Source organism: Pectobacterium versatile (assembly GCF_020166435.1).
GTDB classification, from domain to species: Bacteria; Pseudomonadota; Gammaproteobacteria; order Enterobacterales; family Enterobacteriaceae; genus Pectobacterium; species Pectobacterium versatile.
The window spans coordinates 57672-115342 of sequence record NZ_JAINZP010000007.1; the positions used below are offsets into that span (position 1 = coordinate 57672).

Annotated in this window: 49 protein-coding genes (2 of these 49 cut by a window edge); 31 read left to right on the top strand and 18 right to left on the bottom strand. The window is 49.4% G+C overall.

The features are described 5' to 3' along the window. Together recN and nadK are read right to left on the bottom strand one after the other, a co-directional pair. On the bottom strand, positions 1-1418 hold the 5' portion of the coding sequence (gene recN, locus K7X24_RS10435) for a DNA repair protein RecN (RefSeq protein ID WP_224554751.1). It extends 244 nt beyond the left edge of the window; the window shows 1418 of its 1662 coding nt (coding positions 1-1418); the start codon lies at positions 1416-1418; its stop codon lies beyond the left edge, outside the window. An 81-nt stretch (positions 1419-1499) separates the two neighbouring features. After that, positions 1500-2378 (bottom strand): NAD(+) kinase, encoded by an 879-nt coding sequence (gene nadK / locus K7X24_RS10440; protein ID WP_224554942.1) that lies wholly within the window; start codon positions 2376-2378, stop codon positions 1500-1502. A 149-nt stretch (positions 2379-2527) separates the two neighbouring features. On the opposite strand from nadK, the gene grpE reads away from it, so the two are divergent. Together grpE and K7X24_RS10450 are read left to right on the top strand one after the other, a co-directional pair. Beyond that, entirely contained in the window at positions 2528-3115 is a 588-nt protein-coding gene (gene grpE, locus K7X24_RS10445) for a nucleotide exchange factor GrpE (protein WP_116586127.1), read from the top strand. Between the two features lie 357 nt (positions 3116-3472). Beyond that, on the top strand, positions 3473-4711 hold the full coding sequence (locus tag K7X24_RS10450; protein ID WP_029368458.1) for an Nramp family divalent metal transporter: 1239 nt from the start codon (positions 3473-3475) through the stop codon (positions 4709-4711). Between the two features lie 44 nt (positions 4712-4755). Here the strand turns inward: K7X24_RS10450 and K7X24_RS10455 are convergent, their stop codons facing one another. The 4 genes from K7X24_RS10455 to K7X24_RS10470 all read right to left on the bottom strand — a co-directional run bounded on the left by K7X24_RS10455 (position 4756) and on the right by K7X24_RS10470 (position 6357). Then, complete coding sequence (locus K7X24_RS10455) at positions 4756-5046, bottom strand: hypothetical protein (protein ID WP_224554753.1); 291 nt, start codon at positions 5044-5046, stop codon at positions 4756-4758. Next, complete coding sequence (locus K7X24_RS10460; RefSeq protein WP_224554755.1) at positions 5033-5335, bottom strand: immunity 53 family protein; 303 nt, start codon at positions 5333-5335, stop codon at positions 5033-5035. The genes K7X24_RS10455 and K7X24_RS10460 overlap by 14 nt, the downstream gene beginning before the upstream one ends. Positions 5336-5356: 21 nt before the next feature. Next, complete coding sequence (locus K7X24_RS10465) at positions 5357-6022, bottom strand: hypothetical protein (RefSeq protein ID WP_224554757.1); 666 nt, start codon at positions 6020-6022, stop codon at positions 5357-5359. A gap of 104 nt (positions 6023-6126) precedes the next feature. Beyond that, on the bottom strand, positions 6127-6357 hold the full coding sequence (locus K7X24_RS10470) for a 2-hydroxymuconate tautomerase family protein (protein ID WP_224554759.1): 231 nt from the start codon (positions 6355-6357) through the stop codon (positions 6127-6129). Positions 6358-7031: 674 nt separating this feature from the next. On the opposite strand from K7X24_RS10470, the gene K7X24_RS10475 reads away from it, so the two are divergent. The 14 genes from K7X24_RS10475 to K7X24_RS10540 all read left to right on the top strand — a co-directional run bounded on the left by K7X24_RS10475 (position 7032) and on the right by K7X24_RS10540 (position 21483). Then, complete coding sequence (locus K7X24_RS10475; protein WP_224554761.1) at positions 7032-9338, top strand: PEP-utilizing enzyme; 2307 nt, start codon at positions 7032-7034, stop codon at positions 9336-9338. After that, positions 9335-9949: a gamma-glutamyl-gamma-aminobutyrate hydrolase family protein gene (locus K7X24_RS10480; protein ID WP_224554762.1), complete on the top strand. Its 615-nt coding sequence runs from the start codon at positions 9335-9337 to the stop codon at positions 9947-9949. The genes K7X24_RS10475 and K7X24_RS10480 overlap by 4 nt, the downstream gene beginning before the upstream one ends. Beyond that, positions 9937-10743 carry an NTP transferase domain-containing protein gene (locus K7X24_RS10485; protein WP_224554764.1) on the top strand — a complete coding sequence of 269 codons (807 nt, stop codon included), beginning with the start codon at positions 9937-9939 and terminating at the stop codon, positions 10741-10743. The genes K7X24_RS10480 and K7X24_RS10485 overlap by 13 nt, the downstream gene beginning before the upstream one ends. A gap of 200 nt (positions 10744-10943) precedes the next feature. Next, complete coding sequence (locus K7X24_RS10490; protein ID WP_198997308.1) at positions 10944-11600, top strand: hypothetical protein; 657 nt, start codon at positions 10944-10946, stop codon at positions 11598-11600. Then, positions 11600-12079: a CYTH domain-containing protein gene (locus tag K7X24_RS10495; protein WP_224554766.1), complete on the top strand. Its 480-nt coding sequence runs from the start codon at positions 11600-11602 to the stop codon at positions 12077-12079. Before K7X24_RS10490 ends, K7X24_RS10495 begins: the two co-directional genes overlap by 1 nt. After that, the gene (locus tag K7X24_RS10500) at positions 12079-12660 is read left to right on the top strand and encodes a hypothetical protein (protein ID WP_224554768.1); all 582 of its coding nucleotides are present in this window, start codon (positions 12079-12081) and stop codon (positions 12658-12660) included. The genes K7X24_RS10495 and K7X24_RS10500 overlap by 1 nt, the downstream gene beginning before the upstream one ends. Beyond that, the gene (locus tag K7X24_RS10505; RefSeq protein WP_224554770.1) at positions 12661-13464 is read left to right on the top strand and encodes a sulfite exporter TauE/SafE family protein; all 804 of its coding nucleotides are present in this window, start codon (positions 12661-12663) and stop codon (positions 13462-13464) included. A gap of 37 nt (positions 13465-13501) precedes the next feature. After that, entirely contained in the window at positions 13502-14386 is an 885-nt protein-coding gene (locus K7X24_RS10510; protein WP_224554772.1) for a hypothetical protein, read from the top strand. A 240-nt stretch (positions 14387-14626) separates the two neighbouring features. Then, complete coding sequence (nudK, locus tag K7X24_RS10515; protein ID WP_103861344.1) at positions 14627-15202, top strand: GDP-mannose pyrophosphatase NudK; 576 nt, start codon at positions 14627-14629, stop codon at positions 15200-15202. 400 nt (positions 15203-15602) lie between these two features. Further along, the gene (locus K7X24_RS10520; RefSeq protein ID WP_224554774.1) at positions 15603-16868 is read left to right on the top strand and encodes an ABC transporter substrate-binding protein; all 1266 of its coding nucleotides are present in this window, start codon (positions 15603-15605) and stop codon (positions 16866-16868) included. 63 nt (positions 16869-16931) lie between these two features. After that, on the top strand, positions 16932-17813 hold the full coding sequence (locus K7X24_RS10525) for a carbohydrate ABC transporter permease (RefSeq protein ID WP_039355562.1): 882 nt from the start codon (positions 16932-16934) through the stop codon (positions 17811-17813). 1 nt (position 17814) lies between these two features. After that, positions 17815-18627 carry a carbohydrate ABC transporter permease gene (locus K7X24_RS10530; protein WP_116362924.1) on the top strand — a complete coding sequence of 271 codons (813 nt, stop codon included), beginning with the start codon at positions 17815-17817 and terminating at the stop codon, positions 18625-18627. A gap of 36 nt (positions 18628-18663) precedes the next feature. Beyond that, positions 18664-19749: an ABC transporter ATP-binding protein gene (locus K7X24_RS10535; RefSeq protein WP_224554776.1), complete on the top strand. Its 1086-nt coding sequence runs from the start codon at positions 18664-18666 to the stop codon at positions 19747-19749. A gap of 210 nt (positions 19750-19959) precedes the next feature. Continuing rightward, a complete protein-coding gene (locus tag K7X24_RS10540) occupies positions 19960-21483 on the top strand; it encodes a glycosyl hydrolase 53 family protein (protein ID WP_224554779.1) in 1524 nt (507 codons plus the stop codon). A gap of 84 nt (positions 21484-21567) precedes the next feature. Here K7X24_RS10540 and K7X24_RS10545 read toward each other — a convergent pair whose 3' ends face one another. The 4 genes from K7X24_RS10545 to K7X24_RS10560 form a co-directional block, all read right to left on the bottom strand. After that, positions 21568-22599, bottom strand: coding sequence for a LacI family DNA-binding transcriptional regulator (locus tag K7X24_RS10545; RefSeq protein WP_224554781.1), 1032 nt, complete (start codon positions 22597-22599; stop codon positions 21568-21570). 229 nt (positions 22600-22828) lie between these two features. Continuing rightward, entirely contained in the window at positions 22829-23698 is an 870-nt protein-coding gene (gene licT, locus K7X24_RS10550) for a BglG family transcription antiterminator LicT (protein ID WP_224554944.1), read from the bottom strand. 148 nt (positions 23699-23846) lie between these two features. Next, entirely contained in the window at positions 23847-25274 is a 1428-nt protein-coding gene (locus K7X24_RS10555) for a glycoside hydrolase family 1 protein (protein WP_224554783.1), read from the bottom strand. 64 nt (positions 25275-25338) lie between these two features. Then, positions 25339-27255 carry a beta-glucoside-specific PTS transporter subunit IIABC gene (locus K7X24_RS10560; RefSeq protein ID WP_224554946.1) on the bottom strand — a complete coding sequence of 639 codons (1917 nt, stop codon included), beginning with the start codon at positions 27253-27255 and terminating at the stop codon, positions 25339-25341. A gap of 519 nt (positions 27256-27774) precedes the next feature. On the opposite strand from K7X24_RS10560, the gene maeB reads away from it, so the two are divergent. Continuing rightward, positions 27775-30054, top strand: coding sequence for an NADP-dependent oxaloacetate-decarboxylating malate dehydrogenase (gene maeB, locus K7X24_RS10565; protein WP_039495186.1), 2280 nt, complete (start codon positions 27775-27777; stop codon positions 30052-30054). 194 nt (positions 30055-30248) lie between these two features. Then, positions 30249-31523, top strand: a complete 1275-nt coding sequence (mtr, locus tag K7X24_RS10570; protein ID WP_224554785.1) for a tryptophan permease — start codon at positions 30249-30251, stop codon at positions 31521-31523. 184 nt (positions 31524-31707) lie between these two features. Here mtr and K7X24_RS10575 read toward each other — a convergent pair whose 3' ends face one another. Continuing rightward, positions 31708-32160, bottom strand: coding sequence for a YaiI/YqxD family protein (locus K7X24_RS10575; RefSeq protein ID WP_010307164.1), 453 nt, complete (start codon positions 32158-32160; stop codon positions 31708-31710). A 3-nt stretch (positions 32161-32163) separates the two neighbouring features. Beyond that, positions 32164-33096 carry an oxygen-dependent coproporphyrinogen oxidase gene (gene hemF / locus K7X24_RS10580; RefSeq protein ID WP_224554787.1) on the bottom strand — a complete coding sequence of 311 codons (933 nt, stop codon included), beginning with the start codon at positions 33094-33096 and terminating at the stop codon, positions 32164-32166. Positions 33097-33277: 181 nt separating this feature from the next. Between hemF and K7X24_RS10585 the strand changes: the two genes are divergently transcribed. The 11 genes from K7X24_RS10585 (at position 33278) to cysM (ending at position 48354) form a co-directional block, all read left to right on the top strand. Beyond that, positions 33278-33703 carry a GNAT family acetyltransferase gene (locus tag K7X24_RS10585; RefSeq protein WP_010301346.1) on the top strand — a complete coding sequence of 142 codons (426 nt, stop codon included), beginning with the start codon at positions 33278-33280 and terminating at the stop codon, positions 33701-33703. 336 nt (positions 33704-34039) lie between these two features. Next, entirely contained in the window at positions 34040-35011 is a 972-nt protein-coding gene (locus tag K7X24_RS10590; RefSeq protein ID WP_224554789.1) for a TonB family protein, read from the top strand. A 70-nt stretch (positions 35012-35081) separates the two neighbouring features. Continuing rightward, positions 35082-37679, top strand: a complete 2598-nt coding sequence (locus K7X24_RS10595; RefSeq protein ID WP_224554791.1) for a TonB-dependent receptor plug domain-containing protein — start codon at positions 35082-35084, stop codon at positions 37677-37679. A gap of 105 nt (positions 37680-37784) precedes the next feature. Then, complete coding sequence (locus K7X24_RS10600) at positions 37785-40559, top strand: M16 family metallopeptidase (protein WP_224554793.1); 2775 nt, start codon at positions 37785-37787, stop codon at positions 40557-40559. Further along, positions 40556-42229: an ABC transporter ATP-binding protein/permease gene (locus K7X24_RS10605; protein WP_224554795.1), complete on the top strand. Its 1674-nt coding sequence runs from the start codon at positions 40556-40558 to the stop codon at positions 42227-42229. The genes K7X24_RS10600 and K7X24_RS10605 overlap by 4 nt, the downstream gene beginning before the upstream one ends. Positions 42230-42416: 187 nt before the next feature. Beyond that, the gene (locus K7X24_RS10610) at positions 42417-43028 is read left to right on the top strand and encodes an RpoE-regulated lipoprotein (RefSeq protein ID WP_039507652.1); all 612 of its coding nucleotides are present in this window, start codon (positions 42417-42419) and stop codon (positions 43026-43028) included. A gap of 168 nt (positions 43029-43196) precedes the next feature. Next, positions 43197-44096 (top strand): Dyp-type peroxidase, encoded by a 900-nt coding sequence (locus tag K7X24_RS10615; protein ID WP_224554797.1) that lies wholly within the window; start codon positions 43197-43199, stop codon positions 44094-44096. A 427-nt stretch (positions 44097-44523) separates the two neighbouring features. Then, on the top strand, positions 44524-45552 hold the full coding sequence (locus K7X24_RS10620) for a sulfate ABC transporter substrate-binding protein (protein WP_039494103.1): 1029 nt from the start codon (positions 44524-44526) through the stop codon (positions 45550-45552). Continuing rightward, positions 45552-46406, top strand: a complete 855-nt coding sequence (gene cysT, locus K7X24_RS10625) for a sulfate/thiosulfate ABC transporter permease CysT (protein WP_116586112.1) — start codon at positions 45552-45554, stop codon at positions 46404-46406. The genes K7X24_RS10620 and cysT overlap by 1 nt, the downstream gene beginning before the upstream one ends. Continuing rightward, positions 46406-47299 carry a sulfate/thiosulfate ABC transporter permease CysW gene (cysW, locus tag K7X24_RS10630; protein WP_224554799.1) on the top strand — a complete coding sequence of 298 codons (894 nt, stop codon included), beginning with the start codon at positions 46406-46408 and terminating at the stop codon, positions 47297-47299. The genes cysT and cysW overlap by 1 nt, the downstream gene beginning before the upstream one ends. 173 nt (positions 47300-47472) lie before the next feature. Continuing rightward, the gene (gene cysM / locus K7X24_RS10635; protein WP_224554801.1) at positions 47473-48354 is read left to right on the top strand and encodes a cysteine synthase CysM; all 882 of its coding nucleotides are present in this window, start codon (positions 47473-47475) and stop codon (positions 48352-48354) included. 36 nt (positions 48355-48390) lie between these two features. Here the strand turns inward: cysM and K7X24_RS10640 are convergent, their stop codons facing one another. Beyond that, the gene (locus K7X24_RS10640) at positions 48391-50343 is read right to left on the bottom strand and encodes a MacB family efflux pump subunit (RefSeq protein ID WP_224554803.1); all 1953 of its coding nucleotides are present in this window, start codon (positions 50341-50343) and stop codon (positions 48391-48393) included. Positions 50344-50346: 3 nt separating this feature from the next. Then, positions 50347-51546, bottom strand: coding sequence for an efflux RND transporter periplasmic adaptor subunit (locus tag K7X24_RS10645; RefSeq protein ID WP_224554805.1), 1200 nt, complete (start codon positions 51544-51546; stop codon positions 50347-50349). A gap of 446 nt (positions 51547-51992) precedes the next feature. Here K7X24_RS10645 and K7X24_RS10650 point away from each other — a divergent pair, with 446 nt between their 5' ends. Continuing rightward, the gene (locus K7X24_RS10650; RefSeq protein WP_103861318.1) at positions 51993-52673 is read left to right on the top strand and encodes a response regulator transcription factor; all 681 of its coding nucleotides are present in this window, start codon (positions 51993-51995) and stop codon (positions 52671-52673) included. Further along, a complete protein-coding gene (locus K7X24_RS10655) occupies positions 52673-54040 on the top strand; it encodes an ATP-binding protein (protein ID WP_224554808.1) in 1368 nt (455 codons plus the stop codon). Before K7X24_RS10650 ends, K7X24_RS10655 begins: the two co-directional genes overlap by 1 nt. A gap of 65 nt (positions 54041-54105) precedes the next feature. On the opposite strand, the gene crr is transcribed toward K7X24_RS10655, so the two are convergent. The 4 genes from crr to cysK all read right to left on the bottom strand — a co-directional run. Further along, positions 54106-54615, bottom strand: coding sequence for a PTS glucose transporter subunit IIA (gene crr, locus K7X24_RS10660; RefSeq protein ID WP_010301392.1), 510 nt, complete (start codon positions 54613-54615; stop codon positions 54106-54108). 148 nt (positions 54616-54763) lie between these two features. Then, positions 54764-56491, bottom strand: a complete 1728-nt coding sequence (gene ptsI, locus K7X24_RS10665; RefSeq protein ID WP_103943532.1) for a phosphoenolpyruvate-protein phosphotransferase PtsI — start codon at positions 56489-56491, stop codon at positions 54764-54766. Positions 56492-56536: 45 nt separating this feature from the next. Next, the gene (gene ptsH / locus K7X24_RS10670; protein ID WP_005971891.1) at positions 56537-56794 is read right to left on the bottom strand and encodes a phosphocarrier protein Hpr; all 258 of its coding nucleotides are present in this window, start codon (positions 56792-56794) and stop codon (positions 56537-56539) included. 433 nt (positions 56795-57227) lie between these two features. Further along, on the bottom strand, positions 57228-57671 hold the 3' portion of the coding sequence (gene cysK, locus K7X24_RS10675; RefSeq protein WP_103861315.1) for a cysteine synthase A. It continues 525 nt past the right edge of the window; only the last 444 of its 969 coding nucleotides appear in the window; the start codon falls outside the window, past its right edge — the gene reads right to left on this strand; its stop codon occupies positions 57228-57230.

A 57671-nucleotide genomic window follows, 5' to 3' on the forward strand; every position in this document is an offset into this window, starting at 1 on the left:
ACGATGGCGGCGGTTGGCCCGCTAATACCCACATCGACTTCATCGAAGATCATCGCTGGCGTGTCCATTTTCTGCGCGGTGATCACCTGAATAATCAGTGCGATACGCGATAGCTCACCGCCCGAGGCCACTTTTGCCAGCGTCTGATGCGGCTGGCCGGGGTTGGTGGTCACGCGGAATTCAATACTGTCGGCACCGGTGGCCGTCAGGTTGTCTGGCGTAAATTTCACATCAATGGTGAAGTGGCCGTGTGGCATTGCCAGTTCACGCATATTGGTGGTGATGAGCTGAGCCAGTTCGCTGGCATGGTGCTGGCGGCGCACGTGCAGCTGTTCTGCGAGGTGCAACGCCTGCTGATGATATTCGCCAACGGAGGCACTGAGCGCGTCGTGGTCACTTTCCTGCTGTTCCAACTGTTGCTGTTCTTCCAATAGCTGCTGATGGAACGCTGGGAGCGCCTCTGGAGCAACATGGTGTTTGCGTGACAGCGCGAGCTGGCGTGACAGGCGCTGTTCCAGTTCATACAGACGAATCGGGTCGAGATCCATTTGTTCGCTGTAGTGGCGCAGTTCATCGCTGGCTTCGCTAAGTTGAATACCTGCTTCTTCGAGCATGGACAGCACGCCAGACAGTTTGTCATCCATGCTGATGAGTTCGCCAAGCTGGTGTTTTACGCTGTGCAGCATACTGATGATGTTCTGCTCTTCGTCTTCGCTCAGCAGTTGCATGGCCTGTTGGCTCATTGTCAGTAGCTGACCGCTATTCGCCAGACGCTTATATTCAACGTCAATTTGCTCGTATTCGCCGGGCTGTGGGGCGAATTCGTTTAGCTCTTTTAATTGGTATTGCAGCAGTTCCCGGCGGGCTTCGCGCTCAATAGCCGCCTGTTGCAACTGCGCCAGCGCGCGGCAACTTTGGTGCCACTGATGCCAAACCTGTTGCATCGCAACCAGCAGTTTCGGTTCATCGGCATAGGCATCCAGCAGGTGTTTTTGATGGTCGGGGCGCAGCAGTAGCTGATGGGCATGCTGGCCATGTACCTGAATCAGGTGCTGGCCGAGTTCACGTAGTTGAGACAGCGGCACGGCGGTACCGTTAATAAAACCGCGTGAACGACCATCAGCACTAATGACGCGGCGTAGCAGGCACTCGTTGCTGTCATCCAACTGGTTTTCTTCCAGCCACTGACGTGCCGTCGGCGTATCCGCCAGCGCAAAGCGGGCGCAAATGTCGGCGCGGGCAGCGCCCGGCCTGACCATGCTGGCGTCAGAACGATTTCCCAGACATAAACCGAGGGCATCAATCGCAATCGATTTCCCCGCACCGGTTTCCCCGGTGATAACGCTCATCCCTGACTGAAAATCGATTTCTAATTCGCGCACGATAGCGAAGTTACTGATAGTGAGTTGCGCCAGCATGATAAACCTCTGTATGTAATCACCTGTGATTACATACAGTATAAACTGGTTTTATATACAGTAAAGTAGCTGGGTAGAATTTTAGAATAATTTTTTTGACCAGCCGAGCTTTGAACTTAGTGTGTTGAAATAGCTGTAATTTTTTGGATGGATCAGATTCAGGTAATGTTCGCTGCGGCGAATCAGTACTTCTTCGCCCTCTTGCACTGGCAGCGCAATCTGGCTGTCACAGCTGATCTCCAGATCGTTGGTAATGCAGGAAAATTTCAGCCGAATCGTGCTGCTGCTGTTGATGACCAGCGGGCGGGCAGACAGCGTGTGTGGGAACATGGGCACCAGCGCAATGGCATCCAGCGACGGCGTCAGGATTGGGCCGCCAGCGGAAAGGGAATAGGCGGTTGAACCTGTGGGGGTGGCGATAATCAGGCCGTCTGAACGCTGAGAAAAGGCGAATTTGTCATCAATATAGACTTCAAATTCAATCATATGTGCGACTTTTCCGGGGTGAAGCACCACTTCGTTAATGGCGGTACTGATGCTGTCGGGCTGGTTTACGCGGCAAACGTGCGCTTCCAGCATGAAGCGTTTTTCGCTCAGGTAATGGCCGTCGAGCACGTCAGAAAGCTGTTGCTGCGCATGGTCAGGATCGAGATCGGTCAGAAAACCGAGGTTGCCACGGTTTACGCCGATCACCTTGATGTCATAGCGCGACAGCACGCGCGCTGCGCCGAGCATGTTGCCATCACCGCCGACGACAACCGCCAAATCCGCCTGCTGGCCGATGTCGGCAAGGCTACCGGTCGGCGCATCTTTCAGATTCAACTCACGGGCGATCTGTTGCTCGATCAGAACCGAGTAACCCTTGTCGGTGAGCCAGTGGTAAAGCATCTCATGCGTTGCCAGCGCCGTTGGGTGGCGCGGATGGCCGACAATGCCAATACAATTAAACGGCCTGTTCATTGTAAGCGGTGTGTTCATTGCTGTTTTTGTCCTCAGCGTGGTGTATCGGCAGCGGCTGGAACCAATATGTGACTGGTTCCCTTGAATCCCCGATTTTGATCCCCATAATAAGCAACTAGCGAGATTAATGCTAAACCGCGGAGAATTTCATGAGTAGTAAAGAACAGAAAACGCCTGACGAGCAAGTCCTGGATCAAAAGGAAGTAGCAAAAGGGCAGCAAGCGGATGCCACGCCAGAGACGGCAGACGTAGCTGACCCGCGTGATGCGCGCATCGCCGAACTGGAAACCCAGTTGAGCGAACTGCAACAGCGTGAACGTGACAATATGCTTCGCGTCCGTGCTGAAGCCGATAACATTCGCCGCCGTGCGGAAATGGATGTTGAGAAAGCGCATAAATTTGCGGTAGAAAAATTTGCCAGCGAAATGCTGCCAGTTATCGACAATCTGGAACGTGCGCTGGATACGGCGGACAAGGCCAATGAATCACTGGCTGCAATGATTGAAGGTGTTGAACTGACGCTGAAATCGTTGCTGGATGCCGTGCGTAAATTTGGCATCGAGGTTGTGGGTGATGTGGGTGTACCGTTTAACCCAGAAGTGCATCAGGCGATGACGATGTTACCTTCGGCCGATCACCAGCCGAACCACGTCATGATGGTCATGCAAAAAGGCTATACGCTGAACGGCCGTTTGCTGCGTCCAGCTATGGTTGCAGTATCAAAAGCACAAGACTGATACACGCATCCTATTTACAACGTAGCTTTATTCCGAACCCCGTGCCCACCGCATGGGGTTTTTTGTTTATATCCCCCGTCATACTTCAAGATGCATGTGCGTTGGCTTTCCTCGCTCACCCCAGTCACTTACTTATGTAAGCTCCTGGGGATTCACTGTGTTGCCGCCTTCCTGCAACTTGAATTATTTAGTGTACATTTTGTTAAGATTTGTTTGATAAAAAAGATGTTTTTTAGGTTTTGAATGACTCATCATCATTAGCTATCAAAAGAATTGGTATTACCACTCTAAATGCACTTGATAATCATTATCGTTTTTGTGAGAGTAATAAAACACCAGTGTTAGAAGGGTCATACTATGCCGGGTAGCCGTGTTATTGAGTCAACAAGCCGCACATCAAGGAAGGTCAAACTTTCTCTGATGGGTCCGGCGTTTATCGCGGCGATTGGTTATATCGATCCGGGTAACTTTGCTACTAACATCCAGTCTGGCGCGGCCTATGGCTATACGCTGCTGTGGGTGGTGGTGTGGGCGAACCTGATGGCGATGCTGATCCAGCTGTTGTCCGCCAAATTGGGGATCGCAACGGGTAAGAACCTGGCGGAACATATCCGCGATCGCTTTCCGCGTCCGGCTGTTTGGGCGTATTGGGTGCAGGCCGAAATTATTGCGATGGCGACCGATCTGGCCGAGTTTATCGGTGCGGCGATTGGTTTCAAGCTGCTATTGGGCGTGTCGCTGCTGGAAGGCGCGATCCTCACTGCCATTGCCACCTTCCTGATTCTCATGCTGCAACAGCGCGGTCAGAAGCCGCTGGAAATGGTCATCGGTGGCCTACTGCTGTTTGTGGCGGCGGCGTATATTGTCGAATTGGTCTTCTCTCAGCCTGAGCTGTCTGCGTTAGCCAAAGGTATGGCGATTCCTAGTTTGCCGACCTCCGATGCCGTGCTGCTGGCCGCGGGTGTGTTGGGGGCGACCATTATGCCGCATGTGATTTACCTGCACTCTTCCCTGACGCAGCATGAGGGCAACCACACCCGTGCCGAACGTTATTCGGCAACGAAAGTCGATGTCGCGATTGCGATGACCATCGCCGGATTCGTCAATCTGGCGATGATGGCAACGGCCGCGGCGGCGTTCCATTTCAGCGGCAATCAGGATATTGCCGATCTGGATAAAGCCTACCTGACGCTGGAACCGCTGCTGGGTAAAGCCGCCGCGGTCATTTTCGGTCTGAGTTTGGTGGCGGCGGGCCTGTCTTCCACCGTTGTCGGCACGCTGGCGGGGCAGGTGGTGATGCAAGGATTCGTGCGTTTCCATATTCCACTCTGGGTACGCCGCACGGTGACAATGCTGCCATCGTTTATCGTGATTCTGTCTGGTATGGATCCGACGCGCGTGCTGGTGTTGAGTCAGGTGGTGCTGAGCTTCGGGATTGCGCTAGCGCTGGTTCCCTTGCTGTCCTTCACCGGTAACCGTGAATTAATGGGAACGATGGTGAACGGAAAATGGGTACAGCGCATCGGGCAGCTTATTGTGGTACTGGTAGTTTCCCTGAATATGTATCTGCTGATTGATACGATGTTGGGGATATAATTCTGGGGGAGCGGCACATTTCTCTCTACCGAAATTGTGCCACGTTATTGATCCAGCGTGGCCTTACCAACATAGTGTGGCCCTTCCCATAGAGTCCATTCGCCGATGCAAGAAAGTGTTTCAAGTTGCTCGGCGGAAGCGATAACAGTGACGGTGGCTGAGGTTGTTTCTCCGGAGGTGATTTCACCGTCAAAATGAAATTGCCCCATAAAATATGCTCCGCTGATCGGGTCTTTATGGTTAGGTCGATAGCCAGAGCGGCAGGGTGAGCGTCTTATTGATTCAGCGGCTAAACATAGCCTTACTTTAAACTCAGCGGTTTTATGTTTTATCATCACGACACCAGTTCAGAAAAACGCTTAACAGTTCGGCCAGATTACTGACGCCGCAAAAGCCAATAAATTGCAGATTTTCCGTTTTGCAAAATATCCAGTCGCTGGCTTCTGGATGTGCACTACGACTTAGAGATGTAAAAGGCTTATCAGCAAGTGAGGTTTCAGCCAGATCTATTTTTACTCTCCAGCCTGGGTTGTCCAGTGTATCGATGCTAATGCCGAATGCGTGCTCCCACTTCCCGTTACACTGCGCCTGATACCACCGTTGAATCTCCTGTAACTCGTTCATTAATCATTGTCTCATGAGTATTCAATATGGGGTTTCTTCATGGTTTGCTGGTGTTTCAGCATCGGGAAAGATTTCCTGTAATTCCACTCGCTTGCAGATGACAAATCCAGAATCAAACAGTAATGCTTTAACGTCACTTTTCATTTCAACGGATGGAACGAAGCGGGTTGTAAGTACGCTGGATAACGCTTCTTGATAAGCATCCAGTAAGGGTTTAGGCCCTTGCGCGAGTAATCCATTGCCATTATTGCCGAATGTCGGCTCGTCCTGATGCCGATAAGCGTTGATATAGCGGTTCATCGGGCGCCAGTCGTTGAGAATACGTGTGTGAACACTCCAGACTCGCCCAAGTAGTTCGTAGCTTGATGCTGTTGCTATGGTGGAATAGTACAACCCACCTCTCGGCGCGTTGTAGTCCCACAATAGTGGATGCTGATCGGTAAAGGTCAGCTCGCCTGAACTAGCAGGTTGAATGTCATGTTCGACAACGCCACAACAGCAAATAATAAAATGACGAAGATAAGATTCAGGTGGTTCACAGTACACTGAGCAATGGTTCTGCTCGTCATAACGCCAGTTATCACAGCAAAAATGGATCGTTAGTGTATTTGTGCTGGTGTACTGCACGCTGGAAATATAGCCATTTAAGTCGTCGTATAGCGCATCGGCTAACTGTTCAATATCCATATTTTTTATCCTTTAAGCTGCGGACTCCCACAGGAAGTGCAGGTATTCCTGTTCATATTCGGCAAATACGGATCCCAGCATAAACGCATTGCGGTTAAACATGGTTAATCCATATCAGATTTATCGGAAGGTTTCCCTACAGCCTTCCTCAACTCCGTCACCGACACGCCGCCGATCCCCCAGTTGTCCGTTTCAACTTCATCAATTACGACCACGGTAGTTTTCGAGTTCTTATTTAGCACATCGACCAACAACTGGGTGACGCCTTCAATCAACTGACGTTTTTGTTTAGGGGTGACGCCTTCATTGGTGATTTTGATGTTGACGTATGGCATAGGTTCTCCGGGGTTATGGTGATGGGTGGCGGCGCGGTAAGCAGAGTCCGTCAGAATATTCATAACGCTATGCTCATAGCAATAAATGATGATGCTATCTTGCCCGAGTTCACACTAAATAAAAGTGAACATTAATGAGTCGGTTAATGAGACTGAGAGAATGTTTATATGGCGTGGCGAGAATTTTTAGCTTATGCACAGTTTTGTTAGTACTGGTGTTAGATTTTTTTCATCAATGCACATTTATGAAATATTTTTAGGTGATTTTTTAGTTTCAAGACTAATTGTTTCTATTTTTATTATTATTTGTATTGATTTCTTAATGGAGAGGTTTTATGTCGATTTTTATAAAATAAAAAATGCGTATTCATCTGGTTTTTAATAATGAAAGTTTTTAGTTAATACTGAATTTTTTTTCATCTGTAATGAAATTGAAACATAAATGTACAATAGTTTATATGTTTAGGGAAACAAGACTCGTTTCCATCTATGTGGCTGAATGGGTCAGTATTAGAAGATAAAACACAGTTAGAATCTCAGTCGCCTACGTCCTGCCTTACGTCTACCATTCAAGTTGACAGGCTTGTTTTTTCGATGAAATCTGTCAATAGTAGTTTGTATGGTAAGTTATTTTTATGTAGGCCGCGATAATCTCATTGCTGTCTGGACTACACATGAAATTAGAATTTAAAACTAAATCTGACACACTTGCTGCTCTGTATCGTAATCTTAAATTCGCCAATATTTTGCCGAGCTATTCTTTCACTGTTCATGAATGGATATCTAACCGGCACGAAGTGATAGAGCACGTACTTGAAAATGACAGCCTCACATCTGATATTATCGTTCGTTCAAGCTGTACTCTTGAAGATACTTATTCTGGGAGCCGTGCCGGTGCTTTTCACTCAGCAAGAAGTTCACGAAAAGAGCATTCAATAACTAAGACGGTTAATGCTGTAATTGATTCTTATGGTCGTATTAATGCATCTGATAAGGTTCTTGTTCAGCCCTTTCTGAAAGGGACTAAAATGAGTGGGGTTGCGTTTAACCGCGATCCTCGGACCGGCTCACATTATGATGTCATAAATTATACTTTTAATGATGATACGTCTTTAGTTACATCTGGGCGTGGTACTGATCTGCAGACATATATCTCATCGCATGATACTGAGGCTAGGCATAGTGAGTTAAAAGGCGTAATTCTTCTTCTACGAGAACTAGAATCTCTTTATGGCGAGCAACCTCTGGATATAGAATTTGCTGTCGATTCTTCTCATCAATTGGTTTTATTACAAGTCAGGCCATTTGTTGGTGTTCCTATCGCCAGAGTGGAAGTATGCAGGCATCGTCAGCTCTTACGTGAAATACAGGATGCGACCTTAGAGTTTCTGGCTCCAGATTCACGGCTCTCTGGGCAAAAAGGGTTATTGGGGATTATGCCTGATTGGAATCCCGCCGAAATTCTTGGCGCTCGGCCTCGTCGGTTGGCGCTATCTTTATATCGGTTTTTGATAACGGATACTGTGTGGGCAATTGAGAGAAGAAAATATGGCTACAGAGATACACGATATATTCCATTGATTGTGAGTTTGCATGGTATTCCATATGTAGATGTACGTGCGAGCTTCAATTCGCTCGTACCAGCGGAGCTTTCCCAATCTATTTGTGATCGGTTTGTCTCATCTTGTTTGCAAAGGTTAACTGATAATCCCCAATTACATGACAAGGTGGAGTTTGAGGTTATTCCTACTTGCTATACTTTTGATATTGATTCCAAACTCGATAAGCTCTTGGATATCACTTCAGAAGATAAATTATCTATCAAACGTGCTCTGTTGAATCTTACGCAAAGCTATCTTTCGGGTAATGGTCGAAAAAGGATTGCCTCCGATCAGGCTAAGCTCAACAAACTTGTGCAATTACAAAGAGAAGGCGAACAATCCAGCATTTCTGATGTAGCGCGGATCTATCAAACTCTGGTTGAGTGCAGAAAGTATGGGACGGCTCCTTTTGCAGGATTAGCGCGTGCAGCGTTCATTGGCATGGATATTCTGAGATCGGCTGTGAATAAAGGCATTATTTCCGATCGGACATATTCCCATTTTTTGGCTTCACTCAGAACTCCCGCCTCTCGGCTTCTTGAGGACATGTCTCGTCTTGAACGGGATGATTTTTTGAGAGTTTACGGTCACCTGCGTCCTGGAACTTATGACATAAGAGTTCCTTCTTATTCTCAAGACCCTGAGCGGTACCTTTCATTTGATATGCCATTTAGTAAAAACCGCATCAGTTGGCAGCTTGATCCAAAAGAGGAACTCGCACTGGAATCAGCTCTGGCGAAAGAAGGGCTGATAATCAGTGCCTATTCTCTGATAGAGTTTATACAGCAGGCTATTGTCGCGAGAGAAGAAGCCAAATTTATCTTTAGCCGATCGGTATCACGTGTGTTGGATATCATTCGTCATCTCGGGCTGAAGCTTGGATTTAATGAGGAGGCTCTTTCACACGCTGATATTATGGATATCGTTGAGTCTAGAACAAACAGCCGTGGCCTGAAGAGGACATTGGAAGTGTCGATTTACCGAGGGAGGGAGCACGATACAGAGACACATTCACTTACGCTCCCACCACTTATCGCCGCTCAGGAAGATATTTCTACCTTTCACATTCCAACTGCTCGGCCAAATTTCATAACGAGAAAGATTGCCGAAGGTTACATAAGATCTTCCGATTGCGGGGATCTGAAAGATGCAATTGTAATGATCCCTAACGCCGATCCTGGTTTTGACTGGTTATTTGGGAGAGGTATATTGGCTCTTATTACCGCCTATGGTGGTTCTAATTCACATATGGCTATCAGAGCTGCTGAGCTTGAGGTTCCTGCTATTATCGGGGCAGGAGAAGCGCTTTTTAATGCATGGGTATCTGCTAAAAAGCTTCGTATTGACTGTTCCGTAGAGCGCGTGGAGGTCATCGAATGAAATTTGCTGCTATCACCATGCGTAGTGACATGATTATTAGTCGAAAGGAACAGCGAGATAGTTTGGATATACGCTGGTATCAGTTTCTGAATGCGTTAGACGCTCAACCTATTATCTTACCGAATAATTGCTTTGTTGCCGAGCAGATCCTAGCTTATAGAAAAATTGATTTTATCATTTTGAGCGGAGGGGGGGATATATTTTCTATATCAGGCAACATGACTGAAAGAGATCAGATCGAAAAAATCCTTCTGAACTACTCAAGAGAAAAAAGTATTCCGGTTATCGGAGTATGTCGTGGTATGCAGAAAATGATAGAAGATTGCGGCGGTGAATTATGCAAAATTGAACGGCATACCAATATAAGGCATCAGGTAACGGGGAGTAATTATTCACAAGTTAATTCATTTCATGATTATGGTGTTAAGGAAATACCTGAACAGTTCGTGCCTTTTGTATTGGCTGATGACGGTACTATTGAAGCTTTTTTTAGCAAAGAATTAAAATGGCTTGGATTAATGTGGCATCCTGAGCGGGAGGAACCTTTTTCAAAAATTGATTTGGTTACCATTATGAATTTTTTAAAAGGAGTTAATCCATGCATGGTTTAATACTTGCTGCTGGGCGTGGTTCTCGCTTAGGGGAATTAACTGAGTATGCTCCAAAGTGTATGGTAAAAATTCATGGAGTTAGTCTGCTGGATAGACAGATAAATGCAATGAAGCTTGCGGGAGTGAGCAATGTGGCCGGTGTGACAGGCTATTGTTCTGAGTTAATTAATAGGTATTTTTCACATAATTTTAAAAACAATGACTGGTCAGTAACAAATATTGCAGGTTCATTGTGTTGTGCAGAGGCTTGGCTGAATGAATGCACAACTATCGTTAGTTATGGAGACATTTTCTATCCTTCTAGTGCAGTATCTTCTTTAATAGATACCCATGAAGATATCGTTTTAGCTTATGATCCTGATTGGTTTTCCTTATGGGAGGCGAGATTCACTGAGCCATTTTCTGATGCGGAAAATTTTCAATTCATTGATGTAGATACGTCTGAGGTATGTGAGGGACATATACCTTTTGATAACGGGAAGGGGATATTAAAGAGCAGAAAGAGAATAACAAAAATTGGTGGCCGTGCTATGCCGAAAGTCAGAGTAGATGGTCAATATATGGGGTTGTTTAAAATAACGCCTAGAGGTTGGAAAGAACTAAAAGCATGCACAAGCGGCCTTGAAGATGGCGTGGTGTTTTCACAATTAGATATGACATCACTATTTTCTTTTGCTATCAATAAAGGTGTTAATATTTATGCTGTTCCTATAAGTGGTCCATGGGGAGAGGTTGACCATCCAAGTGATATATCACTTTATGAGAAAACATTTCCTTCTTTTTTAAATTTATAATTCGACAGTTTTAACGTGATTTTATTTTTGGGGAATACGTCATCTCTTTTTGTGTTTTTATAAAAAATGATCCAATTCTATAATTGGATTTGTCGTGAAATGGATTTTTCCCATAAAAAATAGACGAAAATGGGAATGATATTAAAACGGAAATGATTTTATACGTGTATCAATCTAATTTGATGAATAATAGGAAGAAAATGAAAATACCTTCGCGCCAAGAATGTTACGAGATTTTTGATAAATATTCTGTTCCAAGCCCGATCCGTCGGCATTGTGAAAAAGTGACAGATGTTGGGGGGCTATTAGGGAAACGCCTGCAAGAAGCAGGTGTTGAAGTAGATATGAATTTACTGGAAGCGGGTTGTTTACTTCATGATGCTTTCAAAGCGGCATCTCTTAAATCACTGGAGCCGCGTCCAGAATGGGGCTATGCACCTTCTGAGCGTGAAATAGAAATTTGGTCGGAACTGCGTGAACGTTATGAAGGTATGCATGAAACCTTGATCGTTGCCGAAATTTTTAAGGATGAATATCCCGAGTTCTCCAACTTCCTGAAGATGATTGGTTCTACCGGTAACCCTTCGTATCTCCTTGGTGGTGTGGAACTTAAAGTGCTGCATTACGCTGACTGGCGGGTTCAACTGGTTGATATCGTCTCTTTCGACGATCGCCTTGCTTATCTTCGCGAAACTTACCGAGAAAGTTGGGAAAAACATGGGGTCTCGTGGGATGAGCGATATGATCAGGAAAAGCGTCTGGAAAAAGAAATTTTTATTCATCTGGATTTTGGGCCTGATAATTTAAATACCGAGCTTGAGAATGCACCCCAAGTAGCCATCGAGGGGAAATATTAATGTTTGAAATTGAAAGAAAATTTCTTATCGCTTCGGATGGATGGCGTGAAAAAATTGTTGATCAGATTCGGATACGGCAGGGCTATCTTACGTCTGATAACACAGCGAACTCGATTCGAGTAAGGACAGTAGGAAAAGAAGCCTGGATTACCATTAAAAGTGTTGGTTACCTAAAACGTCAGGAGTTTGAATATAAAATCCCTTTCGAAGATGGTCAGCAGATGCTTGAAAGCTTGTGTCCTGGTCATATTACCGAAAAGATACGGTATCGTGTCCTTGAAAAAGAAATTATGTATGAGGTTAATATATTTGAAGGCGTGAATGCTGGCTTGAATATGGTCGAGGTTGAGCTTTCAAAAGAAGATGAAGTTATTCAGATTCCGTCTTGGGTCGGTCAGGAAGTTACACACGATAATAGATATTATGGTGCCTTTATTGGTGATAATCCATATACCCTGTGGGCGGTTGAAAAATGCTGATGAATGGAATTATTAGTGATAATAATGCAATAAAAGGGATTATTATTGAAGGGGTAGAGTGTAGCGGAAAGACCACACTCATTCAGCGTGTTCGCTCTGATGTCATTTCTTATGACTGCATAATGCTTGGGCACCAAAATGGTCCACAATTTGATCGTTACATGCGAGATTACATGGTTAATGATCGGGTTATATTCAATAGATCGCATTACAGTGAGTTGATTTACAGTCGTTTATGGAAACGAGGGGTTCCTTTCTCTGCGTCAGAGTTAGATGTATTGAATGATTATATTGTTCGGAATTTTATTACTATTCTTTGTACCGCTGATGTCTGTTGTTTGGCCGAACGATACGCAAAAAGGCAATACAAGCAGAAGGTAAATCTGAATGAATTGTCTGAAATTAAATCTATATTTGATGATGTTCTTACTCCCACAGCAGACTATATTTATAGCAGTAATGATGAACTGGAATTAGATAAAGTATTGAATTATGTAAAGGCCAGGTTAGATATTCGTCCCCAGGGCCAAGTAGATCATCTGTCTGATATTGCTATTACGGCTTCTGCTGAGAAACGGTAAATGATAATTACATGGGGATTGGGAGCATCGCTTGCGCTGCTGGCAGCCTGTACTTCGGCGATTGCTGCAACGACAGGTGTTGGCGGTGTGCTCTTGTTGAGTGCACTTTACATGCTTTTGCCTGACCCACGTCTGGTGATTCCAATGCATGCATGCGTCAGTCTTGTCAGCAATGCGACCAGATTAATTGCTTACTGGCGTTTTATCGATGTGGGAATTTGGGCACGGTACATGATTGGCGCAATTCCCGGAGTGGCTGTTTCGACATTCATCTTGTATCGCTTATTCAGTGATTACGATGCAATATCACCTTACTTCATGATTATAATAGGGATTGTCGTTTGGTGGAGTACGTTATCTGGTTCAAAAAGGAGCGCAATAGAGCGTAGCCCAGCGGTGAATTTTTATGTAGTTGGAGCCTTTTCTGCACCCGTGAGTATGCTTTTTGGCGCTAATGGTGCCGTTTTAGCTCCCTATTTCCTTAAAACAGATATAGGGCGACAAAGGATTGTTGCTACATCCACAGCATGCCAATTTAGTCTCCATCTAATTAAGATTCCAGCAATTTACACGATTATTTATGGGTTGTTTTCAGGTGAAAATAGCAGTGTAGAATATGAATCAGTAATATTGTCAGTATTTTCCATGGTTACTGCATCAATATTAGGCACACTACTTGGTGGGAAACTGCTAGAAAATCTGAATGAGAGTAAATTCAATGTAATATATAAGACGGCTATGTATTTAATTTCATCAAAGATATTACTTTTCGATGGGGTGTTAAAAATCCCGTTTTTTTACTAAAAACCAATAATTAAATATATCAGAAAGGATAAGTATTATGCTATTTGAGAAAAATATTAGCCGTTGGAAACCAATGAAAGAAGTTAATTCACGTGAATTTAAGGCATTGTTACGTCCAGATTTTTTTGAAGGTTCGAGGGAAGAAGGGTACCAAATAGTTTGGGACAGAATTAAACAGGCTAGTTTAGCTCATGGTTTTGGTGTAGAGGATGTATCGGATCCATTCAGTGAAACACACAAAATAAAAGAGTACTTTGATACTGAAGATCTTGCGTTGCGAAAAAGAGGCCTTCTTATCAGACAAAATTCAAAGGTGATCGATGGTTCAGTGGTTTACCCTGCATCTTTAACAGCAAAAGAGCTGGGAAGAAATACATATCGTGTTCTTGGCACAAGGCTGGATTTTGCCGAAGGGATCACTGGGAAAAGTGAGGTTGAGGAAAAAATCGCATTGAATAATGAAGGTATGCTTGATGGATATGTTGAGGTTAAAAGAAAAATTTATCTGAACCAACCTCGTGAAGCAACTACACTCAGATACTTTTCGGATATATTTCCTGAGCTTAAGCATGTAAGAATAGATATTGATACCGAGCTGAAATCTTACCAGATGCACAGCCATCGTATTTATCCGGGCGCTATTATCCTTACAGATAAACAGCGTATAACGTTTGATATAGAAGCATGTTTATATGAGGGTGAAATCTCGCCATTTGTTGTAGGTTGTTCATATACTCTTGATACTCCCAAATATCATGATATGAAAAAATCCCATAAAAAAGCAGAGAGTTTTCTCTGTTCAGTTATTGAAGGTTCGTGCAAGGATTTAATTTACCCAGGTGCTGGGCGATGGTTGGGGTCGAAACTGTCGATGATGCTTGAGCAAAATACAAACCAAATTTTGAGATTTGAGGATGCATAAAAGACGCTGGGTAAGTGATTCGGGTGATGCAGCCAACGCAGATGTAGCTTGTAACTAGGACGGGTATGGCTGTTCTGGAAGATGCTACTCTGATTAGTATCGGAAAATGGCGTATCATCATTACAGTTTTAAGAGCCTTGGTCTCGTGCCAGGGCAGAAATCTCTTCTTTGTTCTGCTATCTGCGCTAAGGCAATCGCATTTTGAAGAGCCCTCCAGCCATCGATCACCGAGGTGTTTGCATGTCGTCTCCCATTGATATCGTCGAAAAGAAGCTGCTATCCGATAATTGGTACATTCTGAATAAATATACTTTTGATTTAAAAAGAAATAATGGCGGAATCGTTCGCCAGGTTCGTGAAGTCTATGACCGTGGTGATGGCGCGACGATTCTGCTGTACAACCGGGCGAAAGGCACGGTGATTCTGACACGGCAATTCCGTATTCCCACCTACGTGAACGGCAACGAAAGCGGCATGCTGCTGGAAACCTGCGCCGGTTTGCTGGACGACCATTCGCCTGAAGAGTGCATCCGTAACGAAGCAATCGAAGAAACCGGCTATGCGATCGGCAACGTGGAAAAGCTGTTCTATGCCTACATGTCGCCGGGCAGCGTGACGGAACGCGTGTACTTTTTCGCGGCTGAATACGATGAGTCGCTGCGCGATAATCCGGGCGGCGGCGTGGAAGACGAAGATATCGAGGTGCTGGAGCTGCCGTTCAGTGAAGCCGTCGCGATGATGAACGATGGCCGGATTAAAGACGGCAAGACCATCATGCTATTACAGCACGCGATCATTCGTGGCTGGTTTGCCTAGGCGTCAGCGTATTTTATGGCACACGGGCATCGACGTGTGCTGCTTGATTTGCCGTGGTAACGTTTTCATTTTTGGGTAATGCCGTGATGGCCGTGTGATTATGGCTAATACTATCGGAGTAAACTTTTTATTTATTTTCTTATGATGAGGTTTTTACTTGAATTTCAATGTGATGAGTTTATTTTAGGTTGATTTTTAGTCTGTTTTATCGATTGGATATGGGTTTTTTCTAAGGAAATTTTTCCTAAATTTTTTGTATTGAGATCGAATATTTAGTTATTTCTCTCCTTGTTGTGTGAGCCGTATCACTGGATTAAAGAATGTAAGCGGTGTAACTCGTTGCTTCATTATGCAGTAACTCATATTCTCTCTTTACAAAAAGTAAAGAAGGACTGCTCTGATGAAGATCAAGAATAAAGTATCTACCCTATTTGCAGTTTCATTCCTCACGTTGGGCTTATCGAGTCACAGCCTGGCTGCTGAAGTCACCGTATGGGCCTGGGATCCTAACTTCAATGTTGCGGCAATGCATGAAGCCTCTTCGATATATACAAAAGCCGATCCAAATTTTAGTCTGAAAGTGATCGACTCAGGTAAAGAAGATATTGAGCAGAAACTAAATACCATGTTGGCTTCTGGTGTTAAAAATGCGCTGCCTGATATTGTGCTTATTGAGGATTATAATGCGCAGAAATATCTTCAGGCTTATCCTGACTCATTTGTCCCATTGCAGGATGCTATTGATTATAGCCAGTTTGCACCTTATAAAACGAAAGTGATGACGGTAGGGAATAAGGTATACGGTGTTCCTTTTGATTCCGGCGTGGCGGGGATGTTCTATCGACTCGATTATCTGGAAGCTGCCGGATATAAAGAGAGCGATATGGTGAACATTACCTGGGATAAATATATTGAAATCGGTAAGCAGGTAAAAGCGAAAACCGGCGTTGATATGCTGACCTACGATATGAACGATGTGGTTCTTCCCCATATTATGATGCAGTCCGGTGGAGAATGGTTCTTCGATAATCAAGGCCAGCTCAATCTCACCAAAAACAATGCACTGAAAGAAACGTTAAAAACGATTAAAGCGATTAATGACGCGAAAATTGTGCGGCCTATCTCTGGCTGGTCGAGTTTTGTGGGGAGTTTTAACGCAGGGAAATCAGCGAGTGTGGTTTCCGGCGTATGGGTGATTGGCTCCATTAAAAGTGCCGAAGATCAGAAAGGAAAATGGCGTGTTGCGCCGATTCCTCGGTTAAATCTCGACAAAGCGGTACATGCTTCCAATCAGGGAGGGTCGAGCTGGTATGTCTTAAAAGGTGGCAAAAATACTAAACAGGCGATTGAATTTTTGCAGAAAACCTTTGCGGCAGATAGCAATATGTATCAAACCCTTTTGGTTGATCGCGGTGCGCTTGCCACCTTCCTTCCTGCCACTTCCGGCCCGGCTTATGCAGTAAAGGATCCGTTCTTTGGCGGTCAGCCCGTCTTTGCTGATTTTTCTAAATGGGTGACTGAAATTCCACAGGTCTCCTATGGCATGTATACCCAAGAAGTTGATAACGCCATTGCCGCTGAAATACCTGCATTACTGAAAGGCGATTCTGTTGATGACGTTTTAAAACGCGCCGAAACTACATTAAAAAATCAGATTATGCAGTAGCGAGTGTGAGCTTGAGGGCGGCAAGCCCTCAAGTATTTCTCTCCAAAAATCGATGGTGTGATAATGATGTATAAACCTAAAATGAATAGGCTTTATAACATCAACGGCTGGGCTTTTGTCGCTACGGCTGTTGGGTTGATTGCCTTAATGACGATATACCCTATTTTCAAATCACTTTGGCTCTCTTTTCAGTCTGGCCGTGGTGTGGTGACACAATTTGTTGGCCTGGGAAATATCATTCGTTTATTTAATGATCCTATGTTTAAAACGGCACTTTGGAACACATTAACCTTTCTGGTTATCCAAGTGCCCATTATGATTTTGCTATCATTAGCGATTTCTTCTTGCCTGAATTCGTCTCAACTTAAATATCGTCAATGGTTTAGAATAGCCATATTCTTACCCTGCGTCACTTCGCTGGTTGCCTACTCTATTCTTTTTAAAAGTATGTTTGAGTTGGACGGCGTGATTAACTCATTCCTGATGTTTATTCATGTTATTGACGATCCGATTCCGTGGCTGTCCGATCCTTTCTGGGCAAAGGTGACGATTATTATTGCGATCACATGGCGTTGGACGGGATATAATATGATCTTTTATCTTTCCGCTATGCAGAACATTGATAAGTCAATTTATGAGGCCGCCAGAGTCGATGGTGTCAGCCCCATTAAGCAGTTTTTCTTTATCACTATACCATTACTGAAACCGGTGATTCTTTTTACCAGCGTGACATCAACGATTGGCACATTGCAGTTGTTTGATGAAGCGATGAATATCACGAATGGTGGTCCGGCAAATGCGACGCTGACGTTATCGCTTTATATTTATAACTTGTCGTTCAAATTTGTGCCTAACTTCGGTTATGCGGCAACGGTTTCGTACGTGATTGTTGTCTTCTCAGCAATACTGGCGCTGATTCAATTTAAAGCGGCACGGAAGGGATAATATGAGAAAAAGTAAAATTAACAGCATACTGATGCATGTTTTTCTCGTGTTGATGAGCATTTTTTCGCTTTTCCCTTTCTACTGGATGGTGGTATCGAGCACGAATAGCACCAGCCAAATCAACATGGGGAAATTCACGTTTGGCGATCAGCTAGTGGTCAATTTTACCAATCTGACGAGTCAGGTGGATCTGTCATTAATATTTTGGAATACATCAAAAATTGCGTTGATTAGCACAGTGTCAACGCTTGTGGTGTGCTCTATCGCAGGCTATGCGTTTGAGATTTATTCCAGTAAAAATCGCGAGCGTGTCTATGTTGCGCTATTAACGACGATGATGATCCCGTTTGCGGCATTAATGATCCCGCTTTTCACCATGTTTGGTAAGGCTGGCTTGCTGGATACGCATTTTGCCGTTGTTATGCCAACGGTGGCAGGCGCATTTATTATTTTCTACTTTAGGCAATGTACTAAAACGTTTCCGAGGGAGCTGATAGACGCTGCGCGCGTGGAAAGCGTCGCTGAGTGGAAAATTTTCCTGTATGTCTACGTGCCGATTATGCGTGCCAGCTATTCTGCTGCTTTTATTATTGTTTTCATGACGTCATGGAATGCCTTTCTCTGGCCGCTTATTGTCCTTCAGTCTAATGAATTAAAGACGATTAATCTGGTGCTATCCAGTTTTGCTTCTGCCTACTCGCCAGATTTCGGATTGATTATGGTTGGAACGGTGATTTCTACACTTCCCAGTTTACTTATCTTCTTTGCCATGCAGAAGCAATTTATCGCCAGCATGACGGGCGCGGTAAAGTAATACGCTCTCAATGGAAAATTAAAGTTTGAGGTTCACATGGCTGATATTTTACTAAAAAATATAGTGAAACGTTACGATAAGACGGAAACGATCCATCGTATCAATCTTGAAATTAATTCTGGCGAGTTTGTGGTATTCGTCGGCCCGTCGGGATGTGGTAAATCCACGTTGCTGAGAATGATCGCTGGGTTGGAAGAGATCACGGATGGCGAAATTCATATTGATAACCGTTTAGTGAACCATTTCGACCCCGCAGAGCGAGGGATTGCGATGGTATTCCAGTCTTACGCGCTGTACCCGCATATGACGGTGGCTGAAAACATGGGGTTTGGGCTAAGAATGAATGGGCACCCCAAAGCCGAAGTGGAAAAAATGGTGCGAAAGGCGGCAATGACGCTCCAGCTCGAAGCATTGTTGGATCGCACACCGAAACAGCTCTCTGGCGGTCAGAGGCAGCGCGTTGCGATTGGGCGAGCCATTGTGCGCGATCCTAAAGTGTTCTTATTTGATGAACCCTTATCGAACCTCGATGCTGAATTACGCGTGGAAATGCGTTTACAGATCGCCCGGCTGCACCAGGAAATGCGTAATACCATGATTTATGTGACGCACGATCAAGTGGAAGCAATGACGCTGGCGGATAAAATCGTGGTACTAAACAAAGGCGACATTGAGCAGGTCGGCACGCCAATGGAGCTATACCATAAGCCAGAAAATCTTTTTGTCGCTGGTTTTATCGGTTCGCCGAACATGAATTTTCTACCCGGTGAAGTGATACAGGTTGAAGGAAATAACGTGAGTATATTGATCAATACGCTCAATACACTTTCCGTTAATGTTGCCAATCACGGCCTGAAAATCGGACAAAAGATTACCGTGGGTATTCGGCCTGAACACCTGAGTATTGATCCAAATGGCGGTGATGTCAGCCTGTCAATCAATAGTGAGGTAACCGAAAGGCTGGGTAATGCCACGTATATTTTTGGTGCTTATTCTGGCGTTAATCATTTCAAGGTACATTTTTCGGGTGACAACAGTATTGTTCCCTACTCAACGATTCCGCTTACGTGCCGTAGTGAACATCTGCATTTTTTTGATGAAAATGGAAAACGAATTAATTAAAAAATAACGGCCTGTAATTATGAAATTTGCTCCATAAAATATATGACGTAAAGGGAATAGTCATGAAGTTAACCAAGCAGCGATGAAAATTGGCTGCTTGGTTTTTTATGTAAAATTTATTTTTATAAATATCGACCTCTATTTTTTAATCTGTACCTGGGTATTTATGTAATAAATACCTTTTAAGTGTGTTACCTCAAGGAGAAATGAATGAAAAAGAATAATTATTCAGGAATCATCTCTGTATTGTTAATGCTGTTTATCGGGTTCATGTCAGCCAATCTGGCGAAAGCGGCGCAGCCGTTTGCTTATGGCGCGGATATTGGTTGGGTAAAACAGTTGGAAGATCGCGGAGTTACCTGGCGTGACGATGCTGGCGCTCAGCGTGATGTATTACAGATATTGCGCGATCACGGCATAAACGCGGTGCGACTACGTATTTTCGTTAACCCCGATCCCAGTGCGTTATGGCATAAAGATAATACGACCTGGACGATGCTCGGCTATACGGATAAAACCCGCGTGGTGGATGCCGCGCAGCGCGCCAAAGCGATGGGAATGCGCGTCATGGTGGATTTCCACTACAGCGATGTTTTCGCAGATCCTGGTCATCAAATAAAGCCAGCCGCGTGGGCGAATTACAATCTTGGTCAATTAACGACGGCCGTTTATAACCATACACATGAGGTGATGACTGCGCTCATTGCCGCTGGCGTGACGCCGGAATGGGTGCAGGTTGGTAACGAAATGAACCCCGGAATTTTACTACCGGAAGGCAGCACAAGCCGATTTGCCAATTTAACGCAGCTACTGAATGCGGGCTATGATGCGGTTAAAGCAGTCAGCCCTTCTTCCAAGGTGATCAGCCATTTGGCGCATGGGAATAATAATTCGAATGCTCGCTGGTTTTTTGACAATTTCCTCACCACGTATGGTGGGAAAACCGATGTGATTGGTTTTTCATTCTATCCCCATTGGGAGGGGAAAAACTATTGGGAGCTCACTGGTGCTTTGGCTAGCAATCTTAATGATATGGCGAGCCGGTATGGTAAGGAAGTCATGGTTGTTGAAGTCGGCGGTTTGGAGACCAACCCGACAGACAGCTACTGGACTATCAAAGATACCATTAATCTTGTTAAAGCCGTGCCGGGGAATAAAGGGATTGGGGTTTTTTATTGGGAACCTGCGGGTAATGCCAGTGTGTTGCCAGATGGCTATGCATTAGGTGCGACAACACGAGTTTCAGCCAATGTATTGCAGTTTATCCGAGCACTGGACGCGTTTGCCGAATCGCAAATCAATTTCGTCAACGGCACCCGCTATAAAATCGTTAATCGACACAGTAGTAAATCGCTGAATGTCGTAGCGGGATCGCATGAGGATAGCGCATTCCTTGAGCAATACACGGATGGTAACTGGGACAGCCAGCGTTTTTATTTTAACGCGATTGGCAATGGTTACTTCAATCTGGTGAATGTGAATAGCGGAAAATATATCGATATTACTTCCAGCGCCAATGAAGATGGCGCGCAGATTCTCCAAATGTATAACACCGGTCATTTTAGTCAGCAATGGCTGATTTTGGATGCCGGAGATGGCTATTATAAAATTCTGAATAGAAATAGCGGAAAGCTACTGGATATCAGTAGTCGTTCGACAGAGAACGGCGCGGCAGGTATTCAATGGCATGATAACGGGGGATGGAATCAGCTGTGGAAAATTACCGCTAATTGACGCTCTCTGGCCGCGTAACTTTCTTACGTGGCCGCTTTATTTGCAAAGGTAATAAATAGAAGGGCGGTATTATGAGCGGCATGGCTACGGATTGTTAAGCGTAAAACTTTCGCGCCAGACCATCTCATAGCCCAGTTGTACGTGTTTCTTGTAATAGCGTCCCGCTACCAATTCTAAAAATAGATCGACGGCGGCTTCGCCCATTTCAGTGGGGTAGAGCCGCATGGTGGTCAAACTGGGGTTGAGATGTTGTGCTGTGGGGATGTCATTCATCCCAATCACTTTGATTTGCTTAGGGATGGAAATACCTTTCTCTTGAATCGCCCGGTACACGCCAATAGCGATAATGTCTGTCGCCGCGAACACGACATCGGGCCATTCTTTTTGTTGCAGCAACTCATTCATCGCCTGATAGCCGGACTCAATACAGAATAACTGGCTGACCTTGCATCGCGACTCGTCGTAGATACCGTGTTTTTGCGTTATCTCCTGAAATACATGCAACCGGCTCTCATTGTTCCCTATAAATGCGGGGCGCTGAGCGCCGCTATTAACGATGTAATGTAATACCTCGCGTGCTGCCGCTTCCCGGTCGAAAAGCACAGCGTCACATTGTTTATCGAGGGGGGCTGAGTCGATAAAAATCAGATTCTTATTTAATGCGTAAATTAAGGCGATATCGTTATCGCTAAAGTGACCAACACAAATGATGGCCTGTGCCTGAGCTAAGGTGTTGCTATTAGATGATAAATTTGTGGTGAATATATTTCGCAATGAAATATTAAAATCATGGCAGCGGTTTTCGATACCAATACGCATTGCGGTGAAATAAGGATCGTTGAGTTCTTCTGAAGGCGTAAGAAAGTGGACGACGGCGAGATTTAATAAATTATCGTTATCCATTTTGAAATGGGAGCGTACAACAATGGCGTTATCTGACTTTTTTTTCTGCTGTTTACGCTGTGTGGGCGATAAATATTCCAGTTCATGGGCAATTTTCTTGATGAGTTGACGTTTTTCTTTAGTTACAGACAGACTGGGATCGTTATTAAGCACACGAGAAACCGTTGATGCTGCCACCCCAGCTTGTTGGGCGATATCTCTAATCGTTGTCACAAAAAATTTTCCATAATTTGCTTATGAAGATGATAGTAGCCAATGCCTTATGGATTGAACATGCCCAGTAACTAAAAATGCGATGAAGCTTTCAGTCATCGCCGTGTCACCTGCATGGGCTGTACCTTGTCCAAATGAGCTATCAGGGATTGGTTCTTGTGCGTGTTGTGCTTGTGAGGTCATAAGGACGAGGAGGTATGTAGCAGTGACAGGAAAACCGCTTATCAACTTATCGTCTATTGGGCGCATTTTCCTGTTCCGGTGTGATGCGGACGATATGAATAATCAGGTACAGCATTTCATCGTTAGAAATGTCGATATTGAGCAGGTTGTGAATATAGTCTTTGATCAGTCGACTGCACTTATAGGCATCAGGGTATTCTTTGGTGACTTGCTCAAAAATAAAGTCATCATTTGAATGAATCAGGCTATTTTCCAACAGACGCTGAATAAAGAATTGCATGTGCGTCAGAAAACGGGAGTAATTAATCGACTCTTTATCAATCACGATATGGAAGTTGTACTGGATGATATTAAAGATATCTTTCAGCATCTTGACCGACTGGAGCGTGTTTTCCATATTCTGGACGTCGGTTTGGGCATTGACTAAATGAAACGCGATATTGCCTGCTTCTTCTTCGGGCAATTCCAGCTTCATCTGTTGGTTAATGTCGTTGAGCGCCCGTGAGGCAATCGCAAATTCCTGCGGGTAGAACCGCTTTACCTCATAAAGCAGACGATTTTGTATGCTGATGCCTTTGCGATAGCGCTCAATCGCAAAGCTGATATGGTCGATCAGCGTAAAAAAGACCTGCTCGCTCAAGCGACCATGAAGCTGCCGGTTCGCATCATCAATAATCTTATTCACGATGTGAACATATTCTTCCCCAACGTGCTCAATCAGACGAGCAAATTCGCGTGGCGATGTGCCATCCTTGAGAATAAAGGTCTTCTCAATTTTGGCCGGATCGAGAATATCGCCGGTCTTGCTGTTAAAGCCGATTCCTTTCCCCATAACAATGATTTCGTTGTTATCTGCATCAGAAGATAACACCAGGCTATTGTTCAGTATTTTTATTGCTTTTATCGGTTCAGCCATCATGCGTTTCTTGAGTGATTCAGTGGGAAAGTCAGTGAGATAAGCTTGCTTCATGATGTGTCACGTTGCGGGAAATAGGCTTCCTGCAACGTGACATATCTGGCGTCGTATTTATCCCCGTTTTAACAACGTGTACTGGATATCGGTATCACGGGACGCTGGGAAATAAGCGCGCTCCATTTGATTCTATGACACCTTGATACCAGTAAAAACTTTTCTTTTTGATGCGGCGCAGATCTTTCAGATCGAATTCGTCGCGGTTCACGTAAATAAACCCGTAACGCTTGCCGTAGCCCTGATGGGTGCTGACCACATCGATCGCCGACCACGGACAATAGCCAATAAGATCAACGCCATCGCTGATGGCGAGCTGCATCTGTTCAATATGGCGAGCAATAAAATCGATGCGATATTGATCGTCGATCGTACCGTCGGCCTCAAGCTTATCCGGCGCGCCCATGCCGTTTTCCGTAATCAGGATCGGCAGATGATAGCGCTCGTAGGTTTTCCGCAGCGTTAAGCGTAAGCCAATAGGATCGATCACCCAGCCATAAGGCGTTTTATCAACGTGCGGGTTTTCCGCTGCGCGATAGACGCCGGGTTCGCCCAGCATGATTTGCTGATCGCCCGCGCGGGCGCTGACATCAGACGCATCGCCTTTGCTGGCGGCAATGGTGGCGGTGGAGTAATAGTTGATTGCCACGTAGTCGGGCTTTCCTGACTGTAGGATATCGTCATCGCCAGGTAATGTTTCCGGTGCCAGACCGCGATCTTCCAGATAACGCCAGGCCAGCGCGTTGTAGCGGCCGTGCACGGCAACATCCAGAAAACTCCAACAGCGCAGCGTTTCCCAGTTGTGTGCGGCGATAGCATCTTCCGGTTTGCTGGTGGCCTGATACATAGACGTGGTGTTGATCGCCGGACCAATCAGGCCATTGGGCGCGAGTTCGTGACACAAGGCCATGACCTGAGCCTGCGCCAACATCATGTGGTGGTTTTGCTGATACAGCACTTTTTTAGACGGTAAAACGCCACCTTCCGGCAGGCCAATCGCACCGGGATGCAGAATCATGGTGTTCTGCTCATTGATTGTCAGCCAATATTTTACCTTGTCGCCGAAATGCGTAAACAGCGTGCGGGCGTAGTGAACAAAGGCATCAATCGTGGCGCGATTCTGCCAGCCGCCTTGTGCCTCAAGACAATAAGGCAAATCGAAATGGTAGAGCGTGACGACCGGTTCGATATTGTGCGCGTTCAGTTCATCAATCAGGCTGTTGTAAAACGCGATACCCAGCGGATTGATGGCACCAGTGCCATCGGGAAGAATACGTGTCCAGGCGATAGAGAAGCGATAGGCCTTCAAGCCCAGCTCCGCGAAAAGCTGCACATCTTCTTTAAACCGATGGTAGTGATCGCTGGCGACGGTGAAGTCGGCAGTGTTTTCCAGGTGCTGGCATTGATCAATGATCGACGGGCTTTTCCCATCGGCCTGCCAGCCACCTTCTACCTGATAAGCTGACGTCGACGCCCCCCACAGAAAACCTGCCGGGAAGTGTTTTTGCTGTTGATAGTGCATATTTTTCTCACATACAGGGAGACTGAAAAGCATTGGGCACCTTGCCCAATGCTTTTATGGATCGTCAGGCGTTCACTTTAATGATGTTATCCATCGGGGCGATTGGCTGCGGTGCGGTGCAGACGACGCTGGCGTACTCATCGCTATTGATAATCACGACTGGCGTAACCGGGTCATAACCCAGACGCGTGATTTCATGCAGATCGAAGCTAATTAGCCTGTCGCCAGCGGTGACACGGTCGCCCGGTTTGATATAGCCGGTAAAGTGCTTGCCGTTGAGGTTCACCGTGTCCAGACCGACGTGAATCAGCAATTCCAAACCGTTGTCAGCCCGGATGCCGATGGCGTGTTTAGACTCAAGGAACGTGATGATTTCGCCACTGACGGGCGCAACCACTTCACCGTTGTCAGGAATAATCGCCACGCCTTGTCCCAGTAATCCCTGTGAGAATACGTCATCGTTGATGTCACTCAGCGCGACCAATTTGCCGGACAGCGGGCTGAGTATAGTTTGTGGTTCTGCGTGGCCTTCTGCGGCCTGCGTTTTTTGCACGGTATTGGCTGCCGGTGTCGCTTGGCGTTGATCTGCCTGAGCTGAGTCGGTTTGGGTATTGTCAGTTTCATCCACCGGATCGTCGAATCCCATGATCCAGGTGAGAGCAAACGTGACGACAATCGCAATGGCGCAGGTGATCAGCGCATGGACGATGTTCATCGGGTTTTCACCAATGAAAGCAGGCAGCGCTGCCAGCCCCGGCGAGACGAAGGCGTAGCGAACCAGCCCGGCTAAACCGGCATAGATGCCCGCACAGCCCCCGCCAATCATGGCGGCAATCAGCGGTTTCTTCAATTTCAGCGTCACCCCGTACAGGGAAGGTTCGGTGATACCCAGCAGCGCGGTGAAGCCCGCCGAAGAAGCCAGCTGTTTCAGATTCTTATTCTTGGTTTTAAACGCAACGCACAGCGTGGCGGCACCCTGAGCAATGTTAGAAGCCAGCATGCCGGGCCCGTTGATCATTTCGAAGCCGTTACGGGTAAGCTGCGAGGTGGCAATCGGCGTCATCGCCCAGGCCGTACCGGTGATCACCAGGAACGGCTGCAGGCCACCCATCAGCATCGGGATTAACCAGCTTGCCTTGCCGTCAATGATAGCCGCGCCGCTGGCGACCAGATCGTTGAGGAAAATACCGAAAGGCCCAATCACCACTAACGCCAATGGCGCGGTAAACAGCAGCACGATCATCGGTTTGGTGAAGAAGGTGATCATCGATGGCGAGACTTTTTCAGCGAATCTCTCGATGTAAGACATGATCCACACGGTGAGAATGATCGGTAACACCGATCCGGCATAGTCCGCCAGCCGTACCGGAATGCCGATAAAGCTGATTGGCCCGCCTGATGCTAACAGCTGAGCCAGATTCGGGTGCAGCAGTGCGCCAGCAATCGTCATCGCCAGAATCGGGTTACAGGCGAACTTGATGGAGGCACCGTAAGCCAGCAGCACGGGCAGGAAGAAAAAGGCCGCATCAGAGATGGTATCCAGCAAGCGATAGGTCGTGCTGTCGGCAGAAATTAAGCCCGTCAACTTGAGGATTGCCAGCAGTGCTTTGATCATCCCTGCGCCGGTAATTGCTGGAATGACGGGGGTAAAGGTGGTGGAAATCACGCTGATGATTTGCGTAAAAATGCCGCCTTTTTTCTGCTGCTTGTTACCAGCATTGCGCTGGCTGTTCATCTCGCCAATCTCATTCAAAATCGCCCGGTAGGTGACTTGAACGTCGTTGCCGATCACCACCTGAAACTGGCCGCCGCGATCGACCACGCTGATGACGCCGGGAAGTTTAGCAATCGCCTCTGCCTGTACGGCATGGCTGTCGTTGAACTCGAAACGTAAGCGAGTGGCGCAGTGGGTCAGTTTGCTGACGTTCTGCTTGCCGCCGCTCAACGCGAGGATGTCGACTCCAAGTTTTTGATAATTCATTTTTTGATGATCCATAGTTTTACCCTGTGTTGACGCCAATTAGGCCAAAAAAAAAGACCAAAATAAAAATGCACCTCTTAAAAAGAGGAAATGCATTTTTACTTTGGTCTTGCCTGCCGAAGCAGTAGCACGCCGCGATAAAAATAGGCTGGTGCAACTTGTGGTGTTGCGCCGCAATATCAGCATGCGGCGCTGGAGTCATGCAATGGACTCAGGTGAATTAATTGATCTGGATCACAAACAATAGCGCGGTTTGCGATCCTTTTGCGCACGGTATCGCAGTCTCAGTTCATCGTAATGTGATGGCATCACAGCTTTACTTTAGCAGTGCTGTCCCGCGCGATTTCTCTCTACAAGTTATCTGATTGTTGAACAAAAAACCGTCAAATAAAATAACTATATTAACCAGCATTCCCCCGCAGTTTTTGCCATCCTCGGTAGTTTCGTCATTCGCAAACACTATACTGGGTACTCTTGACCCTACAGACACAACACAACAAAACCGAAAAGGTACATAAGATGGATGAACAGCTAAAGCAAAGCGCCCTTGATTTCCACCAGTATCCGATTCCCGGAAAAATTCAGGTTTCCCCGACGAAACCACTGGCGACACAGCGCGATCTGGCGCTGGCCTATTCCCCTGGTGTCGCGGCTCCCTGTCTGGAAATTGCGGCAGATCCGCTGGCCGCCTACAAATACACCGCGCGCGGCAATCTGGTTGCCGTTATCTCTAACGGGACAGCCGTTCTGGGCCTCGGTAATATCGGCGCACTGGCCGGTAAACCGGTGATGGAAGGCAAAGGCGTACTGTTTAAAAAATTCTCCGGCATTGATGTTTTCGATATCGAAGTCGACGAGCTGGATCCAGACAAACTGATCGACGTGATCGCCGCGCTGGAGCCGACGTTCGGCGGTATCAATCTGGAAGATATCAAGGCGCCTGAGTGCTTCTACATCGAGAAGAAACTGCGTGAGCGCATGAAGATTCCGGTCTTCCACGACGATCAGCACGGCACCGCGATCATCTGTACCGCCGCCGTTCTGAACGGCCTGCGCGTAGTCGAAAAAAATATCTCCGATGTGCGTCTGGTCGTGTCCGGTGCGGGCGCTGCGTCTATCGCCTGTCTTAACCTGCTGGTGGCGCTGGGTCTTCAGAAGCACAACATTGTGGTGTGTGATTCACGCGGCGTGATTTTCCACGGCCGTGACGAAAATATGGAAGAAACCAAGGCCGCTTACGCCATTGAGGATAACGGTGCTCGCAAGCTGGCTGACGTGATCCCTGATGCGGATATTTTCCTTGGTTGCTCTGGCCCCGGCGTACTGACGCCGGAGATGGTGAAAACCATGGCACCGCGTCCGCTGATCATGGCGTTGGCTAACCCGGAACCAGAAATTCTGCCACCGCTGGCGAAAGAAGTGCGCCCGGATGCCATTATCTGTACCGGCCGTTCGGATTACCCGAATCAGGTGAACAACGTGCTGTGCTTCCCGTTCATCTTCCGTGGCGCGTTGGATGTTGGCGCGACTACGATTAACGAAGAGATGAAGCTGGCCTGCGTGCATGCGATTGCCGATCTGGCGCTGGCAGAGCAGAGTGAAGTGGTTGCCTCTGCCTACGGCGACCAAGAGCTGTCATTCGGCCCAGATTATCTGATTCCAAAACCGTTCGATCCGCGTCTGATCATCAAGATCGCACCGGCGGTGGCGAAGGCGGCGATGGATTCCGGCGTGGCGACGCGTCCGATCGAGGATTTCGATGCCTACATCGAAAAACTGACCCAGTTCGTCTACAAAACCAACCTGTTCATGAAGCCGATCTTCGCGCAGGCGCGTCAGCAGCCGAAGCGTGTCGTCTTCGCCGAAGGTGAAGATGCGCGCGTGCTGCACGCTACGCAGGAACTGGTTACGCTGGGGCTGGCGTTCCCGATTCTGATTGGTCGTCCGAGCGTCATCGAAATGCGTCTGCAAAAGCTGGGGCTGCAACTGACCATCGGTAAAGATTTCGAAGTGGTCAATAACGAATCCGATCCGCGCTTCAAAGAATACTGGAGTGAGTATTTCGAACTGATGAAGCGTCGCGGCGTGTCGCAGGAGAAAGCGCAGCGTGCGGTGATCGGCAACCCAACGCTGATTGGCTCGATCATGGTTCACCGTGGCGAAGCGGACGCGCTGATTTGTGGCACGATTGGCACGTATGAAGAGCATTTCGATGTGGTTGAGAAAGTCTTCGGCTACCGCGAAGGCGTACATGCAGCTGGGGCGATGAACGCGCTGATGCTGCCGAGCGGCAACACCTTTATCGCCGATACCTACGTCAATGCAGATCCAACGCCGGAACAGCTGGCGGAAATCACCCTGATGGCGGCAGAAAGCGTACGTCGTTTCGGTATCGAACCGAAGGTTGCACTGTTGTCGCATTCCAGCTTCGGCACCTCGGATTCCCCGACGGCGCAGAAAATGCGTGCCACGCTGGCGCTGGTCAACAAGCTGGCGCCGGAACTGGAGATTGATGGTGAGATGCACGGTGATGCCGCGCTGGTGGAAGCGATTCGCCGCGAGCAAATGCCAGACAGCCCGCTGAAAGGCTCGGCTAACATCCTGATCATGCCGAACATGGAATCTGCGCGTATCAGCTATAACCTGCTGCGCGTTTCCTCTTCAGAAGGCGTGACGGTAGGGCCGGTACTGATGGGGATCTCAAAACCAGTACACATCCTGACGCCGATTGCCTCCGTACGCCGGATCGTGAACATGGTCGCACTGGCGGTGGTAGAAGCACAAACTCAGCCGCTGTAAGTTATTTCCAGTCATACAGACAAACCCAGCCGATTGTTGGCTGGGTTTTTTATTTATCGCAGTTTATCGACCAAATAGATTGTCTGGCCGATATGAATCAATGGAATAATTTTTGTTTTATGCCATGATCCCGCCTCGTCTTTAGGGGGAGATTCCCCTGACTCGATAAAAAAACCAACGAGCGAATATCGGCTATGGCAACACGCGCAGTGAACGAAAATACAGTAGAAAAAAGCGGTACAGAAAAGCGTCTTCCTTCGCTGTTTGGCGGGTCGATGATTATTGCAGGAACGATTATTGGTGCTGGGATGTTTTCCCTGCCGGTGGTGATGTCGGGTGCCTGGTTTTTCTGGTCATTGGCCGTGTTGGTGTTTACCTGGTTTTGCATGTATCACTCGGGGTTAATGATACTGGAAGCTAACCTGAATTATCCGACGGGTGCCAGCTTCGATACGCTGACCAAAGATCTGTTAGGTAAGACCTGGAATGTGATTAACGGCATATCGATTGCCTTTGTCCTCTATATTCTGACCTATGCCTATATCTCGGCGAGTGGCTCAATTATCCATCACACGCTTGCTGAGATGTCGATCGATTTCTCCGCCCGCGTCGGCGGCTGCCTGTTTGCGCTGTTTGTCGCGTTGACCGTGTGGTGGAGTACTGCGGCGGTGAGTCGCATGACCGCCTTTTTTCTGGCGGCAAAGGTACTGACCTTTTTCATGACGTTCGGCAGTCTGCTGTGGAACGTTAAGCCGGTTGTTTTACTCAATGTTGCGGAAGAGGCACCCAGCTATCTTCCGTATGTCCTGATGACGCTGCCATTCTGCCTGGCCTCTTTTGGCTTTCATGGCAACGTTCCCAGTTTGGTGAAGCATTACGGCCATAAGCCACAGGTCATCAAACGTTGCCTGTTTATTGGCAGCGCTCTGGCACTGGTGATGTATGCCATCTGGTTGATTGGTACGATGGGAAACATTGCCCGCCCTGATTTTATCGGGATTGCGGAGCGGGGCGGTAATATTGACGTGCTGGTGCAGACGCTGGGTAGCGTGTTGAACAGCCCCTATCTGGACGTGTTGCTCACCGTCTTTTCCAACTTCGCCGTCGCCTGTTCATTTCTTGGGGTAACGCTGGGGCTGTTTGATTATCTGGCGGATTTATTGAAGTTTGACGATAGCCGACAGGGAAGAGCCAAGACGGCGCTGGTGACCTTTCTGCCGCCAATCATCGGCGGTCTGCTGTATCCGAACGGCTTTATTTATGCGATTGGGTTTGCCGGATTGGCCGCTACAGTATGGGCGGTGATTACGCCTGCGTTGCTGGCCCTTGCGTCGCGTCGCCGCTTCGGTAGCCCGCTGTTCCGCGTGCGGGGCGGCAATGCGATGGTTGCGCTGGTGCTGCTATTTGGCATTGGCACCGCGCTGATACATGTGCTTTCGAGTCTCGATCTGCTGCCGGTTTATCGCTAAGTAATATCGCCATCCTGCTTTGCTAAAACAGAAGGGACGAGATAGTTAATGTTGGTTGCTTGAGTCTGTTTTTAGGAGAAGCGCGGGGATGAGGTTCCCGTAGGGGTACCTCGCCCCGCGATTGCTCCGTGTATCTCGATCTTTTAACGATCGGTAGTCTACGGAAGGGGAATCAGGCAGAGCGTTACGGCTTTTTCGACTGCTGCAACCACTTGTCCAGTTCATTAGCGAACTGCTGACGGTCCCGCTGGTTTAATGCGCTTGGGCCACCGGTTTGTATCCCGCTGGCGCGCATGGTATCCATAAAATCCCGCATGTTTAGTCGTTCCCGAATGGTATCCGGCGTATAGCGCTCTCCACGCGGATTCAACGCGATGCCGCCTTTTTCTATCACTTCCGATGCCAGCGGAATATCCGCAGTGATCACCAGATCGCCTGCTTCAACGCGTTGCACAATCTCGTTGTCGGCGACGTCAAAACCCGCCGAGACGCGTAGCGTACGAATAAAACGCGATGGCGGTACTTTTATGGTCTGGTTGGCAACCAGTGTGACTTGTGTTTGCGTGCGATCTGCCGCGCGAAATAGCACTTCTTTGATGACGTTAGGACAGGCGTCGGCATCGACCCAAATCTGCATGACTTATGCTTCCTTGTTGTGCGTGTGACTTTCTGCCAGCCAGTCTTTAGCCGGTAAAAAATCTTGATACAGCAGGGCTTCCGGGCTACCCAGTTCAGTCTGATGCTGGTATTCCCAGCGTGCTAGCGGTGGCATGGACATCAAAATTGACTCGGTGCGTCCGCCGCTTTGCAGACCAAACAGCGTACCGCGATCCCAAATCAGGTTGAATTCCACATAGCGTCCACGACGATAGAGCTGGAATTCGCGCTCGCGTTCTCCCCACGGCAGATCTTTACGCCGTTCAACGATGGGCAGATAACCATCAAGGAAGCCGTTACCGACGGCGCGAATGAAGGCAAAGCTGGTAGCAAAATCTGGCTCGTTGAGATCGTCGAAGAAGAGTCCGCCGATACCGCGCGCTTCGTTACGGTGCTTCAGGAAGAAGTAATCGTCGCACCACTTTTTATAGCGCGGGTACACATCCTCACCGAACGGCTGGCACAGGTCGTGAGCGGTCTGGTGCCAGTGCACTGCGTCCTCTTTGAAACCGTAATAGGGCGTAAGATCGAACCCGCCGCCAAACCACCAAACCGGCTCTTCTCCCGGTTTCTCGGCGATGAACAGGCGCACGTTGGCATGGCTGGTGGGGAGGTAAGGGCTCAGCGGATGAATCACCAGCGAAACGCCCATCGCCTGAAAGCTGCGGCCTGCCAGATCGGGGCGATGGGTGCTGGCTGAAGGCGGCAACGACTTACCGATGATATGAGAAAAATTTACGCCAGCGCGTTCAAAGATACGTCCGCCGGACAGCACGCGACTGCACCCGCCGCCGCCTTCGGCACGCAGCCATTCATCTTTGGCGAAATCGGCTCCGCCATCAAGTGCTGCAAGCTGCTGGCAGATATCTTCCTGTAAGCTAAGCAAAAAATGTTTTACCGCATTGACGTCAGACATAGTGGGCATCTCGTTTCTCTGGCGATGAGGGCACAATAATAAAGGCGGCAGTATACCATCAATAAAATCGATCCCCGGTCACCTGTTGTGTGATTCCTGATGGCGGCGCGCAATTTGAGATTGCGTCTGATAAAAATCACGCGATAATCACAATTTACCTTATTGCAAAATGGCGACTGTGATGGAAATCCGCATATTCAGGCAGGATGACTTTGAAGCCGTGATCACCCTCTGGGAGCGCTGCGATTTGCTGCGCCCGTGGAACGATCCTGAGATGGACATCGAACGTAAGCTCAATCACGATCCCGATCTGTTTCTGGTCGCAGAGGTGAACGGCGAAATCGTGGGATCGGTAATGGGCGGTTACGACGGTCACCGCGGATCGGCATACTATCTGGGCGTGCATCCTGATTTTCGCGGGCGCGGCATTGCGAATGCGTTGATTAGCCGTCTGGAGAAAAAACTCATTGCCCGCGGCTGTCCGAAGATCCACCTGATGGTGCGTGAAGACAACGATGCCGTGATCGGCATGTATGAAAAACTCGACTATGAGATTGTCGATAGCGTCACGCTGGGAAAACGGCTGATTGAAGATCGGGAATATTGATCGCTATTGCGTTGATGCTAAACCACTATTCCAGCACCGTTTCTCCCCCTAATTTCCCTTCCTAGTAAAAAGTGCGCCTCTGTTAGCGCACTTTTTTCATTTAACCTCAATGCGTTACTGTGATTTGTAATGATATTGCATGCAGTTTGTTAGACTTTGTGGGTAACAGTTTTCATTTGTAAAACGATTCTCATTTGTATTATTATTTATTAATGTTGTCCGATCGGCCTTGACATGTTTTTTCGTGTTCCGATCTTGCTTACATTTTATCGCCTGGAAGATTGTGACTGCACTACTGACACCAGGAAGTTGAAGTTTAAGAGATGGAGTTGGATAGTGAGTAGTGAAAATCTTCAGGGGGCTTTACTGGGTGCGAATCGCACTGGCAGCAGCGTATTGCTGGGCTCTCGTCCTCTTGCTCATTCCTATCCAACCACAGCGCTAACCGCCGATGTGCCTAACTGGCGTTCTCTGGCATTCTTTGTGTTGTCCTGCGTGGCGCATGCGGCGCTAGCGGTTTTCTTTCTATTGCACTCTTCCCCGAAAGAAAGCATTGACGATATGGCAGGAAACGCAGGTGGAAGCATGCAGGTGACGATGATGGCTGCGGCAATGGTGCAGCAGGCTGATTCATCCCCTTCTACTGCAGAGTCTTCCGATCCTCCCGTTGTGGCGACGCAAACCGTTTCTTTAGAACAGCCTATTTCGCCTCCGTTACCAGAACACCCCAACCCGGTTATTAAACAACCTGTCATTGAGCGCAAGCCCATCACGCCCGTTACGGAAAAGAAGCCGCCCGTGCGTGAGAAGAAGCAGCCTGAAAAGAAGCCTGAGAGCAAACCAAAAGAACAACAACAGGCTACGCAGCAGCAGACAGAAAAAAAGAGCGAGTCTCCCGTAGCGACAAATCAGACCGGTGATGCACCTTCACCGATGCAAGCTTCTGCTGGCATGCCGGGCAGTGCGGCAACGGCCAAGGCAGGAGAAAGCGATAGCGGTCAGGCAGCTCGCGGTGCAGGGAAAAGCAACAGTCAAAATTTCAGAGCACTGCATCGCCGTGTGAATTATCCCTCTCGGGCAAAAGCGCTGGGTGTGGAAGGAAAGGTGCGCGTCAAATTCGATATTACCGGCAGTGGTACGGTCACTAACGTACAGATTCTGTCTGAAACGCCAGACGGCGTATTTGGTGATGACGTGGTGAAAGACATGGCGCGCTGGCGCTATCGCACGGAGGCGCCGGTTGATAATCAGGTCGTTTCCATCGTTTTCAAACTGAATGGACACATTCGAGTTGATGACCAGCAATAAATATTACACGTGGAATTTACAATAATATTTTATTTTTCAAATAATTATGCTTATTGGGGATTTTGAATAAATGAATAAGAACGTCTATTTAATGATGCTTTTGTCATTATTATCAGGGCCTGCGCTCGCACAGCAAAATGATACCTCTGCTGATGAAAATCAGCAGAAAAACAAGGCAGAAACCGAAGAAGAACAGCAGGGTGATTCCTCTTCGGAGAATAGCGAAGATACGATTTTAGTCCGCTCAACCCCGACCAGTCAGTCGATGGGAACGCAAATTATTAATGCTGAGCAGATTAAAAAGATGCCGACCGGAAACGGTTCGATACCAGAGTTATTGAAGAATAACGCTGCTGTGCAGTTCTCGAACACGGCGAATAGCAGTAATACACCGGGGGAGCTGGCACCGGAAAACGTCTCGTTCCACGGCGAGAAATTTTACAACAATAACTTTATGATCGATGGGCTATCGAATAATAGCAATATTAACCCTGGAGCCAATAAGGGGCAGCTAGATACTGATCCTGATGGTTACAATGCGACAGATCTACCTGCGGGTGGGACACAATCGTTCTGGATTAACTCCGAGCTGATTGAATCGTTGGAAGTGTTTGATAGTAACATCTCCGCTAAGTACGGTGATTTCACCGGTGGTGTGGTGGATGCCAAACTGATGGACCCAAAACTGGATAAAGCCTCCGGCAAAGTTTCTTACCGTACCTCGCGCGATAGCTGGACGAGTTATCACGTCGATGGGGGTATCAGCGACGAGTTTTATTCTGCGACTAATCTGTACTACCAGCCAAAATTTAAGAAGCAGTTCTATTCAGCTACCTTTAACCAGCCATTGAGTGATAAAGCGGGATTTATTTTTGCCTATAACCGCCAGCAGTCAGATATTCCCTATTATCATCAGTATTTGCAACAGTGGGACGATCAGGAACGGATGAGTGAAACCTACCTGCTCAAAGGCTCCTATCTGGCGGACAATGGCGATATTGTTCGCATAACGGGTATGTATTCTCCACACGAATCTAAGTATTACAAAAGAGATGCAAAAAACGGGGCATTTACCAACACGGGGGGCGGCTATCGCTTCAATATGGAGTGGGAGCACAACGCCAGTTGGGGGAAAATGACCAGTCTGGTGGGTTATCAGTCTGAGCAGAACAAGATTGAACATGAGTCTAATGAATTTATTACTTGGATCCACAATGCGCCTTCGTTAGGTTTTGTCTCCCAGTCATTGGATTGGCAATCGTCAATTCGTACCTCACAGATTGGTGGTTATGGGACATTTGCCACGGAAAAAAATACCACCACATTGAAGCAGAATTACGAACTTAACCCGGCCTTCTTATTGGGGATGACCCATCAGGTCGATTTCGGCTGGCAGGCTGACTTTGCGAGTGCACAGTATCACCGTTCTCAAGATGCCTATTTGAGCAATACCTCGGCGAATGCTACCTACGTCAACCCCAACGTTGTGTGTTTGCCCGGTGATAAACTGTGTATTCCCGGTGAGCAGTTTGCAGGTTCTCGTATTCTCTACCCAGCCCGTTCTGTGCAAGTCAGCTATAACAGCTATGCTGCTTATCTGCAAAATAGTATGAGCTATGGTCGGCTGGAATTGACCCCTGGCGTGCGTGTTAGCTACGATGATTTTCTGGAAAATCTGAACTTCGCCCCCCGTTTTTCTGCCTCTTACGATGTCTTCGGCGATCGTTCTACGCGCGTATTCGGTGGAGCCAACCGCTATTATGGCTCGGGTATGCTGTCATATAAGCTGCGTGAGGGTATTGGCACGAATATCGCGCAAAGGCGCACCTCGTCCACTGCACCGTGGGTTTCTAATCCCTCAAGAATTACGGGTAATAATTACACCGTTTCTGATTTAAATACGCCTTATAGTGATGAAGTAACGCTAGGACTATCGCAGCGAGTCATGAATACCGTATGGACGGCAAAGTGGGTTAATCGTCAGGGGAAAGATCAGTTTGGCGCTGAATCAATGACCGTTGCTGGGCAACGTTACCGCGTGATGAATAATGATGGCCGGACTGAAGGGAATACATTGTCTTTGGAAGTACAGCCCATCAGCCCACACCACTTCAGCTTTGCTGAAGTGAACTGGAAATTGGGTGCCGGTATCGCGGAAAATAAAGCTAACTCGATTGCTTACTACGATGATACGAATACAGATGAGAGCCGGGTTATTGTTGATAATAAATTGATGTATAAAGGCGATATGGACGCCATGGACTTCAATACGCCCTGGACTGCCTTCTTGAATGTGGATACCTACTTCCCAGCAATTCGCCTCAATTGGGGCCAGCGAGTAGGCTATACCTCCGGTTACAAAGGATATACTCCTCTGGCATTAAATACAGTGTGTCCTGGTGGGAGCCCTGCCTGTAACGCTGAACCTGACTTTACCGGAGAGGCGAAAGAGTATGTCTCTACCAGATATGACGATTTTATCTCCTACGACTGGCGTTTCTCCTACTCGCAGCCAGTATACAAAACTCAGACGCTGGATATCACGCTGGATGTGCTGAACGTGTTGGATAACGTGGTGGAAACGCAGCAGAAGACGAATATTAATACGACGACGGTAACCTACAAACCCGGCCGTCAGTTCTGGCTTGGTGTCGCTTACACTTGGTAAATCTTATGCTCCGTCATTCGTCACATGCTGACGTATGACGGGGCATTTTGCATTGATGCATTCAGAAATTGCCTTGCAGGCAAAAATAAAAACGAAAAGGTTGTTATGAACTGGAAGAGATGTTGCTGGTTATCGCTAACGGCTGTCGGTCTGTTAGCGGGGAGTCTGGTGAGCCAGGCTGAAGAAGTTAAAAGCCCGTTGCCGGTTTTTAAAGAAGGGACGTTGGCAAATGGACTGCGTTACACCCTTGTGCCGCTGGAAGGGCAGAAGTCACGGGTCGATATTCGTCTGATTGTTGATGTCGGTTCGATTGATGAGAAGGACAACGAATCTGGTGTGGCGCATATCGTGGAGCATATGGTGTTCCGCGCCAGCGAGGCGTTTCCTCAAGGCGTAAGTACCGAACTGCATAAGCAAGGGTGGGTACGCGGTCAGAGCTATAACGCCGTGACCAACTACGAGCGCACCATGTACATGATGAGCCCGCCGAAAGGTAACCGCGATCTGGGGACGACCTTGCAGGCGCTGAGCCAGATGACGGGCCATGCCAAACTGCTGCAAAGCGACCTTGATGATGAGCGCAAAATTATCATGGAAGAATGGCGTGGCAAGCTGGGCGTAGCGGAACGCATGAACCAGCAGCGCGTACAGGCGATTCGCCATGACTCTCGTTATCCTTCCCGCCCAACGATTGGCACGGAAGCGTCGATTAACGACACGCCAGCCAGCGTACTACAGGATTTCTATCAACGCTGGTATCACCCGTCGAATATGCGTTTGATGATCATTGGTGATATCACGCCTGCGGATGCAGAACGCGAAATTCAACGCTATTTTGCACCGTTGCCCAATGTCGCTGTGCCAGCCCGTGATTACTACGAGCCGTTACTGAAACCGAGACTCAACGTTGCGCGTTTGCAGGATAGCCAGAGTGGCAGCAGCCAGGTGTCATTTGTCTACCGTTTCAATGACAAAGACACATTCGGCCAATCCGATTACCGTCATCGTTTGCTGACGCAAATCACACTGTCTGCGGTAACTCGTCAGGTTCGTCGACAACAAGTGGAACTGCCGCAAGATGCCAGTAGTCTGGTGGTGCGTAAATCGGATATCGGTAAAACGACGGCTGCACTAGGCTTTTTCGCTAATGTGATGCCGGGTGGTCATGACGCTGCTATTTCCGCCGTACTGAAAGAAATTGAGCGCTTCAAACGCTATCCGTTAAACGAACAGGACATCACGGAGATCACATCCGACATTCGTGAAGTCGCACAGCGTATGAGCGATACACCTGAAAAACGTGAGTTTTCAGACTGGGTTCAACAATTGACCATTGTCTGGCAGCAGGATCGCCCTTATGTCGGCAGCCAGCAGCGCGGTAAAGATGCACTGGAAGCGCTGGATACCATCACGGCGGAAGATGTGAACCGCCATTGGCAACGTTGGTTAGCGTCACCTGATACGTTGGTTCAGTTTAGCGTGCCGGGCGCGACGCCTTTCACCTTGCCTAAACCGGATGCGATTCGTAAGTTGCAGGCACAGTGGGCAGCCGCGACGCTGGCACCGCTGCAAGTAGAAAAAGAGAAAGTCATCCCTGAATTGCCTGCCGTAACGCAAAGTGGGAAACGCACGGCGGTGAAGACCTTTGCCGCGCAGAAGGTAGAGCAGTGGCAGTTGAGCAATGGTGACCGCGTGGTATGGCTGCGTGCGCCAGAAGCGGGTAAAAAAGTCTACCTGACGGCAGTGAGCGACGCGGGATATTTGTCCACGTCGACCAACCCGTGGCAGGTACAGCTGGCAAGCCAACTGGTAAACCAAAGCGGGCCTGCAGCATGGAACGGTGAAGCGCTTAATAACTGGAAAAAGGAAAAGACGCTGTCGCTGGGTATTGCTCAGGAAGCCGATCAACTCACCGTGAACGGAAGTGCGCCAACAGAGCAGTTGGCAAGTCTGCTGGGGCTATACCGTGAGCTGAATGTGGCTCCGAGTATCGACCCTGACGTGATGAAAGAAAGCATGATGGGTCTGGCGCGTCAAAAAGCCAATGACGATCAATCTGTTTCAGGAGAACGGGCTGGTGACATTGCCAAACTACGTTTCGGTGAGCCAGCCTGGCAGCAACCTGAAATTGCGGAGCTGAAGCAAATTTCAGCGCCGGCGCTGCTTTCACAGTGGCATAAAGCGGTGTTTGCCCCGGTAACCTACTACCTCGTGGCTGATATGCCTGCTGCACAGATTTTGCCGCAGGTTGAACGCTATTTAGCGACGATCCCGCGTCAGCCTGCTGGCGAGGTGAAATCACATCTGGCTCTGCCGGGTAAACGTGAAGCGACATCGGCTATCAGTATTGAACCGCGTGCCGATATCCGCGCCTGGAGCTTCACACCACATGCGTGGACACCGCAGGCCGCGGTGCAGGTGAGCGTTGCCCGTAATCTGGCGAATAAATATCTCAAAACCAGCCTACGTGATGATGCGTTAGGTATTTATCGCATGCGTGTCGACAGTGAACTGGAAGATAAAAGACAGCGTATTGAGACAGAAGTGAGCTTCACCAGCGCGCCGGAACGTGCGCAGGAACTGTGGAAACTGGCTGAGAAAGCCTTTGCTGAACTGCCGAAAAATATCACTCAGCAGGATGTAGAAGATCAGAAAGCACAGTTCATTCGTGCGGAAAAAGGGCGTCAGGGCGATCTCATGACGATACAGCGTCGTCTGCTTCTGAGTTACCGACATTATGACGATCCGCGTTATCTGACTAGCGTAGCCAAACTGGCCGACAGCATCACGCTGGAAGAGGTACGGGCGATGTCGGCGAAGCTGTATAACCCAGATAACCGCGTGCTTTACATCACCTTGCCGCAAGAGGTGAAAGAGTGAAAAAGATGACGGCACAGTTTGTCGATCTCTGCCGTCCTTTTTGGCGGGGAAAGCAAGGTTGGCTAGCGCTGTTACTTCTCATTATCGCCACCAGCATGGGATGGGCCATCGTCTATCTCAACGTATTGCTCAATGACTGGAGTAAAACGTTTTACGATGCGCTAGGGTCGTTTGATAGCAGCTTGCTGCTCTCTCTCATGAAAGAGTACGGCATCTATATCCTGATTTATATCGTGGTATTTGTGCATCAGGACTGGTTCACCCGCTGGTTGATCATTCGTTGGCGCAGTGCCATGACGGAAGAATTAGTGAATAGCTGGCTGGCAAAGCGCGCGTTCTATCGGATGTCGATAGAGGGAAAAATCGATAACCCCGATCAGCGTATCGCCGAGGATATCAGCTTATTTGTTGATAAAACGGTGAGTCTGGTGGTGTCGTTTTTGGTTGTGACTGCCCAATTGTCGTCTTTCGTCATCATTCTCTGGGAGTTATCGGGAGTACAGCGCTTTACGTTGTTCGGTGAGGAGTGGGTAATCAAAGGTTATCTGGTCTGGGCCGTCATTCTCTATACCGTGTTCGGCACCTTGATTACGCATCTTATTGGTAAACGACTGCACGGTATTAACTATGAGAAGCAACGTGCTGAGGCGAATTTTCGTGCGTCTTTGTTGCGTAAGCATGATAACGCCGAGCAAATTGCGCTCTATGGCGGGGAACAGCAGGAAAAAAGCCATCTTCAGCGGCAATTTTCTGCGATTGTCTCTAACTGGTGGCGTTCAATGAATGCGGAACGTAACCTGGGTTTTTTCACCACGGGTTACATGCGTATTAGCTTGATCGTTCCTATTTTTGCCGCATTGCCTGCTTTTCTCAGCAAAACGGTGACGCTAGGCGGGTTAATGCAGATCCGCGGAGCGTTTGCACAGGTGCATAGCGCGTTGAGCTGGTTTATCCGCATGTATAAAGAGCTGGTGGAATTATCAGCCAGCATGGAACGTCTGAGCCAGTTCAAACAGGAAATTAAACGCCATCAGTCTGAACAGGAAGTGATTCCGGTCGGCGATCGTCTGCAAGTGGATCAGCTTTCTTTCACCACGCCGCAGGGTTCTCCGCTGCTGCAAAAGGTGGATCTGAGCTGTGAAGCGGGTAGCTGGAGTAAGTTTTCTGGCCGTAGCGGGCTGGGGAAATCCACTCTGCTGCGTACGTTAAGCGGCCTGTGGCCGTATTACGATGGCCGCTGGCAGTCGCTGGAAGGTCGCAGCCTGTTGTTACCGCAGCAAAGCTATCTGGGGCAGGGGACGTTGGCAGAGATCCTCTGCTATCCGCATCCGCCGCTGGCCGACAGTGAGATGCTGCGTCAGACGCTCGATAGCGTCGGGCTGGGCGCGTGGCGCGATCGTCTGGATGAGCAACTGAACTGGGATCGGGTGTTCTCCGGCGGGGAACGGCAGCGTGTTGCCTTTGCCCGTGCGCTGATTGCTAAACCCGATACGCTCTATCTGGATGAAGCAACGAGCAATCTGGATCATGACGCCGCCAGACAGCTTCTGGCACTGGTCAAGCTGGCATTGCCAGCGTGTACCGTGGTGGCGATTACGCACCAGACGGAGCTGGACGATCTGTTCACGCACCGTTATGACTTAACGGATTTTTCCTCACAGCGTAGTTGATGTTGCTCGCAGGCCTTCCGGCTCTCGGGAGGTCTGCGGTTCTGGTAGGTTTCTCGTCCCATGCCCCCTATAATCCTCCGCAGGATTATCCCGTCTTTACGGCACTTTTCGTCGCTCGCAGACTCCAATCCCCATCTTACTAGGGGGGCTGATGACGAAAGCCATTCAATCTTGAGGAGTACATGCCATGAATTTTCGCCCGCTGGGTTTATCGCTGGTGCTGGGTTTACCGCTGTTGCTGACCGGATGCAGCACGCTTTCCAATTTCTCCTGGTCCAGCCTGTCGCCGTTTAACTGGTTCGGCAGCTCGCTGGAGGTTACCGATGCAGGTGTCGGTGGCATCAATGCTGGTACGCCGCTGTCCGAAGGGGCGCTACAGAGCGCGCTGGATGGCAGTTATCAACTGCGTAGCGGAATGGGCACGTCCAACGGTCAACTGGTCGCGTTTTATCAGGCGCTGGATGGCAAAGACGTGAAGATGGTCATCAGTGGGCAGCCTAAGGGTAGCGTGCGCAAAGTTGAGGTCATGGATCCGGCGATTGGCAGCGCAGGTGGCGTGAAAATAGGGGATGCTTTTAGCAATACCTACAGTAAAGCGTTTGAATCCTGCCAGTTAGGGCAAGGTGATGATGCGCAGAGCGTGGAATGTGCCGCGCCGCAGAGTACGCATATCAGCTACGTTTATTCCGGCGAGTGGAGCGGCCCAGAAGGCTTGATGCCGCCCGACGATATCCTGAAAACCTGGAAAGTGAGCAAGATCGTGTGGCACGCGCAGGCGCGCAACACATCCGTTTTATAAAAGGGCATCTTTACATCAAAGACGAATTTGTCTTCACGCAAGGTAAAAGTCAGGCGGCTTCCGGTATGATAGCGGCACCGCCTGATATTTTTTCGGCGGTCGTATGCGCCATAACTATCGTAGTAAACCATAACAACAAAGAAAAAACTGACGCTTGAGGAAGCAGAAATGACACCAATTCAAAGCGGTATTTTATTGGAACACCGCCGTTTTGCCATTTTTATGGAAGCGATGATTCAGGGAGAGTTTGATGCTATCCGGCAGGGATGCAAAAAATTCTGTCAGACGTTACAAGCGTTACAGCAGCAGTATCCCGATGCGGGATTAGGCGCAGTGCTGGCGTTTGGCAGCGATGTCTGGCGCGATCTGGACTGTAATCATAGTGCGGCGGAGCTGAAGCCGTTCACGCCGCTGGGTAAAGGGCTTGCTCCTGCCACGCAGCGTGATGTGTTGATCCATATTCAATCGCTTCGCCATGATGTTAATTTTACGCTGGCACAGGCGGCACTGACCGCATTTGGTGGCGCGATTCGTATCGAAGAAGAGACGCACGGTTTCCGCTGGGTGGAGGATCGCGATTTAAGCGGCTTTGTCGACGGCACGGAAAATCCGCAAGGCGATGCGCGTCACGCTGTGGCGATTATCCCAGAAGGCCAGCCGGATGCGGGCGGCAGCTACGTGTTTACTCAACGTTGGGAGCACAATCTGAAGCAGTTGCAGCGTTTTAGCGTGGAGCAGCAAGAGCAAATGATTGGCCGCACCAAGCAGGACAATGAGGAACTGTCTTCCGATGAGCGCCCTGAGACCTCGCATCTTAGCCGTGTGGATTTAAAGGAAGACGGCAAAGGGCTGAAAATTCTGCGTCAGAGCCTGCCTTATGGCACTGCTAGCGGGAAGAACGGGCTTTACTTTGTCGCCTACTGCGCGCGTCTGCATAACATTGAGCAGCAGTTGCTGAGCATGTTCGGCGATCGTGACGGCAAACGTGATGACATGCTGCGCTTTACGCGTGCTGTCAGCGGCAGCTACTTCTTCGCGCCTTCTCTTGAGAAGCTTTTGTCGCTGTAAGATCTGACTCGTTTTCCTGATGCCTGCACCTGTGCAGGCATCAATTCTCTCAGCTTTCAATTTTCCGCTCCCTGCATTGGCTATCTGGCTGCACCTTTCCTTTTTCATCCTACTTTTTCTTCTCGCCTCGCTGGTTTCGGGGTTATGTCCTTTAGCGCTTAAAAATCCCGAAATGTTATATATAAAGGTTATATGTTAACCGCCACTTCCCCCTACACTGATTTGCGCTATACCCGTCATACTTCAAGCTGCTTGGGCGTTGGCTGCCCTTACTCACCCCAGTCACTTACCTGAGTAAGCTCCTGGGGATTCGCTCGGTTGCCGCCTGCATGCAACTCGAATTATTTAGGGTATATACAAAAACGGCTATGAAACGGCCCCTATAACAAGGCCTACCGAATAGGCTCTAACTCTGGCAGGACATAAGATGAATCAAGTACAGGTGAAAGGCTGGCTGGTGAAAGGTTCTCTGGCGCTGTCATTGCTGCTGGGCGGGCAGAGCATGGTCTCTGCTACCGAGCTGCTGAACAGCTCTTATGATGTATCGCGTGAGCTATTTGTTGCGCTCAATCCCGGCTTTGAAAAACAGTGGCTGTCTCAGCATCCTAACGATCCGCTGACGATCAAACAATCGCATGCCGGTTCGTCTAAACAGGCGTTGGCTATCCTGCAAGGCCTTAAGGCCGATGTCGTGACCTATAACCAGGTGACAGACGTTCAGATCCTGCACGATCGCGGGCAACTGATTCCGGCTGATTGGCAGGCGCGTTTACCGAATAACAGCTCTCCGTTTTACTCCACCATGGCGTTTCTGGTTCGCAAAGGTAATCCAAAAGGGATTCACGACTGGAACGATCTGGTGCGTGATGACGTTAAGCTGATTTTCCCGAATCCGAAAACCTCCGGCAATGCCCGCTATACCTACCTTGCGGCCTGGGGCGCGACCAGTAAAGCCAACGGTGGCGATGAGGCCAAAACTCGCGAGTGGGTAAAGCGTTTTCTGGCGAACGTCGAGGTATTTGATACTGGTGGCCGTGGCGCAACCACTACGTTTGTGGAACGCCAGTTGGGCGATGTGCTGATCAGCTTTGAATCCGAGGTGAATAACATTCGCAACCAGTACGGCGCTGAGAACTACGAGGTGATCGTCCCGAAGGTCAACGTGCTGGCGGAATTCCCGGTGGCGTGGATCGATAAGAATGTTGAGAAGAACGGCACGGAGCAGGCGGCAAAAGCCTATCTGAATTATCTGTATAGCCCAGAGGCGCAGAAGGTGATCACCGATTTTTACTACCGTGTGAATAACCCTGAATTGACGCAAACGCTGAAATCCCGTTTCCCGGAGACCACCTTATTCCGAGTGGAAGATCAGTTTGGGGCGTGGCCACAGGTGATGAAAACCCACTTCGACACCGGTGGTGAACTGGATAAATTGCTGGCGGCTGGTCGTCAGTAATGTCTTTGGGGTCGGGTAACGTCTTTTCTGGTTCAGGTAAACGGGTGCTGCCGGGATTTGCGCTGAGTCTGGGTAGCAGCCTGCTGTTCGTCTGTCTGATTCTGCTGCTGCCCTTAAGTGCGTTGGTCATGCAACTCTCAGAAATGAGTCTGGCGCAGTACTGGACGGTAATCTCCAATCCGCAGGTGGTGGCCGCCTACAAAGTCACGCTCTTGGCGGCAGGGCTGGCGACGGTATTTAATGCCGGATTCGGTCTGTTAATGGCGTGGATTCTGACGCGTTATCGCTTTCCCGGCCGAGCCCTGCTGGATGGGTTGATGGATTTACCCTTTGCGCTCCCCACCGCCGTGGCGGGGCTGACGCTGGCCGCGCTGTTTTCAACGACCGGCTGGTACGGCGCATGGCTGGCAGAGTACGGCATTAAGGTGTCGTATACCTGGCTGGGGATTACGGTCGCGATGGCGTTCACCAGCATTCCTTTTGTGGTGCGTACTGTCCAACCCGTGTTGGAAGATCTGGGGCCGGAATACGAAGAGGCGGCACAAACGCTGGGTGCGAATCGCTGGCAGTGTTTTCGCTACGTCATTTTACCGGAGTTAACGCCGGCGCTACTAACGGGCACCGCGCTGTCGTTTGCCCGCAGTCTGGGCGAGTTTGGCGCGGTTATCTTTATTGCGGGGAATATTGCCTGGCAAACGGAAGTCGTTTCGCTGATGATTTTTATCCGTTTGCAGGAGTTTGATTTCCCTGCTGCCAGCGCGATTGCCTCCGTCGTGTTAGCCGCGTCCTTATTGATACTGTTTGCCGTCAACGTGCTGCAAAGCCGTTTTGGCCAACGGACCCGGAGCGTGTAATGGCAGAGATACCGACTGTGACGCCGCAGCGTCAATCCCATCCGGTGCGGCAGGAACGTAACTGGGCGAGAGCGGCGTTGATTGCGCTGGGCGTGATATTATCGCTCATCATGCTAGTCATCCCCTTGGTGTCAATTTTTTCCGCTGCGCTGTCGCATGGGCTGGGGGGCGTCTGGCGTAACCTGAGCGATCCTGACATGCTGCATGCCATTGGCCTCACGCTGCTGGTGGTCGCGATTGTCGTACCGGTGAATCTGGTGTTTGGCACGCTGCTGGCGTGGCTGGTCACGCGCTTTCAGTTTCCGGGTCGGCAACTGCTGCTCACGCTGATCGACATTCCTTTTGCGGTTTCTCCTGTGGTGGCGGGTTTGCTGTATCTGCTCTTTTACAGCACCAACGGCCCGGTTGGCGGCTGGCTGGATGAGCAGGGGATACAGCTGATGTTTGCCTGGCCGGGCATTGCGCTGGTGACGATATTCGTGACCTGTCCGTTTATGGTCAGGGAGCTGGTTCCGGTGATGATGAGTCAGGGCAGCCAGGAAGAAGAAGCGGCAGTGCTGCTCGGTGCGTCAGGCTGGCAGGTGTTCTATCGGGTAACGCTACCGAATATTCGCTGGGCGCTGCTGTATGGCGTGGTGCTGACCAATGCCAGAGCGATAGGTGAGTTTGGCGCCGTGTCTGTGGTGTCAGGTGCGATTCGCGGTGAAACCTACACGCTGCCGCTACAGGTCGAATTGTTGCATCAGGATTATAACAGCGTGGGGGCGTTTACCGCTGCGGCGTTGTTAACCGTGATGGCGATATTGACGCTGTTCATCAAAAGCGCTTTGCAGTGGCGTGTGAAGCGGCAAATGGCGCAAGGGCGGGAACAGAATCCGCCTGAAAAGCAGTAAATTGAGATTGCTGGCAAAGTCAGATTTTAGGGGAAACACAGGGATGAGGTTCCCGTAGGGATACCTCGCCCTGTGGTCGCCCGTGTATCTCGAATTAACCATCATGGGTTTGTCAGCAACGTTAATTTTATCGTTCACTCCGTAAGTGGGTGAGACTTTTTAGGACTCAACTTGTGACAACGCTTGAGCATTGTATTGGTAATACCCCGCTGGTGAAATTGCGGCGCATAACACAGGGGTTGAACAGTGAAATCTGGCTGAAGCTGGAAGGAAATAATCCCGCCGGATCGGTAAAAGATCGGGCTGCGCTCTCCATGATCCAGCAGGCGGAGAATCGCGGTGACATCGCCCCCGGTGACCGGCTCATTGAGGCGACCAGCGGGAACACCGGCATTGCGTTGGCGATGATTGCGGCGGTAAAAGGCTACCGGCTGCGTCTGCTGATGCCGGACAACATGAGCTATGAACGCCAGACCGCGATGCGCGCGTATGGCGCGGAGCTGGTGTTGGTGAATCGCAAGCTGGGGATGGAAGGGGCTCGGGATCGGGCGGAACAGATGGTGCTGGCGGGAGAAGGGAAAACGCTCGATCAGTTCAATAACCCAGATAATTCGCTGGCGCACTTTCTGACTACTGGCCCAGAAATCTGGCAGCAGACGGCGGGCAAGCTAACTCATTTTATTTCCAGTATGGGAACGACCGGCACCATTTCCGGCGTCAGCCGTTATCTGAAACAGCAGAACCCGGCAATTTGTACGGTGGGATTACAACCTGCGGAAGGGAGCCACATTCCCGGTATTCGCCGCTGGACGCCAGACTATATGCCAGGGATTTTCCGTGCCGATCTGGTCGATCGCATTCTGGATATGACGCAGGTGGACGCTGAGAATACGCTGCGACAGCTGGCGCGTCAGGAAGGCATCTTCTGTGGTGTCAGTTCCGGCGGTGCGGTAGCCGGTGCGTTGCGGATTGCGGCAGAAAACCCCGGCAGCGTGATTGTGGCAATCGCCTGCGATCGCGGCGATCGGTATCTGTCCACCGGGGTATTTGATTAACGTTACTCGTCATACTTCGAGTTGCATGTGCGTTGGCTATTCCCGCTCCAGCGCGTGAATCGGTTCCATCCGCGCGGCACGACGGGCGGGGAAGAAGCCGAAGATAATACCGATCAGGCTGGAGCACAGGAACGCGGCAATAATCGAGGAGCTGGAATACATCATCGCGAAATTGCTGCTGAACTGTGCAAACAGCACGCCGATAGCCAGCGACAGCGCCACGCCGATGATGCCGCCGAACAGGCAAACCAGCACCGCTTCGATAAGAAACTGCTGCATGATATCGCTGGTGCGTGCGCCAACCGCCATACGAACGCCGATCTCTCGGGTTCGCTCGGTGACGGATACCAGCATGATGTTCATCACGCCAATACCGCCGACCAGCAGCGAAATCAGCGCGATCATCGACACCAGCAGCGTGAGCGTGGTGGTGGTTTTCTCGATCATCTGCCGAATGCTGTCCGTGTTCATGATAAAGAAATCTTTCGTACCGTGTCGCTGCGTCAGCAGTGCAGTGATGCTTTTCTCGGCGACGTTCATATCAATATTGTCTTTCACCCGCACCGTGATGCTTTTCAGGTAGGACTGCCCGACCATGCGCTTCATCACCGTCGTGTACGGCACCCACACGTTCAGGTTTTCATCGCTGCCGAAGCCGCCCTGATTCTTGCTGACGACGCCGATAATCCTTACGGGCAGCGAGCCCAGCAGAATCACTTGCCCAATGGGATCTTCGCCATGGGGAAAGAGCTTATCGCGCGTGTTTTTGTCAATCACTGCGTCCTGCTTTAGTTCATCGACGCTGCTGCGAGGGAAAAGTACGCCGCGTTGCAGAGTGTAGCCACGTACGGTGAAGAACTGCTCACCAACCCCGGAAATGCTGGCGGAAACGGCAATGTTGCCGTAGCGCATCGTTACGCTGGTTGAGATCGAAGGCGTAACGCTATGCACGTAGGGCTGCTGCGTTAGCGGCTGAATATCGCTGGCCCGCAGCGTTTGGATGGCGCTGGCATCCATGTCGCCGAAGTCTTTGCCGGGGAAAATTTCCAGCGTGCTGGTGCCCATCGAGTTGATGTCGGCCAGCACTTGCTCCTGTGAGCCTTTTCCCAGCGCGACGACCGAGACGACAGACGCAATGCCGATGATGATGCCGAGCATGGTCAGAAAGGTGCGCATCCGCTGGGCGTTCATCGCCAGCAGCGCCATTTTAAACGCGTCGATAAAGCGATCTTTGAACTGATTCAGGGCGGACGCCGCTGGAGAGCTGGCGGCTTTCGGTGGCGGCTCGGTGGCCTCTTCGGGGCGCGTTTGTCGGTCGGCAATCACTTCGCCATCGCGCAGTTCGATGATGCGCTGAGCGTGTTCGGCAATCGTCATATCGTGGGTCACGATCACGACGGTATTACCTTGTCTGTGCAGATCGCGAAGTATGCTCAGAACCTCGTTGCCGCTGTGGGTGTCCAGCGCACCGGTGGGTTCATCCGCCAGAATAATGCCGCCGCCGTTCATCAGCGCCCGCGCGATACTCACGCGCTGCTGCTGGCCGCCGGAAAGTTGGCTGGGCCGATAGTGGAGACGATTTTCCAGTCCTAGCCGAGTGAGCAGTTCTGCTGCCCGTTGACGGCGTGCCAGCCGACTCTTTCCTGCATAAATGGCCGGAACTTCAACATTCCCCAGCGCGCTGAGGTCGCCGAGCAGGTGATAGCGCTGGAAAATAAAGCCGAAATGCTCGCGGCGCAGTTCCGCGAGCTGGTCGTTGTCCAGTTTGCCAACGGCGCGTCCTGCCACCTGATAATCACCGGAGGACGGTTTATCCAGACAGCCGAGAATATTCATCAGCGTGGATTTTCCCGACCCGGACGCACCGACAATCGCCACCATCTCTCCCTGATTGATGGTCAGGTTGATGTCCTTGAGGACGGTGACGTCCTGTTCGCCGTTGGAAAAGCGGCGGGTAATGCCGGTTAGTTTAAGTAAGGATGTGGACATGTGTTACATCCCCATCGGCGGGCCGGGATGCGTAGACGCGGCATCACCGGACGATGGGCTGACAACCACCTGTTCCCCAACGCTGAGCCCCGAACGGATCTGAGTGCGCACGTTGTCATTGAGGCCGAGCGTGACGAGACGCGATTCGATCTTCTTATTCGCATTCACGACCTGCACGTACCACATGCCATCGCGCGAGGTTAACGCCGTCGCTGGAATGACAATGGCATTTTTCACCGAAGACAACAGAATATACACCTGTGCCGTCATGGAAATGCGCAATACGCCGTCAGGGTTCTTCACATCGAACAGGCCGTTGTAATAGATCGCGGTGCTGGATGATGAACTGGTGCTGCTGCTCGAACTGGATGACGTTGTGGTCGAGTCCGTGTTGATAGAGTCTGGCGCGGGTTCAATCGAGCTCAGCGTGGCTTCGTAACGGTTATTCGGTTCGCCCAGAATACTGAACCACACCGGCATGCCGGTTTTTACCTTGACGACGTCGGCCTCTGAGATTTTCACCTTGATGGTCATGGTGTCCAGATTGGCGACTTTAGCGATGGTCGGCGTCGTCTGAATCGCGTTGACCGTTTGCCCTGCTTCAACAGGAATGGCCACCACGGTGCCATCCATCGGTGAACGAATTTGGGTGTATCCCAGATTAACCTTGGCGGTGTTGACGGTAATCTGTGCCTGAATGATTTGGGCGTCCAGCGCGTCGATGTTGGCTCGGGTGGCATCCAGCGTCGCTTTCGCGCTATCGTAATCGGCCTGTGCGCCAACGCCACGTTTCATCAACATTTGCTGACGCTGCCAGCTTAATTCGTTATTACGCAATTCGGCCAATTTGGCCGCTCGCTGCGCCTGAATATTTTTTAACGCCGCCTCACCGTTTTTTAGCGTGTCCTGCTGGGTGAGGTCATCAATCTCGGCGATCAATTGCCCCTTTTTCACCTTATTGCCGAGTTCGACGTGCAGCGCTTTGATTTGCCCTGAGGCCTGTGCACCGACGCTGACCAGCTTCTGTGCCTCAATTTTGCCGTCAGCAAGTACTGTTTGTTCGAGATCCGCAATCTCGGCGGCGGCGGTAAGCGTATTGGGCGTAGGCGATGGCTTGTTGAAAAACAGATGAAGCAGCACGGCAGCGGCGATAAGACCCAGCGCGATCGTCGTACGGCGTCGTGTAAAAAATCGTGATTGCATCAGGGAAAGTCGTCCTTAATTCATGCATCTGTATCCGTCATACTTCAAGTTGCAGGTTCGTTGGCTGCGCTCAATCACCCGAATCACTTACCTGAGTAAGCTCATCGGGATGAAATGAGAGACATCCTGTCTCTCACCGAAGGCCAGCCGTTGGCTGGTCAAATTCGTTCCCGACGAATTTGTCCCTCGCTTGCCGCCTGCCTGGAACTCGAATTATTTAGGGTATCAACGGGAATAAATAACGCAGGTGAGTAATTTACCCCGAGTCCGTAAAGGTAGCGGTAATCTTTGCTGAAAGAAATGGTAAGGATTAAGTAAATCTGGCTGCGAATATTCACGCGAGGCCTGAGAATACATCATCTATACCCATCATACTTCAAGCTGCACGTGCGTTTCCTTCCCGCAACTCGAATACGTAGGGTATACCCGATTAATGAGGACAGGATATGAATATTTTACTGGTCGATGATGACGTAGAGCTGGGCGATATGCTCTGTGAGTATCTGAATGCGGAAGGGTTTTCGACCTCGCGGGTGCTGACGGGTAAAGAGGGCGTCGATGGCGCGACGTCCGGGGATTACACCGCGATGATTCTGGATGTCATGCTGCCAGATATGAGCGGGATTGACGTGCTGCGTCAGATCAGAAAAACCCAGCAGTTGCCCGTCATTATGCTGACGGCGAGAGGCGACAATATCGACAGAGTTATCGGTCTGGAAATGGGCGCGGATGACTATATGCCCAAACCTTGTTACCCGCGTGAGCTGGTGGCGAGACTACGTGCGGTGCTACGCCGCTATGACGATCAGCCGAATACAAAACGGGACGAGAGTCTGGCGGCCAGTGGCGATTTGGTATTGAACCCTGCAACGCGCATCAGCGAATGGCGAGGGAAGCCGTTTGATCTGACGGCCTCTGAGTTTAATTTGCTGGAGCTGCTACTGCGTTTCCCCGAGCGGGTGGTGTCAAAGGATGAGCTGTCCGAAAAATGTCTGGGGCGTCGCCGTGAGGCTTATGACCGCAGCGTGGACGTACACATTAGCAATATCCGTCAGAAGCTCGGAGCCTTGCCGGGCAGCAGCATGACGATTGAAACCGTGCGCAGCGTGGGATACCGGATTCGCTGATGATGATTCGTGGACGACTTTTCTGGAAGATCTTGCTCGGGTTTTGGCTGACGTTTCTCGTCATGTCTCAACTGCTGTGGCTAGCTTTTTCTTTTTACGGCGAGCGGCATAAGCCGCTGGAAGAAATCGTGGTGTCGCGCATTGCGACGATGCAAACGGAGATGGTGGCTGCGGCGCTGCAACATGGCGGCTTGGGCGAACTGAACGATGTGATGTCGCTGCTGCCGCAGCAAGAGCAGCAATACATTTCCGTCACGGAATCACCGTTGCCGCTGTCCGATCAGGAGTTAGTTTCCGCTCCGCAGAACGTGTTGCTTGATGAGGCTTTTGCGCCGGATAAACGTGGCGCGCCGCGTGCCACGCATATAATCAAGCAGGTCTGCGGCCCTGCCGGAAAGTGGTATCAGATTCGTTATGACGCCGAGCTGCTGCGCAGCGAATTTCGTCCTCCTCGCCCAGTCGAATTTCTCAACGTGCCTGTGCCGTTTGTGATCATTGCGGGGTTTGGTGGCCTGTTGTTCAGCTCGGTATTGGCATGGAGTCTGGCACGCCCGCTAAGCCAGATCCGCGCGGGATTTGATCAGGTTGCGCAGGGCGATCTGAACGTGCGACTGCTGCCGGTGATGCATAAACGTCATGATGAAATCAGCGATGTCGCGCGTGATTTCGATTCAATGGTCGAACGGCTGGACAGTCTGGCCAGCGCGCGTGAACAACTGCTTCATGATGTTTCGCACGAGCTGCGCTCTCCGCTGGCGCGTTTGCAGCTCGCTATCGGGTTGATAAGGCAGAACCCGGACAATATAGAGAGTTCCTTGCAGCGAATTGAACGTGAAGCCTTGCTGATGGATAAGATGATTGGCGAACTGCTGACGCTATCGCGCACGGAGCATTCCGGCATTGAGGAAGCCTATTTCGACCTACTGGGGCTGGTGACGGCAGTGGTCAACGATACGCGCTATGAAGCGCAGGTCACTGGCGTTGAAATCCTGCTGGCAGCGGATGAAGACGAAGACTACACGATTAAAGGCAACGCGGAGCTGATGCGCAGGGCGGTCGATAATGTGATGCGCAACGCGCTACGTTTTTCTGCTCCCGCCCAGCAGGTTTCCGTGTCACTCATTGGCAATGAACATGAGTGGATGATTCAGGTCGCCGATCAGGGGCCTGGCGTGGAGAAAAGTAAGCTCTCCAGTATCTTCGATCCTTTCATTCGTGTTGATTCGCCGCTATCTGGCAAGGGCTATGGGCTGGGGCTGGCGATTACCCGTAAAGTCGTGCTAGCGCACGGCGGGCATATTGAGGCAGATAATGGTGAAGAGTGCGGATTAGTGATTCGCCTGTGCGTGCCGCGCTGGAAAGCTTGAAACGAAAACGGCACCATCCGGGTGCCGTTTCGTGCAAACGTAGTAAACCATCCGTAGAAGGCGGTTTACTTTTTGATACGGATAACCGGCGTTTCACCGACAACAACCGTACCACTCAGTTTGGTCAATTCCTTGATTTCATCCATGTTGGAAATAACCACTGGTGTCAGAGTAGACTTCGCTTTTTCTTCCAGCAGAGCCAGGTCAAACTCAATAATGAGATCGCCTTTCTTCACTCGCTGGCCTTCTTCGGCGATGCGCTTGAAGCCTTCGCCTTTCAATTCAACGGTATCAATACCAAAGTGCACAAACAGCTCAATGCCGCTGTCAGACTCGATGGAAAACGCATGGTTGGTTTCAAAAATCTTACCGATGGTGCCGTCTACCGGTGCGACAATCTTGTTGCCAGTTGGCTTGATGGCAATACCGTCACCGACGATTTTCTCTGCGAATACGACATCAGGAACGTCTTCAATATTGACGATTTCGCCGGACAGCGGGGCAATAATTTCGATGCTGCCAGTGTCTTTTTTGTCGTCAGAAACCAGAGACTTCAATTTATCGAACAAACCCATGATTCTCTCCTAAGCATTAATATTGGGCCAGCGTATACCCTAATCTTTCAAGTTGGTGTGGCATTGGTTTTCTTCGCTACCCCGACTGCGAATCTATCGCCTGTCGGGGTGCTGATTGCCACCTTGAAACCTATTAGGTAAAGCAGAATCAGCAGAGCGTTTTTTCTTTAATAAAGCGGCTCACCAGATTGCTTAACTCTTGTGCTGTCGGTTGAGCGAGTGCTTGCTCCGCCAGCGCCTTCGCATCTTCGTAATTCGCATTACGGATGATTTTCTTGATGCTCGGGATAGAGATTGCACTCATGCTGAATTCGTCCAGACCCATTCCCAATAACAGTAGTGTAGCACGTTCGTCACCGGCGAGCTCACCACACATCCCTGTCCATTTGCCTTCGGCATGAGACGCGTCAATAACCTGTTTAATCAGGGTCAGGACTGCGGGGGACATCGGATTATAGAGATGAGAAATCAGCTCATTACCGCGATCAACTGCCAGAGTATACTGGGTTAAGTCATTTGTCCCAATACTAAAGAAGTCGACTTCTTTGGCTAAATGTGACGCGATGGCGGCAGCGGCAGGTGTTTCAACCATCACGCCGACTTCAATGCTTTCGTCGAAGGCTTTACCTTCTTCTCTCAGCTGTGCTTTCAGCATCTCCAATTCGGCTTTCAGCTCACGTACTTCTTCCACGGAAATAATCATCGGGAACATGATACGCAGCTTGCCAAATTTTGATGCGCGCAGAATGGCACGCAACTGAGCATGCAGGATTTCTTTACGATCCAGACAGATACGGATAGCACGCCAGCCAAGGAACGGGTTCTCTTCCTTCGGCAGATTCATGTATGGCAGATCTTTGTCGCCACCGATATCCATGGTACGGACGATAACGGCCTGAGCGCCAACGGCTTCGGCAACAGCCTTATACGCCTGGAACTGCTCTTCTTCGGTAGGCAGCGAGTCACGATCCATGAACAGGAATTCGGTACGATACAGGCCGACACCTTCTGCGCCGTTACGCTCAGCACCCGCGACATCACGCACGGTACCGATGTTGGCACAGACTTCAACCTGATGACCGTCCAGCGTGATGGCCGGCAGATCTTTCAGCTTAGCCAGCTCATACTTTTCAGCGTGGTATTGCTGCTGAACCGCTTTTAATTCTTCAATTTTATCCGCGGTCGGATTCTGATAAATCTGGTTGTTTACGGCATCCAGAATCAGATAGTCGCCGTTTTTGACCTGCTGGGTCACATTTGTCGTGCCGACGATCGCAGGCAGTTCCAGCGAACGGGCCATAATGGACGTGTGAGACGTGCGGCCACCGAGGTCGGTGATGAAGCCCAGCACTTTGTCCAGATTCAGCTGCGCGGTTTCTGACGGTGTCAGGTCCGTTGCGACCAGAATGACTTCATCCTGAATATCGCCCAGATCGACGATGGTCATATTGAGAATGTTGCGTAGCAAACGCTTCCCGATATCACGCATGTCCGCGGCGCGTTCTTTCAGATATTCATCATCAAGCTCTTCCAGTGCTTTAGCCTGGTTTTCGATGACGGAAAATGCAGCTGCGTCGGCGGAAGCATGCTCATCTTTAATCAGGGCTATGATTTCCTGCTCGAACTCTTCATCTTCCAGCAACATGATGTGGCCTTCGAAGATGGCTTCTTTCTCTGCGCCCAGCGTCTCGCCCGCTTTCTTCTTGATAGCTTCCAACTGTACGGATGCTTTGGAACGGCCAGTCAGAAAACGTTCAATTTCCTGCTCCACCTGATCCGCAGAGATTTTTTTCCGGTTGATGAGAATTTCATCTTCTTTCAGTAACAGTGCCTTACCAAAAGCAATACCCGGTGATACTAATATGCCTGAAATCATAACCCTACCTTACTCGATTCTGGTGTTCACTAAAAAACTCGTCGTTTACTCGAGCTCAGCCATCAGCTTGACCAGGTGTTCAACCGCTTTTTGTTCGTCTTCGCCTTCCGCAGCGATAGTAACCACAGTTCCTTGTGTTAAGCCGAGTGTTTGTAATTTGAACAGGCTCTTAGCGCTAGCGCTCTTGCCGTTAGACGTCACTGTGATTTCAGAGGTGAAGCCTTTGGCTTCTTTGACGAACTGAGCAGCAGGACGAGTGTGCAGGCCATTTGGTGCGGTGATAGTCACTTCTTGCTGGAACATGCTTTTTTCCCCAACTTATGGATTAGATTAATGTTGTGGAACTAAAGTTTAGCTGATTCACTGAACTTTAGCCTGTTTGGTTAGCTCCTGATTTATGTTACAGGGGCAGGCCACGATGCGACAAGAAAACCGTCAAACGTATTTCCTGAATAAAATACCATCAAATACCGCAGATTCCGTCACCCATTATCTTAACCTCAGTCGCAAAACGGCGATGTGGGCTATCGTGCGCAGGAAAAACATAATGTGATGAGGCGTGGTACTTGTCGGATATTAATTTCACGCATCAAAATAATTGTTCGGTTAAATACTAAACCTGATGTAGAAAAGCAATCCATATGTGGTAGAAAGTTTGAACTGTGCCACAAAAAAGCACCTAAATAGGTGCTTTTTTAACACATTGGTCACTTGTTGTTCGAGTGTGACCGAGTGGTTATTGTTGCAGTTCCTGCTCGGTGAACAGGTCGGCAAAGAGTGCTGTGCTGAGGTAGCGTTCGCCGGAAGAAGGCAGAATAACGACGATAGTTTTATCTTCAAATTCTTTTTCTTTGAGCAAGTTCAGCGCTGCGGCAACGGCTGCACCGGAAGAAATACCAGCTAGAATGCCTTCTTCTTCCATCAAACGGCGCGCGGTGCTGATCGCTTCTTCGTTCGTCACTTTCTCTACACGGTCAATCAGTTTCAGGTCCAGGTTACCTGGAATGAAACCCGCGCCGATGCCCTGAATCTTGTGCGGGCCCGGTTTCAGCTCTTGGCCTGCTAACGCCTGAGTGATCACGGGTGAATCGGTAGGTTCAACCGCCACGCTGATGATGGCCTTGCCTTTGGTGTTCTTGATGTAGCGGCTGACACCCGTCAGCGTACCGCCAGTACCGAC

What these genes read in the sequence shown, in the direction of transcription:
- nadK (WP_224554942.1), bottom strand. Translation starts at nt 2,378, where the DNA reads ATGAACAGGCCGTTTAATTGTATTGGCATTGTCGGCCATCCGCGCCAC.
- grpE (WP_116586127.1), top strand. Translation starts at nt 2,528, where the DNA reads ATGAGTAGTAAAGAACAGAAAACGCCTGACGAGCAAGTCCTGGATCAA.
- K7X24_RS10450 (WP_029368458.1), top strand. Translation starts at nt 3,473, where the DNA reads ATGCCGGGTAGCCGTGTTATTGAGTCAACAAGCCGCACATCAAGGAAG.
- K7X24_RS10455 (WP_224554753.1), bottom strand. Translation starts at nt 5,046, where the DNA reads ATGATAAAACATAAAACCGCTGAGTTTAAAGTAAGGCTATGTTTAGCC.
- K7X24_RS10460 (WP_224554755.1), bottom strand. Translation starts at nt 5,335, where the DNA reads ATGAACGAGTTACAGGAGATTCAACGGTGGTATCAGGCGCAGTGTAAC.
- K7X24_RS10465 (WP_224554757.1), bottom strand. Translation starts at nt 6,022, where the DNA reads ATGGATATTGAACAGTTAGCCGATGCGCTATACGACGACTTAAATGGC.
- K7X24_RS10470 (WP_224554759.1), bottom strand. Translation starts at nt 6,357, where the DNA reads ATGCCATACGTCAACATCAAAATCACCAATGAAGGCGTCACCCCTAAA.
- K7X24_RS10475 (WP_224554761.1), top strand. Translation starts at nt 7,032, where the DNA reads ATGAAATTAGAATTTAAAACTAAATCTGACACACTTGCTGCTCTGTAT.
- K7X24_RS10480 (WP_224554762.1), top strand. Translation starts at nt 9,335, where the DNA reads ATGAAATTTGCTGCTATCACCATGCGTAGTGACATGATTATTAGTCGA.
- K7X24_RS10485 (WP_224554764.1), top strand. Translation starts at nt 9,937, where the DNA reads ATGCATGGTTTAATACTTGCTGCTGGGCGTGGTTCTCGCTTAGGGGAA.
- K7X24_RS10490 (WP_198997308.1), top strand. Translation starts at nt 10,944, where the DNA reads ATGAAAATACCTTCGCGCCAAGAATGTTACGAGATTTTTGATAAATAT.
- K7X24_RS10495 (WP_224554766.1), top strand. Translation starts at nt 11,600, where the DNA reads ATGTTTGAAATTGAAAGAAAATTTCTTATCGCTTCGGATGGATGGCGT.
- K7X24_RS10500 (WP_224554768.1), top strand. Translation starts at nt 12,079, where the DNA reads ATGAATGGAATTATTAGTGATAATAATGCAATAAAAGGGATTATTATT.
- K7X24_RS10505 (WP_224554770.1), top strand. Translation starts at nt 12,661, where the DNA reads ATGATAATTACATGGGGATTGGGAGCATCGCTTGCGCTGCTGGCAGCC.
- K7X24_RS10510 (WP_224554772.1), top strand. Translation starts at nt 13,502, where the DNA reads ATGCTATTTGAGAAAAATATTAGCCGTTGGAAACCAATGAAAGAAGTT.
- nudK (WP_103861344.1), top strand. Translation starts at nt 14,627, where the DNA reads ATGTCGTCTCCCATTGATATCGTCGAAAAGAAGCTGCTATCCGATAAT.
- K7X24_RS10520 (WP_224554774.1), top strand. Translation starts at nt 15,603, where the DNA reads ATGAAGATCAAGAATAAAGTATCTACCCTATTTGCAGTTTCATTCCTC.
- K7X24_RS10525 (WP_039355562.1), top strand. Translation starts at nt 16,932, where the DNA reads ATGATGTATAAACCTAAAATGAATAGGCTTTATAACATCAACGGCTGG.
- K7X24_RS10530 (WP_116362924.1), top strand. Translation starts at nt 17,815, where the DNA reads ATGAGAAAAAGTAAAATTAACAGCATACTGATGCATGTTTTTCTCGTG.
- K7X24_RS10535 (WP_224554776.1), top strand. Translation starts at nt 18,664, where the DNA reads ATGGCTGATATTTTACTAAAAAATATAGTGAAACGTTACGATAAGACG.
- K7X24_RS10540 (WP_224554779.1), top strand. Translation starts at nt 19,960, where the DNA reads ATGAAAAAGAATAATTATTCAGGAATCATCTCTGTATTGTTAATGCTG.
- licT (WP_224554944.1), bottom strand. Translation starts at nt 23,698, where the DNA reads ATGGCTGAACCGATAAAAGCAATAAAAATACTGAACAATAGCCTGGTG.
- K7X24_RS10555 (WP_224554783.1), bottom strand. Translation starts at nt 25,274, where the DNA reads ATGCACTATCAACAGCAAAAACACTTCCCGGCAGGTTTTCTGTGGGGG.
- K7X24_RS10560 (WP_224554946.1), bottom strand. Translation starts at nt 27,255, where the DNA reads ATGAATTATCAAAAACTTGGAGTCGACATCCTCGCGTTGAGCGGCGGC.
- maeB (WP_039495186.1), top strand. Translation starts at nt 27,775, where the DNA reads ATGGATGAACAGCTAAAGCAAAGCGCCCTTGATTTCCACCAGTATCCG.
- mtr (WP_224554785.1), top strand. Translation starts at nt 30,249, where the DNA reads ATGGCAACACGCGCAGTGAACGAAAATACAGTAGAAAAAAGCGGTACA.
- K7X24_RS10575 (WP_010307164.1), bottom strand. Translation starts at nt 32,160, where the DNA reads ATGCAGATTTGGGTCGATGCCGACGCCTGTCCTAACGTCATCAAAGAA.
- hemF (WP_224554787.1), bottom strand. Translation starts at nt 33,096, where the DNA reads ATGTCTGACGTCAATGCGGTAAAACATTTTTTGCTTAGCTTACAGGAA.
- K7X24_RS10585 (WP_010301346.1), top strand. Translation starts at nt 33,278, where the DNA reads ATGGAAATCCGCATATTCAGGCAGGATGACTTTGAAGCCGTGATCACC.
- K7X24_RS10595 (WP_224554791.1), top strand. Translation starts at nt 35,082, where the DNA reads ATGAATAAGAACGTCTATTTAATGATGCTTTTGTCATTATTATCAGGG.
- K7X24_RS10600 (WP_224554793.1), top strand. Translation starts at nt 37,785, where the DNA reads ATGAACTGGAAGAGATGTTGCTGGTTATCGCTAACGGCTGTCGGTCTG.
- K7X24_RS10610 (WP_039507652.1), top strand. Translation starts at nt 42,417, where the DNA reads ATGAATTTTCGCCCGCTGGGTTTATCGCTGGTGCTGGGTTTACCGCTG.
- K7X24_RS10615 (WP_224554797.1), top strand. Translation starts at nt 43,197, where the DNA reads ATGACACCAATTCAAAGCGGTATTTTATTGGAACACCGCCGTTTTGCC.
- K7X24_RS10620 (WP_039494103.1), top strand. Translation starts at nt 44,524, where the DNA reads ATGAATCAAGTACAGGTGAAAGGCTGGCTGGTGAAAGGTTCTCTGGCG.
- cysT (WP_116586112.1), top strand. Translation starts at nt 45,552, where the DNA reads ATGTCTTTGGGGTCGGGTAACGTCTTTTCTGGTTCAGGTAAACGGGTG.
- cysW (WP_224554799.1), top strand. Translation starts at nt 46,406, where the DNA reads ATGGCAGAGATACCGACTGTGACGCCGCAGCGTCAATCCCATCCGGTG.
- K7X24_RS10640 (WP_224554803.1), bottom strand. Translation starts at nt 50,343, where the DNA reads ATGTCCACATCCTTACTTAAACTAACCGGCATTACCCGCCGCTTTTCC.
- K7X24_RS10645 (WP_224554805.1), bottom strand. Translation starts at nt 51,546, where the DNA reads ATGCAATCACGATTTTTTACACGACGCCGTACGACGATCGCGCTGGGT.
- K7X24_RS10650 (WP_103861318.1), top strand. Translation starts at nt 51,993, where the DNA reads ATGAATATTTTACTGGTCGATGATGACGTAGAGCTGGGCGATATGCTC.
- K7X24_RS10655 (WP_224554808.1), top strand. Translation starts at nt 52,673, where the DNA reads ATGATGATTCGTGGACGACTTTTCTGGAAGATCTTGCTCGGGTTTTGG.
- crr (WP_010301392.1), bottom strand. Translation starts at nt 54,615, where the DNA reads ATGGGTTTGTTCGATAAATTGAAGTCTCTGGTTTCTGACGACAAAAAA.
- ptsI (WP_103943532.1), bottom strand. Translation starts at nt 56,491, where the DNA reads ATGATTTCAGGCATATTAGTATCACCGGGTATTGCTTTTGGTAAGGCA.
- ptsH (WP_005971891.1), bottom strand. Translation starts at nt 56,794, where the DNA reads ATGTTCCAGCAAGAAGTGACTATCACCGCACCAAATGGCCTGCACACT.